This is a genomic window from Variovorax sp. E3 (assembly GCF_016082275.1).
Lineage (GTDB): Bacteria > Pseudomonadota > Gammaproteobacteria > Burkholderiales > Burkholderiaceae_C > Variovorax.
In genome coordinates, this window is sequence record NZ_MOWM01000014.1 from 1 (window position 1) to 56,538 (window position 56,538).

Annotated in this window: 47 protein-coding genes, 1 tRNA gene and 8 pseudogenes (1 of these 56 only partly in view); 20 read left to right on the forward strand and 36 right to left on the reverse strand. The window is 65.4% G+C overall.

Translation table 11 applies throughout. From position 1 onward, the window contains the following. From BMG07_RS07720 to aceE, 4 genes and pseudogenes are all read right to left on the reverse strand, one after another. The coding region (locus tag BMG07_RS07720) for a biotin/lipoyl-containing protein (RefSeq protein WP_307866898.1) at positions 1-180 on the reverse strand (180 nt) is incomplete at its 3' end. Beyond that, entirely contained in the window at positions 177-770 is a 594-nt protein-coding gene (locus tag BMG07_RS07725) for an MFS transporter (RefSeq protein WP_198084056.1), read from the reverse strand. The genes BMG07_RS07725 and BMG07_RS07720, both read right to left, overlap by 4 nt. Continuing rightward, positions 767-2,431, reverse strand: coding sequence for a dihydrolipoyllysine-residue acetyltransferase (gene aceF, locus BMG07_RS07730; RefSeq protein WP_198084057.1), 1,665 nt, complete (start codon positions 2,429-2,431; stop codon positions 767-769). The genes BMG07_RS07725 and aceF overlap by 4 nt, the downstream gene beginning before the upstream one ends. A gap of 49 nt (positions 2,432-2,480) precedes the next feature. Further along, positions 2,481-5,194: pseudogene (gene aceE, locus BMG07_RS07735) on the reverse strand (pyruvate dehydrogenase (acetyl-transferring), homodimeric type). A 220-nt stretch (positions 5,195-5,414) separates the two neighbouring features. On the opposite strand from aceE, the pseudogene BMG07_RS07740 reads away from it, so the two are divergent. From BMG07_RS07740 to BMG07_RS07760, 5 genes and pseudogenes are all read left to right on the forward strand, one after another. Then, positions 5,415-7,952: pseudogene (locus BMG07_RS07740) on the forward strand (PAS domain S-box protein). Beyond that, the gene (locus BMG07_RS07745; RefSeq protein WP_012747279.1) at positions 7,949-8,581 is read left to right on the forward strand and encodes a response regulator transcription factor; all 633 of its coding nucleotides are present in this window, start codon (positions 7,949-7,951) and stop codon (positions 8,579-8,581) included. Before BMG07_RS07740 ends, BMG07_RS07745 begins: the two are co-directional and overlap by 4 nt. 76 nt (positions 8,582-8,657) lie before the next feature. After that, positions 8,658-9,509 carry a bifunctional methylenetetrahydrofolate dehydrogenase/methenyltetrahydrofolate cyclohydrolase FolD gene (gene folD / locus BMG07_RS07750; RefSeq protein ID WP_198084058.1) on the forward strand — a complete coding sequence of 284 codons (852 nt, stop codon included), beginning with the start codon at positions 8,658-8,660 and terminating at the stop codon, positions 9,507-9,509. A 5-nt stretch (positions 9,510-9,514) separates the two neighbouring features. Next, positions 9,515-11,583: pseudogene (locus tag BMG07_RS07755) on the forward strand (M3 family metallopeptidase). Positions 11,584-11,613: 30 nt separating this feature from the next. Beyond that, entirely contained in the window at positions 11,614-12,258 is a 645-nt protein-coding gene (locus BMG07_RS07760) for a glutaredoxin domain-containing protein (protein ID WP_198084059.1), read from the forward strand. Between the two features lie 6 nt (positions 12,259-12,264). Here the strand turns inward: BMG07_RS07760 and rpiA are convergent, their stop codons facing one another. Next, complete coding sequence (gene rpiA, locus BMG07_RS07765; protein ID WP_198084060.1) at positions 12,265-12,966, reverse strand: ribose-5-phosphate isomerase RpiA; 702 nt, start codon at positions 12,964-12,966, stop codon at positions 12,265-12,267. 40 nt (positions 12,967-13,006) lie between these two features. On the opposite strand from rpiA, the gene BMG07_RS07770 reads away from it, so the two are divergent. Beyond that, positions 13,007-14,086, forward strand: a complete 1,080-nt coding sequence (locus tag BMG07_RS07770) for a quinone-dependent dihydroorotate dehydrogenase (RefSeq protein WP_198084061.1) — start codon at positions 13,007-13,009, stop codon at positions 14,084-14,086. Positions 14,087-14,104: 18 nt separating this feature from the next. On the opposite strand, the gene BMG07_RS07775 is transcribed toward BMG07_RS07770, so the two are convergent. The 14 genes and pseudogenes from BMG07_RS07775 to uvrB form a co-directional block, all read right to left on the reverse strand. Beyond that, positions 14,105-14,830, reverse strand: a complete 726-nt coding sequence (locus BMG07_RS07775; protein WP_198084062.1) for a phage holin family protein — start codon at positions 14,828-14,830, stop codon at positions 14,105-14,107. 51 nt (positions 14,831-14,881) lie between these two features. Beyond that, positions 14,882-15,178: a DUF883 family protein gene (locus BMG07_RS07780; protein ID WP_081268986.1), complete on the reverse strand. Its 297-nt coding sequence runs from the start codon at positions 15,176-15,178 to the stop codon at positions 14,882-14,884. Between the two features lie 155 nt (positions 15,179-15,333). Next, the gene (locus BMG07_RS07785) at positions 15,334-16,443 is read right to left on the reverse strand and encodes an NAD(P)/FAD-dependent oxidoreductase (protein ID WP_198084063.1); all 1,110 of its coding nucleotides are present in this window, start codon (positions 16,441-16,443) and stop codon (positions 15,334-15,336) included. 32 nt (positions 16,444-16,475) lie between these two features. After that, a complete protein-coding gene (locus tag BMG07_RS07790) occupies positions 16,476-16,607 on the reverse strand; it encodes a stereocilin (protein ID WP_198084064.1) in 132 nt (43 codons plus the stop codon). A 174-nt stretch (positions 16,608-16,781) separates the two neighbouring features. After that, positions 16,782-16,856, reverse strand: a tRNA-Val gene (locus BMG07_RS07795). 60 nt (positions 16,857-16,916) lie between these two features. Further along, a complete protein-coding gene (dnaQ, locus tag BMG07_RS07800; protein ID WP_198084065.1) occupies positions 16,917-17,639 on the reverse strand; it encodes a DNA polymerase III subunit epsilon in 723 nt (240 codons plus the stop codon). Further along, entirely contained in the window at positions 17,639-17,977 is a 339-nt protein-coding gene (fdx, locus tag BMG07_RS07805; protein WP_198084066.1) for an ISC system 2Fe-2S type ferredoxin, read from the reverse strand. The genes dnaQ and fdx overlap by 1 nt, the downstream gene beginning before the upstream one ends. A 9-nt stretch (positions 17,978-17,986) precedes the next feature. Then, positions 17,987-19,852 (reverse strand): Fe-S protein assembly chaperone HscA, encoded by a 1,866-nt coding sequence (hscA, locus tag BMG07_RS07810; RefSeq protein ID WP_198084067.1) that lies wholly within the window; start codon positions 19,850-19,852, stop codon positions 17,987-17,989. A gap of 4 nt (positions 19,853-19,856) precedes the next feature. Continuing rightward, positions 19,857-20,374 (reverse strand): annotated as a pseudogene (hscB, locus tag BMG07_RS07815) (Fe-S protein assembly co-chaperone HscB). Between the two features lie 63 nt (positions 20,375-20,437). After that, a complete protein-coding gene (gene iscA, locus BMG07_RS07820) occupies positions 20,438-20,761 on the reverse strand; it encodes an iron-sulfur cluster assembly protein IscA (protein WP_012747263.1) in 324 nt (107 codons plus the stop codon). Between the two features lies 1 nt (position 20,762). Further along, entirely contained in the window at positions 20,763-21,176 is a 414-nt protein-coding gene (gene iscU / locus BMG07_RS07825; protein ID WP_198084068.1) for a Fe-S cluster assembly scaffold IscU, read from the reverse strand. A gap of 50 nt (positions 21,177-21,226) precedes the next feature. Continuing rightward, entirely contained in the window at positions 21,227-22,447 is a 1,221-nt protein-coding gene (locus BMG07_RS07830) for an IscS subfamily cysteine desulfurase (protein WP_198084069.1), read from the reverse strand. An 86-nt stretch (positions 22,448-22,533) separates the two neighbouring features. Next, positions 22,534-23,070, reverse strand: a complete 537-nt coding sequence (iscR, locus tag BMG07_RS07835; RefSeq protein ID WP_093237517.1) for a Fe-S cluster assembly transcriptional regulator IscR — start codon at positions 23,068-23,070, stop codon at positions 22,534-22,536. Between the two features lie 244 nt (positions 23,071-23,314). After that, complete coding sequence (gene uvrB / locus BMG07_RS07840; protein ID WP_269758756.1) at positions 23,315-25,432, reverse strand: excinuclease ABC subunit UvrB; 2,118 nt, start codon at positions 25,430-25,432, stop codon at positions 23,315-23,317. Positions 25,433-25,537: 105 nt separating this feature from the next. Between uvrB and BMG07_RS07845 the strand changes: the two are divergent. The 4 genes and pseudogenes from BMG07_RS07845 to BMG07_RS07860 all read left to right on the forward strand — a co-directional run bounded on the left by BMG07_RS07845 (position 25,538) and on the right by BMG07_RS07860 (position 29,616). Further along, positions 25,538-26,733 (forward strand): annotated as a pseudogene (locus BMG07_RS07845) (amino acid aminotransferase). A gap of 158 nt (positions 26,734-26,891) precedes the next feature. Continuing rightward, a complete protein-coding gene (locus BMG07_RS07850; RefSeq protein ID WP_198084070.1) occupies positions 26,892-28,331 on the forward strand; it encodes a polyhydroxyalkanoate depolymerase in 1,440 nt (479 codons plus the stop codon). Positions 28,332-28,348: 17 nt separating this feature from the next. Further along, positions 28,349-28,981: an RnfABCDGE type electron transport complex subunit B gene (locus BMG07_RS07855; RefSeq protein WP_198084071.1), complete on the forward strand. Its 633-nt coding sequence runs from the start codon at positions 28,349-28,351 to the stop codon at positions 28,979-28,981. Further along, a complete protein-coding gene (locus BMG07_RS07860) occupies positions 28,978-29,616 on the forward strand; it encodes a LysE family translocator (RefSeq protein WP_198084072.1) in 639 nt (212 codons plus the stop codon). The genes BMG07_RS07855 and BMG07_RS07860 overlap by 4 nt, the downstream gene beginning before the upstream one ends. Here BMG07_RS07860 and BMG07_RS07865 read toward each other — a convergent pair. After that, positions 29,582-30,511 carry an EamA family transporter gene (locus BMG07_RS07865; RefSeq protein WP_198084073.1) on the reverse strand — a complete coding sequence of 310 codons (930 nt, stop codon included), beginning with the start codon at positions 30,509-30,511 and terminating at the stop codon, positions 29,582-29,584. The genes BMG07_RS07860 and BMG07_RS07865 overlap by 35 nt on opposite strands. A 116-nt stretch (positions 30,512-30,627) precedes the next feature. On the opposite strand from BMG07_RS07865, the gene BMG07_RS07870 reads away from it, so the two are divergent. Then, positions 30,628-31,125: an Lrp/AsnC family transcriptional regulator gene (locus BMG07_RS07870; protein ID WP_198084074.1), complete on the forward strand. Its 498-nt coding sequence runs from the start codon at positions 30,628-30,630 to the stop codon at positions 31,123-31,125. Here the strand turns inward: BMG07_RS07870 and BMG07_RS07875 are convergent. The 8 genes and pseudogenes from BMG07_RS07875 to scpA all read right to left on the reverse strand — a co-directional run bounded on the left by BMG07_RS07875 (position 31,115) and on the right by scpA (position 40,618). After that, positions 31,115-31,597: a VOC family protein gene (locus tag BMG07_RS07875; protein WP_198084075.1), complete on the reverse strand. Its 483-nt coding sequence runs from the start codon at positions 31,595-31,597 to the stop codon at positions 31,115-31,117. The genes BMG07_RS07870 and BMG07_RS07875 overlap by 11 nt on opposite strands. After that, on the reverse strand, positions 31,594-32,628 hold the full coding sequence (bioB, locus tag BMG07_RS07880) for a biotin synthase BioB (RefSeq protein WP_198084076.1): 1,035 nt from the start codon (positions 32,626-32,628) through the stop codon (positions 31,594-31,596). The genes BMG07_RS07875 and bioB overlap by 4 nt, the downstream gene beginning before the upstream one ends. Beyond that, positions 32,628-34,676 (reverse strand): acetyl-CoA carboxylase biotin carboxylase subunit, encoded by a 2,049-nt coding sequence (accC, locus tag BMG07_RS07885; protein WP_198084077.1) that lies wholly within the window; start codon positions 34,674-34,676, stop codon positions 32,628-32,630. Before accC ends, bioB begins: the two co-directional genes overlap by 1 nt. Positions 34,677-35,035: 359 nt before the next feature. Continuing rightward, positions 35,036-35,293: a hypothetical protein gene (locus BMG07_RS07890; protein WP_198084078.1), complete on the reverse strand. Its 258-nt coding sequence runs from the start codon at positions 35,291-35,293 to the stop codon at positions 35,036-35,038. A 38-nt stretch (positions 35,294-35,331) separates the two neighbouring features. Beyond that, positions 35,332-36,875: pseudogene (locus tag BMG07_RS07895) on the reverse strand (acyl-CoA carboxylase subunit beta). 49 nt (positions 36,876-36,924) lie between these two features. Next, positions 36,925-37,977 carry a methylmalonyl Co-A mutase-associated GTPase MeaB gene (gene meaB, locus BMG07_RS07900; protein WP_307866899.1) on the reverse strand — a complete coding sequence of 351 codons (1,053 nt, stop codon included), beginning with the start codon at positions 37,975-37,977 and terminating at the stop codon, positions 36,925-36,927. Continuing rightward, the gene (locus BMG07_RS07905; protein WP_198084079.1) at positions 37,971-38,441 is read right to left on the reverse strand and encodes a GNAT family N-acetyltransferase; all 471 of its coding nucleotides are present in this window, start codon (positions 38,439-38,441) and stop codon (positions 37,971-37,973) included. Before BMG07_RS07905 ends, meaB begins: the two co-directional genes overlap by 7 nt. A 14-nt stretch (positions 38,442-38,455) precedes the next feature. Next, a complete protein-coding gene (gene scpA / locus BMG07_RS07910; protein ID WP_198084080.1) occupies positions 38,456-40,618 on the reverse strand; it encodes a methylmalonyl-CoA mutase in 2,163 nt (720 codons plus the stop codon). A gap of 129 nt (positions 40,619-40,747) precedes the next feature. On the opposite strand from scpA, the gene BMG07_RS07915 reads away from it, so the two are divergent. Continuing rightward, positions 40,748-41,389, forward strand: a complete 642-nt coding sequence (locus BMG07_RS07915) for a GntR family transcriptional regulator (protein WP_198084081.1) — start codon at positions 40,748-40,750, stop codon at positions 41,387-41,389. Between the two features lie 34 nt (positions 41,390-41,423). Here the strand turns inward: BMG07_RS07915 and BMG07_RS07920 are convergent, their stop codons facing one another. Continuing rightward, on the reverse strand, positions 41,424-42,209 hold the full coding sequence (locus tag BMG07_RS07920; protein ID WP_198084082.1) for an IclR family transcriptional regulator: 786 nt from the start codon (positions 42,207-42,209) through the stop codon (positions 41,424-41,426). A gap of 157 nt (positions 42,210-42,366) precedes the next feature. Beyond that, positions 42,367-43,368, reverse strand: coding sequence for a tRNA dihydrouridine(20/20a) synthase DusA (gene dusA, locus BMG07_RS07925; RefSeq protein WP_198084083.1), 1,002 nt, complete (start codon positions 43,366-43,368; stop codon positions 42,367-42,369). A 93-nt stretch (positions 43,369-43,461) separates the two neighbouring features. Between dusA and BMG07_RS07930 the strand changes: the two genes are divergently transcribed. From BMG07_RS07930 to BMG07_RS07940, 3 genes are all read left to right on the forward strand, one after another. Further along, entirely contained in the window at positions 43,462-44,679 is a 1,218-nt protein-coding gene (locus tag BMG07_RS07930) for a site-specific integrase (protein ID WP_198084084.1), read from the forward strand. A 71-nt stretch (positions 44,680-44,750) separates the two neighbouring features. Continuing rightward, on the forward strand, positions 44,751-45,104 hold the full coding sequence (locus tag BMG07_RS07935; protein ID WP_198084085.1) for a hypothetical protein: 354 nt from the start codon (positions 44,751-44,753) through the stop codon (positions 45,102-45,104). Between the two features lie 10 nt (positions 45,105-45,114). Further along, on the forward strand, positions 45,115-46,068 hold the full coding sequence (locus BMG07_RS07940) for an AraC family transcriptional regulator (protein WP_198084086.1): 954 nt from the start codon (positions 45,115-45,117) through the stop codon (positions 46,066-46,068). 642 nt (positions 46,069-46,710) lie between these two features. On the opposite strand, the gene BMG07_RS07945 is transcribed toward BMG07_RS07940, so the two are convergent. Then, positions 46,711-47,112, reverse strand: coding sequence for a hypothetical protein (locus BMG07_RS07945; RefSeq protein WP_198084087.1), 402 nt, complete (start codon positions 47,110-47,112; stop codon positions 46,711-46,713). Between the two features lie 104 nt (positions 47,113-47,216). Here BMG07_RS07945 and BMG07_RS07950 point away from each other — a divergent pair, with 104 nt between their 5' ends. From BMG07_RS07950 to BMG07_RS07970, 5 genes and pseudogenes are all read left to right on the forward strand, one after another. Next, positions 47,217-47,858: an IS3 family transposase gene (locus BMG07_RS07950; protein ID WP_269758757.1), complete on the forward strand. Its 642-nt coding sequence runs from the start codon at positions 47,217-47,219 to the stop codon at positions 47,856-47,858. 119 nt (positions 47,859-47,977) lie between these two features. Next, positions 47,978-48,412 (forward strand): annotated as a pseudogene (locus tag BMG07_RS07955) (IS21 family transposase); the annotation flags it as partial. 229 nt (positions 48,413-48,641) lie between these two features. Continuing rightward, on the forward strand, positions 48,642-49,664 hold the full coding sequence (locus tag BMG07_RS07960; RefSeq protein WP_198084089.1) for a nitronate monooxygenase family protein: 1,023 nt from the start codon (positions 48,642-48,644) through the stop codon (positions 49,662-49,664). A gap of 10 nt (positions 49,665-49,674) precedes the next feature. Then, complete coding sequence (locus tag BMG07_RS07965; RefSeq protein WP_198084090.1) at positions 49,675-50,871, forward strand: acyl-CoA dehydrogenase family protein; 1,197 nt, start codon at positions 49,675-49,677, stop codon at positions 50,869-50,871. Positions 50,872-50,873: 2 nt separating this feature from the next. Continuing rightward, on the forward strand, positions 50,874-51,992 hold the full coding sequence (locus BMG07_RS07970) for an acyl-CoA dehydrogenase family protein (protein WP_198084091.1): 1,119 nt from the start codon (positions 50,874-50,876) through the stop codon (positions 51,990-51,992). An 82-nt stretch (positions 51,993-52,074) separates the two neighbouring features. On the opposite strand, the pseudogene BMG07_RS07975 reads toward BMG07_RS07970, so the two are convergent. The 5 genes and pseudogenes from BMG07_RS07975 to BMG07_RS07995 all read right to left on the reverse strand — a co-directional run. After that, positions 52,075-53,051: pseudogene (locus BMG07_RS07975) on the reverse strand (tripartite tricarboxylate transporter substrate binding protein). Between the two features lie 75 nt (positions 53,052-53,126). Continuing rightward, positions 53,127-53,885, reverse strand: coding sequence for an enoyl-CoA hydratase (locus BMG07_RS07980; RefSeq protein WP_198084092.1), 759 nt, complete (start codon positions 53,883-53,885; stop codon positions 53,127-53,129). Beyond that, positions 53,885-54,613, reverse strand: a complete 729-nt coding sequence (locus BMG07_RS07985; RefSeq protein ID WP_198084093.1) for an SDR family oxidoreductase — start codon at positions 54,611-54,613, stop codon at positions 53,885-53,887. The genes BMG07_RS07980 and BMG07_RS07985 overlap by 1 nt, the downstream gene beginning before the upstream one ends. Positions 54,614-54,691: 78 nt before the next feature. Continuing rightward, on the reverse strand, positions 54,692-55,909 hold the full coding sequence (locus BMG07_RS07990; protein WP_198084094.1) for an ABC transporter substrate-binding protein: 1,218 nt from the start codon (positions 55,907-55,909) through the stop codon (positions 54,692-54,694). A 103-nt stretch (positions 55,910-56,012) separates the two neighbouring features. Continuing rightward, positions 56,013-56,538: the 3' portion of a branched-chain amino acid ABC transporter permease gene (locus tag BMG07_RS07995; protein ID WP_198084095.1), read on the reverse strand. It continues 404 nt past the right edge of the window; only the last 526 of its 930 coding nucleotides appear in the window; the start codon falls outside the window, past its right edge; the stop codon is at positions 56,013-56,015.

Below are 56,538 nucleotides of genomic sequence, written 5' to 3' on the forward strand. Positions count from 1 at the left end.
GGCCAGCGCCTTCACCACGCCGGCGGCGGACGACGGGATTTCCATCGAGGCCTTGTCCGACTCGACCGTGATCAGCGACTGCTCGGCCTTGACCGTGTCTCCGACATTGACCAGCACCTCGATCACCGCGACTTCGTCGAAGTCGCCGATGTCGGGCACCTTGATTTGTTGTTCGCTCATTTGGACACTTTCAGTTTGAGTGTGAGAACGTCGACCGGTGGGGCCGAATTGCGATCGAATTCGCAGGCGGCGGCAATGCCAGCCTCCGCCACGTCGCGCGAACTGCGCGACTTGATGTCATAGGCCGCGTGCATGGCGCCGAGCGCAAAGCTGCGTCCCGAGCCGATGGCCCAGAACTGCTTGAACTCGAACACCTCGCGGTAGCTGTAGATGCCGTAGATGCCGCTCGGGTTGGCCATCAGCATCGTGAACTGGCTCGACTCGTAGGGCTCGTGCTCGTCTTCCTTGGTCTGCATGAAGAACGAGTCCTTCAGCACCGGATGCAGCATCGTGAAGGTGCGGAAGATCTCGTGCTTGCTGCCGAACAGCAGTTTCTCGCGCTCCTGCGCGGCCAGCGCGTGCTGCAGCACCAGGAAGTGCGCGGCGGCGCCGGCCATGGCGAACAGGCTGGTGCCCGCCGCGTCCTCGACGGTGAAGATCTTCTGGTTGGCTTCGGCGCGGTGCGAAAGCCGCGTGTCGCCGAAGGTCACCAGAGAATCGGCTGCCATCGTGACCTGGCCACCCTTGCGGACGGCCACTACGGTGGTCATAGCAGGATGCGACGATAGTCCGCGAGCACTTGTCCCAGGTAGGCGTTGAAACGCGCAGCCAGGGCGCCGTCGATCACGCGGTGGTCGTAGGACAGCGACATCGGCAGCGTCAGGCGCGGCACGAATTGCTTGCCGTCCCACACCGGCTTCATCTGGCCCTTGGAGAGGCCGAGGATGGCCACTTCAGGGGCGTTGATGATGGGCGTGAAGTGCGTGCCGCCGATGCCGCCGAGCGAGCTGATCGAGAAGCAGCCGCCCTGCATGTCGGCCGAGCCGAGCTTGCCGTCGCGCGCCTTCTTGGCGAGTTCGCCCATCTCGGTGCTGATCTGCAGGATGCCCTTCTTGTCGGCATCCTTCAGCACCGGCACCACGAGGCCGTTGGGCGTGTCCGCCGCGAAGCCGATGTTGTAGTACTGCTTGTAGACGAGCTGGTCGCCGTCCAGGCTGGTGTTGAACTCGGGGAATTTCTTCAGCGCCGAAACCACCGCCTTGATGACGAAGGCCAGCATCGTGACCTTCACGCCCGACTTCTCGTTCTCTTTGTTGGTGGAGACGCGGAAGGCTTCGAGCTCGGTGATGTCGGCTTCGTCGTTGTTGGTGACGTGCGGAATCATCACCCAGTTGCGGTGCAGGTTCGCGCCGCTGAGCTTCTTGATGCGCGACAGGTCCTTGCGCTCGACCGTGCCGAACTTCGTGAAGTCGACCTTGGGCCACGGAATGAGGCCCAGCGCCGCGCCGTCGCCGCCACCGGCCGGCGCCTTGGCCGCCGCGGCCTTGGTGCTGAGCTGGCCGCTCATTACGGCCTTGGTGAAGCTCTGGACGTCGTCCTGCGTGATGCGGCCCTTGGGGCCGGAACCCTTGACCTCTTCGAGCGGCACGCCGAGTTCGCGGGCGAACTTGCGCACCGACGGCGAGGCGTGCGGCAGCTTGCCGCTGGGGCTCGTGGTCGGGTCGTGCGGGGCGGCAGCTGCAACTGCGGGTGCCGGCGAAGCGGCGGCCGGCGCCGGGGCGCTGGCGGTTGCAACGGCCGGCGCGGCAGCGGCGGCTTGTGCGGCGGGCGCAGGGGCTGCGGCGCTCACGGTGCCTTCGAGCACCGCGATCAGGTCGCCGATGTTGACCGTGTCGCCGACCTTGACCTTCAGCTCCTTCAGCACGCCGGCGGCGGACGACGGGATTTCCATCGAGGCCTTGTCCGACTCCACCGTGATGAGCGACTGCTCGGCCTTGACCGTGTCGCCGACCTTCACGAGCAGTTCGATGACCGCGACGTCCTTGAAGTCGCCGATGTCGGGCACCTTGACCTCGACCGGGCCCGATGCCGCGGGGGCGGCGACAGGCGCCGGCGCGGCAACCGCCGCGGGCGCTGGCGCGGCTGCGGCAGGCGCGGCGGCGGGCGCCGGAGCCGGTGCGGCGGTACCCGCCTCCTCGGCCTCGAGCACGAGCACCACCGAGCCCTCTTTCACCTTGCCGCCGATCTCGACCTTGATTTCCTTGACCACACCGGCTGTCGACGACGGAATTTCCATCGACGCCTTGTCCGATTCCACCGTGATGAGCGACTGCTCGGCCTTGACCGTGTCGCCCACCTTCACAAGCACCTCGATCACCGCGACTTCATCGAAATCGCCGATGTCCGGCACCTTTACTTCCACTGCTGCCATATCGTTGTCTCCCGCCGTAAGGCGCCGTTCATTCGTTGGTTGTTGATGTTCAAGCGTAGAGCGGGTTGACCTTGTCGACATTGATGCCGTACTTCTTGATCGCTTCCACCACCTTGGCCACCGGCACGGTGCCATCTTCGCTCAGCGCCTTGAGCGCGGCCACGACGATGTAGTGACGGTTGATTTCGAAGTGCTCGCGCAGCTTGTTGCGGAAGTCGCTGCGACCGAAACCGTCGGTGCCCAGCACCTTGTAGGTGCGGCCCTTCGGGATGAAGGGGCGGATCTGCTCGGCATACGCCTTCATGTAGTCGGTCGATGCCACCACCGGGCCGGTCGTGGGCGCCAGCTGCTCGGCCACGAAGGGCACGCGCGGCGTCTGGTCGGGGTGCAGCAGGTTCCAGCGGTCGGCGTCCTGGCCGTCGCGCGTCAGTTCGTTGAAGCTCGGGCAGCTCCACACGGAAGCCGACACGCCCCAGTCCTTTTCGAGCAGCTCTTGCGCGGCAAAGCTCTCGCGCAGGATGGTGCCGCTGCCCAGCAGTTGCACCGTGGGTGCCTTGGCCTTGAGCGCGGGGCCCTGCTTCGACAGGTACATGCCCTTGATGATCTGCTCTTCGGTGCCGGGCTGCAGGCCGGGCATCGCGTAGTTTTCGTTCAGCAGCGTCAGGTAGTAGTAGACGTTGTCCTGCTTCTCGACCATGCGCTTGAGGCCGTGGTGCAGGATGACGCCGACTTCATGCGCGAAGGTCGGGTCGTAGCTCACGCAGTTCGGGATGGTGTTGGCCAGGATGTGGCTGTGACCGTCTTCGTGCTGCAGGCCTTCGCCGTTCAGCGTGGTGCGCCCCGAGGTGCCGCCCAGCAGGAAGCCGCGCGCCTGCATGTCACCGGCCGCCCAGGCCAGGTCGCCGATGCGCTGGAAGCCGAACATCGAGTAGTACACGTAGAACGGCACCATGATGCGGTTGTTGGTGGAGTACGACGTGGCCGCCGCGATCCAGCTCGACATGCCGCCGGCCTCGTTGATGCCTTCCTGCAGGATCTGGCCGGCCTTGTCTTCCTTGTAATACATGACCTGGTCCTTGTCGACCGGGGTGTACTGCTGACCGTGCGGGTTGTAGATGCCGATCTGGCGGAACAGGCCTTCCATGCCGAAGGTGCGGGCTTCGTCCACCAGGATGGGCACCACGCGCGGGCCCAGCGCCTTGTCGCGCAGCAGCTGCGTCAGGAAGCGCACATAGGCTTGCGTGGTCGAGATCTCACGGCCTTCGGCCGTGGGCTCCATCACCGACTTGAAGGTGTCGAGCGAGGGCACCGTGAAGCTCTCGTCCGCCTTGGTGCGGCGATGCGGCAAGTAACCGCCCAGGGCCTTGCGGCGCTCGTGCAGGTACTTCATTTCAGGCGTGTCGTCGGCCGGCTTGTAGAACGGCAGTTCGGCGATCTTGCTGTCGGGAATCGGGATGTTGAAGCGGTCGCGGAAGACCATGATGTCCTCGTCGCTGAGCTTCTTGGTCTGGTGCACGTTGTTCTTGCCCTCGCCGATCTTGCCCATGCCGAAGCCCTTGACGGTCTTCACGAGCAGCACCGTGGGCTGGTTCTTATGCTCTTGCGCGGCGTGGAAGGCGGCGTACACCTTCTGAGAGTCGTGGCCGCCGCGCTGCAGGCTCCAGACTTCGTCGTCGCTCATGTGCTCGACCATCTTCAGCGTGCGCGGATCGCGGCCGAAGAAGTTCTTGCGAACGTAGGCGCCGTCGTTGGCCTTGAAGGCCTGGTAGTCGCCGTCGTTGCACTCCATCATGATCTTGCGCAGCGCGCCGTCATGGTCCTTCTCGAGCAGGGCGTCCCAGCCCTTGCCCCAGATCAGCTTGACGACGTTCCAGCCCGCGCCGCGGAACTCGCCTTCGAGCTCCTGGATGATCTTGCCGTTGCCGCGCACCGGGCCGTCCAGGCGCTGCAGGTTGCAGTTGATGACGAAGACGAGGTTGTCCAGGTTCTCGCGCGCGGCCAGGCCGATGGCGCCGAGCGATTCGACTTCGTCCATTTCACCGTCGCCGCAGAACACCCAGACCTTGCGGTTCTCGGTGTTGGCGATGCCGCGTGCGTGCAGGTACTTGAGGAAGCGCGCCTGGTAGATCGCCATGAGCGGGCCCAGGCCCATCGACACGGTGGGGAACTGCCAGAACTCGGGCATCAGCTTCGGGTGCGGGTAGCTCGACAGGCCCTTGCCGTCGACTTCCTGGCGGAAGTTCAGCAGTTGCTCTTCGGAGAGGCGGCCTCGAGGTAGGCGCGGGCGTAGATGCCGGGCGACACGTGGCCCTGGATGTACAGCAGGTCGCCGCCATGGGTTTCGCTCTCGGCGCGCCAGAAGTGGTTGAAGCCGGCGCCGAACATGCTGGCCAGCGAGGCGAAGGAGCCGATGTGGCCGCCCAGGTCGCCGCCTTCGGCCGGATGGTGGCGGTTGGCCTTGACCACCATGGCCATGGCGTTCCAGCGCATGTAGGCGCGCAGGCGCTGTTCGATCTCGAGGTTGCCGGGGCTGCGGGCTTCCTGCGAGGGTTCGATGGTGTTGACATAGCCCGTATTGGCCGAGAACGGCATGTCGACCGTGTTCTGGCGGGCATGCTCGAGCAGCTGCTCGAGGAGGAAGTGGGCCCGTTCAGGCCCCTCGCTCTGGATGACGGAAGACAGTGCGTCCATCCATTCACGGGTCTCCTGGGCGTCCGCGTCATTCGCGGCCGAGCCGAACAGGTTCTCGGGATTTGCCGACATGCTTGTCTCTCCTTTAGGGGCTGTGGCTGTAATTTAGTGCGCTATGCGATCACCGCGCGGGAGTTTCGCATAGAAATTCCTCCATTTCAAATGGCGCGTATAGATTTCTTAATGTGACATTCTAAAAATGCAACGGTGGTCTGGAAACGCAACCGCGAGCGGATCAGTGTCACCCCTGCTTTGCGGCCTCTTCCCGGGAGCCATCACCTAAACTCGGACCATGCCTTTTTCCTCCCCGTTGGCGGTTGCCCGCAGTGCCGTGAACGCCTCGCCCCTGTCCTGGTGGCGCAGGTGGTGGCGCAAGCAGACGCCGGTGCTGCAGGACGCGGTCGCGATGCTCGCGCCCATGGCGGCCGTGTTGCTCTTTCTTGCGGCCATCGTGTCGGCCTCTGGTATTTGCGCACCGAGGAAGTCGAGCGCGAGCAGGAGTCGGTGCGCCGCGACGTGGAGTACGCCCAGCAGCGCATGCGCTTGCGCCTGCTCGAGCGGCAGGAGCAGCTGATGCGCATTGCGCGCGACGCCTCCAACCGCGAGATCGACCCGATCGAGTTCACCAGCCGCGCCGAGTCGCTGGTGAGCCAGTTCCCCGAGCTGCAGACCATCACCTGGATCGACGACCGCCGCCGCTTCAAGGCCGCTACGCCGCGCCCAGCGTGCACCCCGCGCAGCAGCACCTGATCGGCGACGTGCTGCGCCCCGGCGACATCGAGAGCAACTACGCGCTGGCGCGCGAGTTGCGCCAGCCCGTGTATTCGCAACCCGTGGCCGGCGGCGACCCGCCCGCCATGCTGCAGCTGCACATTCCCCTGTTCGACCAGGGCCTGTTCGCGGGCGTGGTGCTGGGCGAGTTCTCGGTCGACGGCCTGCTGCGCTACGGCATGCCCTCCGAGGTGCAGGCGCGCTACGCGGTGTCGCTGCTCGACGCCAAGGGCCACGTGATCGCCGGCAACACCGCCAACCTGAAGGACAGCGGCACCCGCCTGCTGCCCTGGTCGGAGCGCACCAACGAATATGAAGTGCCGGTGTCGCCGGTCGGCAATGCACTGGTGCTGCGGGCACAGGCCTACCGCACCTCGCAGGGCGTGGTGGGCAACGGCCTGTTCTGGCTGGTGTGCGCGCTCAGCGTGCTCACCAGCTGGATGCTGATCGGCACCTGGCGCCACACGCGCCGACGACTGCAGGCACAGCAGCGGCTGGTGGCCGAAACCAACTTCCGCCGCGCCATGGAAAACTCCATGCTGACCGGCATGCGCGTGCTCGACCTGCAGGGCCGCATCACCTATGTGAACGCCGCGTTCTGCGCCATGACGGGCTGGAGCGAGGAAGAGCTGGTCGGCCAGTCGCCGCCCTTCCCCTACTGGCTCGAGTCCGACCGCGAGGTGATGAACGAGCGGCTCGAGGAAGAGCTGCACGGCCGCGCCCTGCCCGGCGGCTTCCAGGTGCGCGTGAAGCGCAAGAACGGCAGCGTGTTCACGCCCGCCTCTACGTGTCGCCGCTGATCGACGCGCGCGGCCACCAGACCGGCTGGATGACGTCGATGACCGACATCACCGAGCCCACCCGCATCCGCGAGCAGCTGTCGGCCTCGTACGAGCGCTTCACCACCGTGCTGGAGGCGCTCGACGCTGCCGTGTCGGTGGCGCCCATCGGCTCCGAGGAGCTGCTGTTCGCCAACAAGCTGTACCGCCTCTGGTTCGGCTCCGACACCGTGGGCCACCTCGGCATGGTCGCGCAGGCCGGCGTGCCGGCCTCGAACGCGCACGACGAAGGCCTGGACGACGTCGACCCCTACGCGGGCCTGCCCATCGACACACTCACCGCAGCCCAGACCGCGAACAACGAAATCTTCGTGCCGCACCTGGGCAAGTGGCTCGAAGTACGCTCGCGCTACCTGACCTGGGTCGACGGGCGCCTGGCGCAACTGGTGATTGCCACCGACATCACGCCGCGCCGCGACGCCGAGGAGCAAGCCGCGGCGCAGGCCGACAAGGCGCAGTCGGCCAGCCGCCTCATCACCATGGGCGAAATGGCCTCGAGCGTGGCGCACGAGCTCAACCAGCCGCTCACGGCCATCACCAACTACTGCAACGGGATGATGTCGCGCATCAAGGGCCAGACGATCGACACCGAGGCCCTGCTGGCCGCGCTGGAGAAAACGTCGAAGCAGGCCCAGCGCGCGGGCCAGATCATCCAGCGCATCCGCTCCTTCGTGAAACGCAGCGAGCCCAACCGCACCCCGGCCGACGTGGCCACCATGGTGAGCGAGGCGGTCGAGCTGGCCGGCATCGAGCTGCGCCGGCGCAACGTGCGCCTGAACCACTACGTGGCCGCGCGGCTGCCGGTGGTGCGCGTCGACCCGATCCTGATCGAGCAGGTGATGGTCAACCTGTTGAAGAACGCGGCCGAATCCATCGACATCGCCGACCGCCCGCTGGCGCGCCGCAGCGTCGAACTGCGGGTATTGCCCAAGGTCATCGAAGGGCATAACGCCATCGAATTCTCGGTGCAGGACACGGGCAAGGGCCTGGCCCCGGAAGTGATGGACCGGCTCTACGAGGCGTTCTTCTCGACCAAGCCCGAAGGCATGGGCATCGGGCTGAATTTGTGCCGCACCATCGTCGAGTCGCATCGCGGCCGGATGCAGGCGGAGAACATCTACAATGGTCCGGATGTGATCGGATGCCGTTTTTCCTTCTGGATTCCGGTGTTGGACGCTATCAGTTCCGTAGCTAGCGACGAGGCAAAGGTACCTGCATGAGTTTGATTCCGAAGAAGGGCACGGTCTACGTCGTCGACGATGACGAAGCCGTACGCGATTCGCTGCAATGGCTGCTCGAGGGCAAGGACTACAGAGTCCGCTGCTTCGATTCCGCCGAATCCTTTCTCTCCCGATACGACCCGCGCGAAGTCGCCTGTTTGATCGTCGACATCCGCATGGCCGGCATGACCGGCCTCGAACTGCAGGATCGGCTGATCGAAAGGCGCTCCCCGCTGCCGATCGTGGTCATCACCGGGCACGGCGACGTGCCGATGGCGGTCGACTCCATGAAAAAGGGCGCAATGGATTTCATCCAGAAACCCTTCAACGACGAAGAGCTCGTCACGCTGGTCGAGCGCATGCTCGAACACGCGCGCGGCGCCTTCACGCAGCACCAGCAATCGGCCAGCCGCGACGCGCTGCTGTCCAAGCTCACGGGCCGCGAAGCCCAGGTGCTCGAGCGCATCGTCGCCGGCCGCCTGAACAAGCAGATCGCCGACGACCTCGGCATCAGCATCAAGACGGTCGAGGCGCACCGCGCCAACATCATGGAAAAGCTCAACGCCAACACCGTGGCCGATCTGCTGAAGATCGCGCTCGGACAGGCGGCCCCCGCGGCCAAGGCCTAGAAGCTATCCCCCCGATAGCGATGCATGTCCCCCACGCCTGCGCAAGCGGGCGTTTTTACTTGGAAAATCGAAACCGATGACCGCCCAACTGATCGACGGCAACGCCCTCGCCAAAACCATTCGCGCCGAAGTTGCCGGCCGTACCGCCGCACTCAAGGCCCGTGGCGTGAACCCGGCCCTTTCCATCATCCTCGTGGGCGAAGATCCAGCCAGCCAGGTCTATACCAAGCACAAGGTCAACGACAGCGCCCAGACCGGGCTGGCGGCCACGCTCGAAACGTACCCCGCCGACATGAGCGAGTCCGACCTGCTGGCCCGCATCCGCACGCTCAACGACGACCCGCTGGTGCACGGCATCCTGGTCCAGTTGCCGCTGCCCAAGCACATGGACAGCCAGAAGGTCATCGAGACCATCTCGCCCGCCAAGGACGTCGACGGCTTCCACGTGGCCAGCGCCGGCGCACTCATGACTGGCGCCCCCGGCTTCTGGCCCTGCACGCCGCACGGCTGCATGAAGATGCTCGAATCGATCGGCTACGACCTGCGCGGCAAGCACGCCGTGGTCATCGGCCGCAGCAACATCGTCGGCAAGCCGATGGCCATGATGCTGCTGGCCAAGAGCGCCACCGTGACCATCTGCCACAGCGCCACGCAAGACCTGGGCGCCATCACGCGCCGGGCCGACGTGATCGTCGCGGCCGTGGGCAAGCGCAACCTCGTGACGGCCGACATGGTGAAGCCGGGCGCGGTGGTCATCGACGTGGGCATGAACCGCAAGGAAGACGGCAAGCTGGCCGGCGACGTCGACTTCGACGGCGTGAAGGAAGTGGCCAGCTGGATCACGCCCGTGCCGGGCGGCGTCGGCCCCATGACGCGCGCCATGCTGCTCGCCAACACCCTTGAAGCCGCCGAACGCGCCGCCAAGTAACTTTCATGGCCATGACGAACAACCCCCTCCTCGACTTCACCGATCTCCCGCTGTTCGACCGCATCAAGCCGGAGCACGTCTCGCCCGCGGTGGACGCGCTGCTCGCCGATGCCGAGACCGCGCTGAAGACCGTGACGGCGCCCGAGTTCCCCGCCGACTGGAACGCGATCTCGAAGGTGCTCGACGTGGCCTCCGAACGCTTCAGCCGCGCCTGGGGCGCCGTCGGCCACCTGAACGCCGTGGCCGACACGCCCGAGCTGCGCGCCGCCTACAACGAGGCCATGCCGCGCGTCACCGCATTCTGGACCAGCCTGGCTCCGATGAACGCCTCTACGCCAAGTACAAGGCCATCGACGTCGCCACGCTCAACGCCGAGCAGCGCCAGGCGCACCGCAATGCCGTGCGCAACTTCGTGCTGGGCGGCGCCGAGCTGCAGGGCGACGCCAAGAAGCGCTTCGCCGACATCCAGGAACGCCAGGCCGAGCTGAGCCAGAAGTTCAGCGAGAACGCCCTGGACGCCACCGACGCCTTCGCCTACTACGCCGCCTTCGGCGAGCTTGAGGGCGTGCCCGAAGACGTGGTGAGTGCCGCGCGCGCCGCCGCCGAAGCCGACGGCAAGGAAGGCTACAAGCTCACGCTCAAGATGCCGTGCTACCTGCCGGTGATGCAGTTCGCCAAGAGCAGCGCGCTGCGCGAAAAGCTCTACCGCGCCTACGTCACGCGCGCCAGCGAGTTCGGCGATGCCGCCTTCGACAACACCGCGCTGATCACCGAGATCCTCGCGTTGCGGGAGGAAGAAGCGAAGCTGCTGGGCTACAAGAATTTCGGCGAGCTGTCGGTGGTGCCGAAGATGGCCGAATCGCCCGAGCAGGTCGTCAAGTTCCTGCGCGACCTGGCCACCAAGGCCAAGCCCTACGGCGAGCGCGACCTGGCCGACCTGCGCGTGTTCGCGTCGGAGCAACTCAGCATCACCGACCCGCAGCCCTGGGACTGGAGCTACATCGGCGAGAAGCTCAAGGAAGCGCGCTACGCCTTCAGCGAGCAGGAGGTGAAGCAGTATTTCCCCGCGCCGAAGGTCATGGCCGGGCTGTTCAAGATCGTCGAGACGCTGTTCGAAGTGTCGATCCGCCGCGACTCGGCGCCCACGTGGCATCCGAGCGTCGAGTTCTATCGCATCGAGCGCCAAACCCCTGAGGGCGTCCAGAAGGTCGGCCAGTTCTACCTCGACCCCTCCGCCCGCGCCGCCAAGCGCGGCGGTGCCTGGATGGACGACGTGCGCGCCCGCTGGCTGCGCCCCGACAACGGCGTGCTGCAGACGCCGGTGGCGCAACTGGTGTGCAACTTCGCGAGCGGTGTCGACGGCAAGCCCCCGCTGCTCACGCACGACGACGTGACCACCCTCTTCCACGAGTTCGGCCACGGCCTGCACCACATGCTCACGCAGGTGAACGAGCGCGACGTCTCGGGCATCAGCGGCGTCGAGTGGGACGCGGTCGAGCTGCCGAGCCAGTTCATGGAAAACTTCTGCTGGGAGTGGGACGTGCTCAGCCACATGACGGCGCATGTCGACACCGGCGAGCCGCTGCCGCGCGCGCTGTTCGACAAGATGACCGCCGCCAAGAACTTCCAGAGCGGCCTGCAGACGCTGCGCCAGATCGAGTTCTCGCTGTTCGACATGCTGCTGCACACCGAATACCACGCCGCCACCGCCCAACCCGGCGACGTGATGGCGCTGCTGGGCAAGGTACGCGCCGAGGTGGCGGTGATGCCCTCGCCGCCGTTCAGCCGCACGCCGAATACTTTCAGCCACATTTTCTCGGGCGGCTACGCGGCCGGCTACTACAGCTACAAGTGGGCCGAGGTGCTGAGCGCCGACGCCTACGCGGCCTTCGAGGAAACCGTGGGCGCCGACGGCGAGCCGAACATCGAGACCGGCCGCAAGTACCGCCAGGCCATTCTCGAGGCCGGTGGCAGCCGCAGCGCGATGGATTCGTTCAAGGCCTTCCGCGGCCGCGAGCCCCAGCTTGATGCGCTGCTGCGACATCAGGGCATGGCCGAGGCCCAGCCCGCTTGATGCGGCGCTGAAGCTTGCGATACTCGGGCGATGCATCCGACCTCTTACAAATTCTCACTGCATCGCCTGATCGGCCTGGCCCTCGTGCTGGCCGCCGCGGGTGCCACGGCACAGACCGTCTACCGCCAGGTGGACAAGAACGGCAAGGTCACCTTCTCCGACCGCGCGCCGAGCGCCGATGCCGGCGCGGCCTCGGGGCCGCAGGGCGGCATCACCACGCCGGCCAACGCCGGCCTGCCCTACGAGCTGCGGCAAGTGGCGCAGCGCTACCCGGTCACGCTGTACGGCGGCGACGAGTGCGCGCCCTGCGGCGCGGCCCGCACGCTGCTCACCACGCGCGGCATTCCGTTCGAAGAGCGCACGGTCAAGACCAATGAAGAACTCGAGGCGCTGCAGCGCCTGAGCGGGCAAAGCTCGCTGCCGCTGCTGACCATCGGGTCGCAGCAGCTCAAGGGCTTCTCGGACGTCGAATGGTCTCAGTACCTCGACGCTGCCGGCTACCCCAAGAGCAACAGCCTGCCCGCCGGCTACCGCAACGGGCTGTCGCGTCCGCTGGTCGCACAGCAGGCGGCGCCCGCTCCCCGCGCCTCGACGGCGCCGGCGGCACAACCCGCGCCGCCGCCCGCCGCATCGAGCGATCCGGGGCCGGGCAACCCGGCCGGCATCAAGTTCTGACCTGAGTCAGGCGAACGTCATCGTCTTCACGCCGGTCGCGGTGCCCAGCAGGCACACATTGGCCTTCTGGTGCGCGAAGACGCCGACCGTCACCACACCCGGCCACTGGCTCACTTCGGACTCGAAGGCCAGCGGCTCGCCGATGCGCAGGCCGGTCACATCGACGATGTGCTGGCCGTTGTCGGTCACCAGCGGCAGGCCGTCCTTCTCACGCACCTGGGCAATGCCGCCCATGGCCGCGAACTGACGCATCACGCGGCGCGCGGCCATCGGAATCACTTCCACTGGCAGCGGGAACGCGCCCAGCGTTTGCACCAGCTTGGATTCGTCGGCGATGCAGATGAACTGGCGCGACTGCGCCGCGACGATTTTTTCGCGCGTGAGCGCCGCGCCGCCGCCCTTCACCATGAAGCCACGGTGGTCGATTTCGTCGGCCCCGTCGATGTAGACGGCCAGCTCTTCCACCTCGTTGCTGTCGAACACCGGAATGCCCAGCGCCCGCAGGCGCTCGGTCGAGGCCACCGAGCTGGAGACCGCGCCCTTGATCTGGTCCTTGATGGTGGCCAACGCGTCGATGAACTTGTTCACCGTCGAGCCGGTGCCGACGCCGACGATCTCGCCCTTGACCACGTAGGCCAGCGCGGCAAGGCCGACCTGGGCCTTGAGTTCGTCCTGAGAAAGAAGGGTTGGGGAGGCGGGTGCGGTCATCGCGGAGAATCCTTGGCTCATTGAAGTCGAGAATTATCCGATGCCCCTGCTGATGCCCTCTTCGCTCTACGGCCTGGCCCGCCCTTTCCTGTTCGGGTTCGACCCCGAGCACGCCCACGAACTGACCCTCGACGGACTCGCGCGCACCCAGAACACGCCCCTGGCCTGCGCCTATTCGTCTCCGCGCGTCAGTGACCCGGTCCAGCTCGCGGGGCTGACTTTTCCCAACCGCGTGGGCCTGGCGGCCGGGCTCGACAAGAACGCCCGCTGCATCGACGCCTTCGCGGCCATGGGCTTCGGTTTCGTCGAGGTCGGCACGGTCACGCCCAAGGGCCAGCCGGGCAATCCCAAGCCGCGCATGTTCCGCCTGCCGCAGCGCGACGCGCTGATCAACCGGCTGGGTTTCAACAACGAAGGGCTCGATGCCTTCCTGGCGAACGTGCAGAAGGCGCGTTTTCGCAAGGCCGGCGGCTCTGCCGGCTCGCCGATGCTGCTGGGCCTGAACATCGGCAAGAACGCCGCCACGCCGATCGAGCGCGCGGTGGACGACTACCTGGCCTGCCTCGACGGCGTGTACCCGCATGCCGACTACGTGACGATCAACATCTCGAGCCCGAACACAGCCAACCTGCGCTCGCTGCAGAGCGACGAGGCGCTCGACGCCCTGCTCGGCGCGGTGGCCGAACGCCGCGAAGCGCTGGCCACGCGCCACGCCAAGCGCGCGCCACTGTTCGTGAAGATCGCACCCGACCTCGACGAAGCCCAGGTCGCGGTCATTGCCGCCACGCTGAAGCGCCACGGCATGGACGGCGTGATCGCCACCAACACCACGCTCTCGCGCGAGGCCGTGAAGGGCCTGCCGCATGCGGAAGAAGCCGGCGGACTGTCAGGTGCGCCGGTGCGCGAAGCCAGCAACCGCGTGATCGCACAGCTGCGCGCGGCGCTCGGCACGGGCTTTCCGATCATCGGGGTAGGCGGCATTTTGAGCGGGGCCGACGCCAAGGCCAAGATCGCCGCGGGGGCGGACGTGGTGCAGGTCTACACCGGCCTGATCTACCGCGGCCCCGCGCTGGTCCGCGAAGCCGCCCAGGCGCTGCTGCGCGATCGCAGCAAGGCCTGAGGCTTCTTCAGTCTTTTTTCAGCGCATGCGCCAGAGGATGGGCGCAATGAACGCCGCCCAGCGCAGCAGGCGCTTGGGCCGGATCACCACCACGGCGGCCGCGGCGACGACGCCCGTGGCCACGGGGTGCGCCCGTGCAATGCGCAGCGCGGCGGCTGCCGCCGACTCGTTGGGCGGCGGTGCCTGTTCGCCGCCCTCTTGCGCATCGTGCGCGAATTGCGGCTCGCCACCGCCTTGCAGGGTCGCAATGCGCTGGCGCTGACGCTCCATGCGCGCCAGCAGCTCTTCGCGCGTGGCCGGCCTCGGGGGACGCGGTTCGTCTTCGTGCTGGTCCGGGTCCTTGCCAAGGCCGAAACGGTCCTGGACCCAGGCCCAGTCGCGTTCGAACTCATGGCGGGTCGGCACGAAGCTGTTGGACGCATTGCGCAGGTTCTGCAGCAGGCCGATGGCCGCCACCACCCACAGCACGATCCACACGCCCGCCACCGACCAGGCGGCCGTGATGCGGTACGGCGTGTCCCAGAAATGAACCACCACCGCCACGGACACCAGGGCCACCGTGACCGTGGTCAGCCCCAGCACCGCCAGCCCGAAGACGAGCATCAGCTTGAGGCGCTGCTTCTCGTCCTCCCAGGCCATGCGCAGCAATTGCACCCGGTCCTCGGCCGCCAAGGCGCCTTCGGCGGCGGCGATGCGCAGCCGGCGGACACGGGCGTCCAGCCCGAACAGGGACAGCAGCCTCATGGGCTACCCCCGGTCATGCCCGGGTGAACGATGCTGCGATAGGTATGCAGGTCAGCGGCGGCCAAGCAGCAGGCCCACCAGCACGCCGACGGCCAGTGCGGCACCGGCGATCTGCCATGGTTCGTCGTGCGCGTAGGCGTTGGCGGAGGTGGCTGCCTCGCGCGCCTTCTTGGCGGCGAGCTTGCTCTTTTCGGATGCGAGCTCGCGTGCGATGGCGAGCTTGGTGTCGATGCGCTGGCGCAGCGCCTTGATGTGGGGAACCGAATCCAGGTCCTTGCTGGCCAGCACGCCGCGCACGTCGCTCGCGATGTCTTCGGCTGCTGCTTCAAGATTTTGGGATGCACTCATTGGAATCTTTCCTCCGTGATGACACCGGCACCGCGCCGGCGGCTTCACGCCAGCAAATGGCGTACTGTCATGTTACAGGCTCAAAAGACCCTCATGCGCGACAGATGTGCAGACTTGTGCGCGATCGGGCCTCGAGATACTTCATGCGGCGCCGCTCAGCCTTCCGCGTCCGCCAGCAGGCGGGCGACGTGGCGGCCGATGGCCAGGCTGCTCGTGAGCCCGGGTGACTCGATGCCGAACAGATTGACCAGGCCCGCCACGCCATGCGAGGCAGGCCCGTCGATCATGAAGTCGGCCGCCGGTTCGCCGGGGCCGGAAATCTTGGGCCGCAGGCCCGCATAGCCCGGAATCAGCGCGCCGTCGGGCAGCGCGGGCCAGTACTTGCGAACCTCGGCATAGAAGCCGTCGCCGCGCGCGGGGTCCACCACCAGGTCATCGGCCGACGAGACCCATTGCACGTCGGGCCCGAACTTGGCTTGCCCGCCGAGGTCGATCGTCAGGTGCACGCCCAAGCCGCCCGGCTCGGGGACCGGATAGATGAGGCGGCCGAACGGCGCGCGGCCCGACAGGGTGAAGTAATTGCCCTTGGCGAAGTATTCGCGCGGCACCGCCGAAGGCGGCAGCCCCTCGAAGCGGCGTGCCAATGCCGGGGCGCCGAGCCCTGCCGCATTCACCACGCTGCGGCAGCGCAAGGCCGTGCCGTCTTCCGCGATCAGCACGATGCCATCGGGCCCGCACTCGGCGCGCGTGACGGGCGATTTCAACGCCAGCATGCCGCCAGCATTCTCCAGATCGCCCAGCAAGCTCAGCATCAATGCGTGGCTGTCGACGATGCCCGTGCTCGGCGAATGCAGCGCCGCCACGCAATGCAACTGCGGCTCCATCTCGAGGGCTTGCCGTTCGCTGATCAGCGCCAGGTCGTCGACGCCATTGGCGGCCGCCTTCGCGCGAATGGCATCGAGTTGCCCCGCCTGCTCGGGCGATGTCGCCACGATGAGCTTGCCGCAGCGCCGATGCGGCACGCCGCGCTCCTGCGCGTAGTCGTACAGCATCTGCTTGCCCTCGACGCACAGCCGCGCCTTGAGCGAACCCTGCGGGTAGTAGATGCCCGCATGAATGACCTCGCTGTTGCGCGAACTCGTTCCGGTGCCGATGGCACCTTCGGATTCGAGCACCAGCACCTCCCGGCCCGCGAGCGCCAACGCGCGCGCAACAGCCAGGCCCACCACTCCACCGCCGATGACGGCGCAATCAATTTCGTCCATCGTGCGAGCTTAGCAAGGCTCGCACGCCGCGCTCAGCCAATGCTCGGTGGCGGCTCGGGATCTGTGGGCTCGTCGGGCGGCGTGCTCGGGCCTTCGTCTGGCTCCACGGGCAGGTTCGGCTGGTTCGGCGTGATGGGGGTCGGAAGATCGGGGTGCGTGGCCATGGTCTTGCTCCTTTCCTCCCGGTTCTAGGCTGGCCCCAAGGAAAGTGCGACAGCTCCAGGCTGCACTTGCCGTCGGTGCGAACCGACAGTTCGCTCGACCAGGCTGCCGGCGCCATGCACGAAGAAAACGCGCAAGAAAAAAGCGACCTGGAAATCCAGGTCGCTTTTTGATGTTGGTGGGCGGTGGAGGTTTCGAACCTCCGACCCCAGCAGTGTGAATGCTGTGCTCTACCCCTGAGCTAACCGCCCGAAGCGCTGCGTTTTACTGCGTTGCTTTGAATTACGAATCGCGTTCAGCGAAGCCTCAGATTATGCCACAGCTTTTTCATCGTTTTGACGAAACAGTGTGCGACCACCACTAGATTTATCAAGTTGAGCCAACACGCCCTCGTGCGCGGCCAGTTCCTGGTCGGCCGCGAGGATCACCGGCAGCTCGAACTGGCTCAGGTCGACGGTCACCACGGTGGTGCCCTGCGCCGGCTCGTTCGATGCCACGTCGATCAGCAGCGCGTCCTGTCCGCGCGTGAGGTTGATGTAGACGTCGGCCAGCAACTGGGCGTCGAGCTTGGCGCCGTGGAAGGTGCGGTTCGAACGGTCGACACCGAAGCGGTCGCACAGCGCGTCGAGCGAGTTGCGCTTGCCCGGGTACACCTGCTTGGCCATCGCCAGCGTGTCGGTCACCTCGCTCACGAAGGTGCGCAGCGGCGGCAGGCCGGCGCGCTCGAACTCCTTGTTGAGGAAGCCGACGTCGAAGGCCGCGTTGTGAATGATCAGCTCGGCATCGCGCAGGTACTCGATGATGTCATTGCCCAGCGTGGCGAACTTCGGCTTGTCGCGCAGGAAGTCGGTCGTCAGCCCGTGCACCTTGAGCGCGTCTTCATGGCTCTCGCGCTCAGGGTTGAAATAGATGTGCAGGTCGTTGCCGGTGAGCTTGCGGTTGAACAGCTCCACGCAGCCCAGCTCGATGACACGGTCGCCGTTCTCGGCGGACAGCCCGGTGGTTTCGGTATCGAGAACGATCTGGCGACTCATCAGTGGTTTTCCTTGGCGTGGTTGATCGAGTACTTGGGAATCTCGATGGTCACATTTTCCTGCGCCAGGATCGATTGGCAACTCAGGCGCGATTGCGGCTCCAGGCCCCAGGCGCGGTCGAGCAAATCTTCTTCGCCCTCTTCCGCCTCGTTGAGCGAGTTGAAGCCCTCGCGCACGATGACGTGGCAGGTGGTGCAGGCGCAGCTCATCTCGCAGGCGTGCTCGAGGTTGATGTGGTTGTCGAGCAGTGCCTCGCAAATCGAGGTGCCGGCGGGCGCGGTGATTTCGGCGCCTTGCGGGCAGTACTCGGGGTGCGGGTAGATCTTGATCGTGGGCATGTCGTTGTTCTAGAGAGATTCGACCTTGCGGCCGGCAAGTGCGCGCGCAATGCCCGCGTTCATGCGCTGGGCGGCAAAGGCCTCGGTGTCGTCGGCCAGCTTCTTGGTGGCGGCCTCGATGACGGCGGCGTCGTTGCTGTCCTTGGCGGCTTCGCGCAGTTGCGCCATCGATGCGTCGATGACGGCGCGTTCTTCGTCGCTCAGCAGGTCGCCGTCGGCGTCGAGCGCGCTTTGCGTGGCGAGCAGCATGCGGTCGGCATCGACGCGCGACTCGACCAGCGCACGGGCCTGCATGTCCTGCTGCGCGGTGGAGAAGCTGTCCTGCAGCATCGTGGCGATCTGGTCGTCCGACAGGCCATACGACGGCTTCACGGCCACGCTCGCCTCAACGCCGCTGCCCTGCTCCTTGGCGCTCACGCTCAGCAGGCCGTCGGCATCGACGGTGAAGGTCACGCGGATGCGCGCGGCACCGGCCGCCATCGGTGGAATGCCGCGCAGCGTGAAGCGCGCGAGGCTGCGGCAGTCGGACACCAGGTCGCGCTCGCCTTGCACCACGTGCAGCGCCAACGCGGTCTGGCCGTCCTTGTAGGTCGTGAAGTCCTGCGCCATCGCCGTGGGAATGGTCTGGTTGCGCGGCACGATGCGCTCGACCAGGCCGCCCATGGTTTCGATGCCGAGCGACAGCGGAATCACGTCGAGCAGCAGTAGCTCGCCCGCGCCGTTGTTGCCGGCCAGCTGGTTGGCCTGGATGGCGGCGCCGAGGGCCACGACTTCGTCGGGGTTCAGGTTGACCAGCGGTTCGCGGCCGAAGAAATCGGCCACGGCGCGGCGGACCTGCGGCATGCGCGTGGAACCGCCGACGAGCACGATGCCTTGCAGCGCTTCGGGCTTGAGCTTCGCGTCGCGCAGCGCCTTGCGCACGGCGGTGATGGTGCGGTCGGTCAGCGGTTGCGTGGCCGCATAGAACTGCTCGCGGCTCAGGTCGAACGAGACGACCTTGCCCGCGACATCGGCCTTGAACGTCGTCGAGGCTGCATCGGTCAGCGCTTCTTTCGCAGCGCGCGCGGCCACGAGCAGCGCGGCCTTGTCGGCGTCGCTGCCGGCTTGCAGGCCAGTCTGCGCGAGCACGAAGTCGGCCAGCGCGTGGTCGTAGTCGTCACCGCCGAGGGCCGAGTCGCCGCCGGTGGCAATCACCTCGAACACGCCCTGCGTGAGCCGCAGGATCGAGATGTCGAAGGTGCCGCCGCCCAGGTCGTAGACCGCGTAGACGCCTTCGCTCGCGTTGTCCAGGCCGTAGGCGATGGCCGCGGCCGTGGGTTCGCTGATCAGGCGCAGCACGTTGAGGCCGGCGAGTTGCGCCGCGTCCTTGGTGGCCTGGCGCTGGCCCTCGTCGAAGTAGGCGGGCACGGTGATGACGGCACCGTAGAGCTCGTCGTCGTCGAAGGTGTCCTGGGCGCGGTAGCGCAGCGTGGCCAAAATCTCGGCGCTGATCTCGACCGGCGACTTGTCGCCCGCCAGGGTGCGGATCGCCACCATGCCGCCGTCGCTGCCCCCGATGCGGTACGACATCGCCTCACGGTTGGCGATGTCGGCCAGGCCGCGGCCCATGAGCCGCTTCACCGAGGTGATGGTGTTGGCCGGGTCCTGCGCGCGCGCGGCGAGCGCGTCGAAGCCGATCTGGCGGCGGTCGCCCGCGAGGTAGCGCACGGCCGAAGGCAGCAGCACGCGGCCCTGTTCGTCGGGCAGGCATTCGGCCACGCCGTTGCGCACCGAGGCCACCAGCGAATGCGTGGTGCCCAGGTCGATGCCCACGGCAATGCGGCGCTGGTGCGGATCGGGCGCCTGGCCGGGTTCGGAAATCTGAAGAAGAGCCATGCCTCTATTGTCCCAACTGATCGAATTTGGCTTCGACGTCCTGTCCGAAGCGCTCAATGAACATGAGGGCTCTCACCTGCTGCGCGGCGGCGGGGTAGTCGCCCTTTTCGTCGATCAGCCAGTCGAGCGACGACAGTGCGCGCGCGCGGCCGCTTCGACCTCGGCTTGCAGCTTCTCGAGCGAAGCCATGTCCTCGACATCGTCGAGCGCCTCGCGCCACTCCATCTGCTGCATCAGGAACTCGGGCGGCATCGCCGTGTTGTTCTCGGCGTTCAGCGGCGCGTCGTGCAGCTCGCAGATGTAGCTGGCCCGGCGGATCGGGTCTTTCAGCCGCTGGTAGGCCTCGTTGATGCGCACCGACCACTGCATGGCCACGCGCTGCGCCGCGGCGCCCTGCGCGGCAAAGCGGTCGGGGTGGGCTTCACGCTGCAGCTCTTTCCAGCGCGCGTCGAGCGCGGCGCGGTCCTGCGCGAAAGTCGCGGGGACGGCGAACAGTTGAAAGTCGGTGTCGTTCAGGTTCATGGCAATAAAAAACCGCCAGCACATGACATGGTGGCGGCTGTGGTCGCGGTTAGCGACGGCGCATCAGATGCGAAAGCTCTCGCCGCAACCGCAACGGTCGCGCTCGTTCGGGTTGATGAACTTGAAGCCTTCGTTCAGGCCTTCGCGCACGAAGTCGAGCTGCGTGCCGTCGATGTAGGCCAGGCTCTTCGGGTCGACCAGCACCTTCACGCCGTGGTCTTCGAACACCACGTCTTCAGGGGCGAACTCGTCCACGTACTCGAGCTTGTAGGCCAGGCCCGAGCAGCCGGTGGTCTTCACGCCCAGCCGCACGCCCACGCCCTTGCCTCGCTTGCCGAGGTAGCGGGTGACGTGTCGCGCAGCGGCTTCGGTCAGCGTGACGGCCATGTCAGTGGACGGCTTCCGCTTCGGCGGTCTTCACGCCGTGCTTGGCCTTGTAGTCGCTCACGGCGGCCTTGATGGCGTCTTCGGCCAGGATGGAGCAGTGGATCTTGACCGGCGGCAGCGCCAGTTCTTCGGCGATTTGCGCATTCTTCAGCGCAGCTGCTTCGTCCAGCGTCTTTCCCTTGACCCATTCGGTCACGAGCGACGACGAGGCGATGGCCGAGCCGCAGCCGTAGGTCTTGAAGCGTGCGTCTTCGATCACGCCGGTTTCCGGGTTGACCTTGATCTGCAGCTTCATCACGTCGCCGCAAGCCGGGGCGCCGACCATGCCGGTGCCAACGGAGTCGTCGCCCTTTTCGAAGGAGCCGACGTTGCGGGGGTTTTCGTAGTGGTCGATGACCTTGGAAGAATATGCCATGGTGTACCTCTCAAACTTTGTTCAATCGTGGAGCCGGGTGCGGTCGGGCGTCAGTGGGCCGACCACTGGATCGTGCTGATGTCGACGCCGTCCTGGAACATCTCCCACAGGGGGCTCAGCTCGCGCAGCTTGGCAACGTTGTGCTTGATGGTCGAAATGGCGTAGTCGATTTCTTCTTCGGTCGTGAAACGGCCGATGGTCATGCGAAGGCTGCTGTGGGCCAGCTCGTCGCTGCGGCCCAGGGCGCGCAGCACATAGCTGGGCTCCAGGCTGGCAGAGGTGCAGGCCGAACCCGACGACACCGCCAGGCCCTTGATGCCCATGATCAGCGACTCGCCCTCGACGTAGTTGAAGCTCATGTTCAGGTTGTGCGGCACGCGGTGCTCGAGGTCGCCGTTGATGAAGACCTGTTCGACGTCCTTCAGGCCGTCGAGCAGGCGCTTCTGCAGGCGGCGCGCATGGGCGATGTCGTCCTTCATTTCGAGCTTGGCGATGCGGTAGGCCTCGCCCATGCCGACGATCTGGTGCGTGGGCAGCGTGCCCGAACGCATGCCGCGCTCGTGGCCACCGCCGTGCATTTGCGCCTCGAGCCGCACGCGCGGCTTGCGGCGCACGTACAGCGCGCCGATGCCCTTGGGGCCGTAGGTCTTGTGCGAGGCCAGGCTCATCAGGTCGATGGGCAGCTGGGTGATGTCGATGTCGACCTTGCCGGTGGCCTGGGCCGAGTCGACGTGGAAGATCACGCCCTTTTCGCGGCACACGTTGCCGAGCGCGACCACGTCCTGGATCACGCCGATTTCGTTGTTCACGAACAGCACGCTGGCCAGGATGGTGTCGGGGCGGATGGCGGCCTTGAACTTCTCGAGGTCGACCAGACCGTTTTCCTCGACGTCGAGGTAGGTCACTTCGAAGCCCTGGCGCTCCAGCTCGCGCATGGTGTCGAGCACGGCCTTGTGCTCGGTCTTCAGCGTGATCAGGTGCTTGCCCTTGCCCTTGTAGAACTGGGCCGCGCCCTTGAGCGCGAGATTGATCGACTCGGTGGCGCCCGACGTCCAGACGATTTCGCGCGGATCGGCGTTGATCAGCTCGGCCACCTGGCCGCGCGCTTTCTCGACCGCCTCTTCAGCCTCCCAGCCCCAGGCGTGGCTGCGCGACGCCGGGTTGCCGAAGTGTTCGCGCAACCAGGGAATCATGGCGTCGACCACACGCGGGTCGACCGGCGTGGTCGCGCCGTAGTCGAGATAGATCGGGAAATGAGGAGTTACGTCCATGGCTGGCTCGTGCTGGCGTGGGGGTTGTTTTTTGATCTGGGCTGCTGCTCGTGCCGGCGCCCGAAGCGCGCCGGGAATCAGGGGACTCAGGACTTTGCGAAGACGTTGCCGAGGGCGAACACCGAATTCGGCGCGTTCACGCGAATCGGCTTGACCACCGGCTGGGCCGAAATGGCGCGCTTGACGACCGGCTTGTTCTCGATCTGCACGCCCTTGGCGATCTGGTCGTCGACCAGCTTCTGCAGCGTGACGGAATCGAGGAACTCGACCATGCGCTGGTTCAGCGAGGCCCACAGTTCGTGCGTCATGCAACGGCCGGCTTCGCCCAGGCAGTTTTCCTTGCCGCCGCATTGCGTGGCGTCGATGGGCTCATCGACGGAAACAATGATGTCGGCCACGGTGATGTCCGCCGCCTTGCGACCGAGGCTGTAGCCGCCGCCGGGGCCACGGGTCGACTCGACCAGTTCATGGCGACGCAGCTTGCCGAACAGCTGTTCGAGGTAGGACAGCGAAATCTGCTGCCGCTGGCTGATCGCGGCCAGCGTGACCGGACCGGTGTTCTGACGCAACGCCAGATCGATCATTGCCGTGACCGCAAAACGGCCTTTGGTAGTGAGACGCATCGCAAGCTCCTTCAAGTGCTTACCGTTGAAATGACACCGTGGTCTTGGACCGCGGTGACTTCGTCTCCGCCCTGCCCGACCCCTGACGCTGGTGAACCAGCCGGTAGGAGTCGGTCCTTCATCGCGAAGTTCTTTTTTTGTTGTTGAGTATTTCGCTCAAGTATAACAGAAGGCCCCGAACTCTGCTGGGGTAAACCCCAGCGCGGCTCGCTTGAAGAATATGAACCTTTGACCTAGCACCGGACTACTGCGGCAAAACCGCGATGTTGTCGCCGCCGGCGGCCCCGAAAGCCTGCTCCCGCAGCAGCGCCAACTGGTCGCGCACCCGGGCCGCCTTCTCGAATTCGAGGTTCCGGGCGTGCTCCAGCATCTGCTTTTCGAGCCGCTTGATTTCCCGGGCGATGTCTTTTTCGCTCATGTCCTCGACCTTGGCGCGTTCCAGGTCGAGCTTGGCCATTTCCTTGCCCGTCTTCTCGCTGTAGACGCCGTCGATCAGGTCGCGCACCTGCTTGACGATGCTGCGCGGCGTGATGCCGTTGGCCTCGTTGTGGGCGATCTGCCGGGCACGGCGACGCTCGGTCTCGTCGATGGCCTTTCTCATCGAGTCGGTCATGCGGTCGGCGTACAGGATGGCCTTGCCGCCCAGGTTCCGCGCCGCCCGGCCGATGGTCTGGATCAGCGAGCGCTCGGCGCGCAGGAAGCCTTCCTTGTCGGCGTCCAGGATCGCCACCAGCGACACCTCGGGAATGTCCAGCCCCTCGCGCAGCAGGTTGATGCCCACCAGCACGTCGAAAGTGCCCAGCCGCAGGTCGCGCAGGATCTCGACCCGCTCGACCGTGTCGACGTCGCTGTGCAGGTAGCGCACCTTCACGCCGTTGTCGCCCAGGTAGTCGGTCAGTTGCTCGGCCATGCGCTTGGTCAGCGTGGTGATGAGCACGCGCTCGTTCTTTTCCACGCGGATGCGGATCTCGCCCAGCACGTCGTCCACCTGGTGGGTGGCGGGGCGCACCTCGACCTCGGGGTCGATCAGGCCGGTGGGCCGCACCAGCTGCTCGACCACGTTGCCGGCATGGTCCTTCTCGTACTGCGCCGGCGTGGCCGACACGAAGATGCACTGGCGCACGCGCGCCTCGAACTCCTCGAGCTTGAGCGGCCGGTTGTCCAGCGCGCTCGGCAGGCGAAAGCCGTATTCGACCAGCGTGGTCTTGCGCGCCCGGTCGCCGTTGTACATGGCGCTGAGCTGGCCGACCATCTGGTGGCTCTCGTCCAGGAACATCAGCGAATCCTTGGGCATGTAGTCGGTCAGCGTGGCCGGCGGGTCGCCGGGGGCCGCGCCCGACAGGTGGCGCGTGTAGTTCTCGATGCCCTTGCAGTGGCCGATTTCGGCGAGCATTTCCAGGTCGAAACGGGTGCGCTGCTCCAGCCGCTGCGCCTCGACCAGCTTGCCCGCGCCCACCAGCTCCTTGAGCCGTTCGGCCAGCTCGATCTTGATGGTCTCGACCGCCGCCATGACCTTGTCGCGCGGCGTCACGTAGTGGCTCGACGGGTACACCGTGAAGCGCGGCACCTTCTGGCGGATGCGCCCGGTGAGCGGGTCGAACAGCTGCAAAGACTCGATCTCGTCATCGAACAGCTCGAAGCGGATCGCCAACTCGCTGTGCTCCGCCGGGAACACGTCGATGGTGTCGCCGCGCACGCGAAAGGTGCCGCGCGCAAAGTCCTGCTCGTTGCGCAGGTACTGCATGCGGATCAGCCGCGAGATCAGGTCGCGCTGGCCGACCTTGTCGCCGACGCGGGCAATCAGCCGCATCTCCATGTAGTCCTCGGGCGTGCCGATGCCGTAGATGGCGCTCACTGTGGCCACGATGACCGTGTCGCGGCGCTCCAGCACGCTCTTGGTGGCCGACAGCCGCATCTGCTCGATGTGCTCGTTGATCGAGGAGTCTTTCTCGATGAACAGGTCGCGCTGCGGCACGTAGGCCTCGGGCTGGTAGTAGTCGTAATAGCTGACGAAGTACTCGACCGCGTTCTTCGGAAAGAACTCGCGGAACTCGCTGTACAGCTGCGCGGCCAGCGTCTTGTTGGGCGCGAACACGATGGCCGGTCGGCCCAGCCGGGCGATCACGTTGGCCATGGTGAAAGTCTTGCCCGAACCGGTCACGCCCAGCAGGGTCTGGTACACCTCGCCGTCGAGCACGCCCTCGACCAGGCCGTCGATGGCCTTGGGCTGGTCGCCGGCCGGCGGATAGGGCTGGAACAGCTCGAAAGGCGAGCCGGGATATTTGATGAATTCGCCCTGTTTCCCCGGCCCGATCGGGTCCAGTTTCTTCAGGTCTGCTATGGCTTCGTTGTTCTCTGGCATGGCTGTTCCCGACAGGTGGCGCTCGCGCCGGTAAAATTCAAGGCAACCGGAAAGCATAAAGCCTCCTCCGGTTGCAGCGAAGCTTTCATCCCAAAGGACCTTTCCATGTCTATGTTCACCGCGGTCGAAATGGCACCGCGCGACCCGATCCTCGGCCTCAACGAGCAATTTGCAGCCGACACCAACCCCAACAAGGTCAACCTCGGCGTCGGCGTCTATTACGACGACAACGGCAAGCTGCCCCTGCTCGAATGCGTGCAGGCCGCGGAACAGAACATGATGAAAGCGCCCACGGCGCGCGGTTATCTGCCCATCGACGGCATCGTGGCGTACGACAACGCCGTCAAGGCACTGGTCTTCGGCGCCGACAGCGAACCCGTCACCTCCGGCCGCGTGGCCACCATCCAGGCCATCGGCGGCACGGGCGGCCTGAAGGTCGGCGCGACTTCCTGAAGAAGCTCAGCCCCTCCGCCAAGGTGCTGATCAGCGACCCGAGCTGGGAAAACCACCGCGCGCTGTTCACCAACGCCGGCTTCGAAGTCGAAAGCTACCCCTACTACGACGCGGCCACGCGCGGCGTCAACTTCGACGGCATGCTGGCCGCCCTGAACGCGGCACCGGCCGGCACCATCGTCGTGCTGCACGCCTGCTGCCACAACCCGACCGGCTACGACATCACCGCGGCCCAGTGGGACCAGGTGGTTGCCGCCGTCAAGGCCAAGGGCCTGGTGCCCTTCCTGGACATGGCCTACCAGGGCTTCGGCTACGGCCTGAAGGAAGACGGCGCCGCCGTCGCCAAGTTCGTCGACGCGGGCCTGACCTTCTTCGTCTCGACCTCGTTCTCCAAGAGCTTCAGCCTGTACGGCGAGCGCGTCGGCGCCCTGTCGGTGCTGTGCGAGAACAAGGAAGAAGCCGGCCGCGTGCTGTCGCAACTCAAGATCGCCATTCGCACCAACTACAGCAACCCGCCCACGCACGGCGGCGCCGTGGTGGCCGCGGTGCTCAACAACCCCGAGCTGCGCGCCCTGTGGGAAAAAGAGCTGGGCGAGATGCGCGTGCGCATCAAGGCCATGCGCCAGAAGCTGGTCGACGGCCTGAAGGCCGCCGGCGTGAAGGAAGACATGAGCTTCATCACCACCCAGATCGGCATGTTCAGCTACTCGGGCCTGACCAAGGACCAGATGGTGCGCCTGCGCAACGAGTTCGGCGTGTACGGCACCGACACCGGCCGCATGTGCGTGGCCGCGCTCAACAGCAAGAACATCGACCACGTCTGCGCGTCGATTGCCAAAGTCATCTAAGTGACAGCAAAGTGTGAGGGAATCCGTCCCAGCGACGATTCCTTCACGCTCTTGCGCGGAAGCACCCTCGCGGCGGGGTCGGTGTAGGGGTTAGGCCCCCTGCAACGCAGCGAATGCGCTGATATATTGCACCGCAACATTCAACTCCAAGACCAGCGATGCTCTATCAACTCTACGAAGCCCAGCGTTCCTTGATGGAGCCGTTCTCGGACTTCGCCCAGGCGGCATCCAAGCTCTACGGCCAGGGCGCCGTGTGGGGCCAGTTGCCCATGGCCCAGCGCATGGCCGCGGGCTACGACCTGCTCTATCGCCTCGGCAAGGACTACGAGAAGCCCGAGTTCAACATCAAGTCGGTGAAGGTCGACGGCGAAGAAGTCGTCATCCAGGAAGCCATCGAGCTCGACAAGCCCTTCTGCGAGCTGCGCCGCTTCAAGCGCTTCACCGACGAGCCGCACATCCTCAAGACGCTCAAGAGCCAGCCCGTGGTGCTGATCGTGGCGCCCCTGTCGGGCCACTACGCCACGCTGCTGCGCGACACCGTGCGCACCATGCTGCAGGACCACAAGGTCTACATCACCGACTGGAAGAACGCGCGTCTCGTGCCGCTGTCCGAAGGCGAATTCCACCTGGACGACTACATCAACTACGTGCAGGAGTTCATTCGCCTGCTGCAGTCCGAATACGGCAATTGCCACGTGGTGAGCGTGTGCCAGCCGACCGTGCCCGTGCTCGCGGCCGTGTCGCTCATGGCCAGCCGCGGCGAGCCGCTGCCGCTGACCATGACCATGATGGGCGGCCCCATCGACGCGCGCAAGTCGCCCACGGCGGTCAACAACCTCGCGATGAACAAGAGCTTCGAGTGGTTCGAGAACAATGTGATCTACCGCGTGCCGCAAGGCTTCCCCGGTGAAGGCCGCCGCGTGTACCCGGGCTTCCTGCAGCACACCGGCTTCGTGGCCATGAACCCCGACCGCCACGCCACCAGCCACTACGACTACTTCAAGGACCTCATCAAGGGCGACGACGCCAGCGCCGAGGCCCACCGCAAGTTCTACGACGAGTACAACGCCGTGCTCGACATGGACGCCGACTACTACCTGGAGACCATCCGCACCGTGTTCCAGGAGTTCGACCTGGTCAACGGCACCTGGGACGTCAAGAACCCCGACGGCCAGGTGGAGCGCGTGCGCCCGCAAGACATTCACTCGACCGCCCTGCTCACCGTCGAAGGCGAACTCGACGACATCTCGGGCTCGGGCCAGACCGAAGCCGCGCACAGCCTGTGCACCGGCATCGACGATTCGCAGCGCGAGCACTACGAAGTCAAGGGCGCGGGCCACTACGGCATCTTCAGCGGCCGCCGCTGGCGCGAGCTGGTCTACCCGAAGGTCGTGAAGTTCATCGCCGCCAACGACCAGCCGCAGCGCCGTGCCAGCGCCCGCGATGCGCTGGCCGCCGAAGACACCGTGAAGCCGGGCCGCAAGGCTGCGGCCGCCCCGGCCGTCGCCGCCAAGAAGGTCCCCGCCCGCAAGGCGGCAACCGTCGCCGTGAAAAAGCCCGTGGCCCGCAAGAAGCTCGGCGCCGCCGCCGCGCGCTGAAGCGCGCCTTTCCTGAAGTGAACGGGCTCGCCGCGCGCATCAACGACGCACTGCCGCAAACGCAGTGCACACGGTGCGGCTACCCCGATTGCGCGAGCTACGCGCAGGCCGTGGCCGACGACGAGGCCGGCATCAACCAGTGCCCGCCGGGCGGTGCCGAAGGCATCACACGGCTTGCGCAGCTCACAGGCCGCGCCCCGCTGCCCCTCGACCCCGAATGCGGCACCGAAGGCCCGCGCGCCATGGCCGTGATCGACGAGGCCTGGTGCATCGGCTGCACGCTGTGCCTGGATGCCTGCCCGACCGACGCCATCGTCGGCATCAACAAGCGCATGCACACCGTGATCGAAGCCCATTGCACGGGCTGCGAGCTGTGCATTCCGGTCTGTCCCGTCGACTGCATCTCGCTCGAGGTCGAGACGCCCGGACGCACCGGCTGGCAAGCCTGGTCGCCCGAGCAGGCCGCGAGCGCGCGACGCCGCTACGACCTGCACGGCAAGCACCGCAACACCGATGCGCGCCTTGCGGAAAAAGCCCCGGAGGCACAAGCCCCGCAAGACGCCAGCGCCCGCAAGCGCTCCATCGTCGAAGCCGCGCTGGCCCGTGCCCGCGCCGCCTCGCAACAACGCGCACAGGCCACCAAACCATGACGCTCGACACCCTGCTCATCTACGCCGTCGCTTCGCTCGCGCTGGCGCTGATTCCGGGGCCGACGATGCTGCTGGCGCTGTCCAACGGCATCGAAGGCGGCATGCGCCGCGCGAGCTGGGGCATCGCGGGTGCCTCGCTCGGCAGCGTCACGCTGATCGCGGTCGTCGCGCTCGGGCTGGGGTCGCTGCTGGCGGCTTCCGAGTGGCTCTTCAACGCGATCCGCGTCGCGGGCGTGGCTTATCTCGTATGGCTGGGCATCAAGCTCTGGCGCAGCGAGACGACCGACCTGCGCACCGCGCTGGCCAAGTCGCCGGTGGCACTGCGTCCACACGGCCGCACCGCGCTACTGCGCAGCCTGGCCGTGGCGCTGTCGAACCCCAAGACCGTGCTATTCTTCGCGGCCTTCCTGCCGCAGTTCGTCGACATCGCGAAGCCGCAGGGCCCGCAGTACCTGGTGTTGGGCGCCGTGTTCGTCGTGCTCGATACTTGCGTGATGTTGGCCTACGCGGGTGCCGGCACGCAGGCCGTGCGCTTTCTGTCGCAGCGCGGCCTCAAGGCCATGAACCGCGGCTGCGCGGCCGGCATGTGGCTGCTGGCCGCTACGCTTGCGGTGTGGCGCCGCCCCGGCGCTTGAACAGCAACAGCAGCACCCCCGCCAGCACCACGCCCACGGCGTACCACTCGAAGCGCGTGACGGCCTCGCCGGCGATCCACACGCCCAGCAGCATCGCGATCACCGGGTTCACGAAGGTGTAGCTCGACGCCAGCGCCGCCGGCGCCCTGGCCAGCAGCACCATGTACGCGTTGAAGGCAATCAGCGAGCCGAACACCACGAGGTAGATCCACGCGGCCACCGCCTCGGCCTGCAGCGGCCAACTCATCGTTTCGCCGGAGATGGCGGCCAGCACCATCAGCACCACGCCGCCGCACAGCATCTCGCTCGCGAACCCCATCGCACCGGGCGCCAGCGGCAGGCTGCGCTGGCTCAACACGCTGCCCAGCGACCAGCAGACACAGGCGACGCACAGGGCCACCAGCCCCTCGGGCGACGACTTGAAGCCGCTGCCCTGCGTCAGCATCAACACGCCGACGAGGCCGACCGCAATGCCCGCGGCCTCCAGCCGCGACGGCTTCACGCCCCAGATCAGGTTGAGCAACGCGATCAGCAGCGGAATCACCGCGATGAACGCAACCACCAGCCCCGAACCGATCGACACCTCGGCATGCGCCGTGCCGCCCATGCCTCCGCCGAGCATCAGCGCGCCCACGACGAAGGCATTGCGCCACTGCACTGGCGATGGCCACGGCGCGCCGCGCCAGCGCATCCACACCGCGAGCAGCAGGCCCGCGAACAGGAAGCGCGAGCCCATCTGCAGGAACGGCGGAAAACTCACCAGCGCATATTTGATGGCCAGGTAGGTCGAGCCCCAGACCACCCAGGTGGCGGCAAGGCACAGCCACAACAGCGGCGGCAGTCCGGGGCGGCCCGCCGTTGGCGCGGCATGGGCGGGAGAAGCGAGGGTGGGCATGTCGAGGGGTTCTGATGTTGGGATTTCTTTGCGGCCATGGTATGAAAGCCATCTACCGGAAGCCATGCAAATCTCATGCTTCTGCCCGCCCCTCACCGTCGATTTAAAGGAGTTGCATGGACTTTTCCTTGAACCCCTCATTGGATGCGCACGACACCCGCATCCTGGCCGAACTGCAGGACGATGCGCGCCTGACCATGGCCGAACTGGGCCGCCGCGTGCACCTGAGCCAGCCGGCGGTGACCGAGCGCGTGAAGAAGCTGGAAGCCGCGGGCGTCATCAGCGGCTACCGCGCCACCGTCAACCTTGGCAAGCTGGGCTACGGCATCCGCGCCATCATCCGCGTGGGCCGCGCCGACTACGCGCGCGTCGTCGAGCTGGTGCAGCAGACGCCCGAATGCGTCAATGCCTACAACGTGACCGGCGAGGACAGCTGGATCCTCGAAATCGCGGTGATCGACGTGAGCCACCTCGACGCGGTGGTCACCAAGTTCTGCATCCTCACCGAGACGGCGACCTCGATCATCCTGAACCCGGCGCGCGAGCACCTGCCGATGCTGCCGCCTCAGCGTTCCGACGTGAAGCCGCCGATCAAGAAGGTGCTCAACGCGTAGCCGCGAGCGCAGTGAAAGCCGCCACCACTTCCGCCGGCGCCTGCACCATCTCGATCAGCACGCCCTCGCCCGCGATCGGAAACTCGTCGTTCGCCTTCGGGTGCAGGAAGCAGATGTCGAAGCCGGCCGCGCCCTTGCGGATGCCGCCCGGCGCAAAGCGCACGCCCTGCGCGGTCAGCCATTCGACGGCCTTGGGCAGGTCGTCGATCCACAGGCCCACGTGGTTCAGCGGCGTGGTGTGCACGGCCGGCTTCTTCTCGGGGTCCAGCGGCTGCATCAGGTCGACCTCGACCTTGAACGGGCCCACGCCCATCGCGCAGATGTCTTCGTCGACGTTCTCGCGCTCGCTCTTGAACGTGCCCGTGACCTCGAGCCCCAGCATGTCGACCCACAGCTTCTGCAGCCGCAGCTTGTCGGGGCCGCCGATGGCGATCTGCTGGATGCCCAGCACCTTGAACGGACGCGTGGTCATGCAGCGCAACCTTCTTCCTGCGCCGCGACCTGGCGGGCGTTGAGGCCGAGCTTGCGCAGCAGCACCGTGTCGGCCTCGACGTCGGGGTTGCCCGTCACGAGCAGCTTGTCGCCGTAGAAGATCGAATTCGCGCCCGCCATGAAGCACAGCGCCTGCACGGCGTCGCCCATCTGCTGGCGACCGGCCGACAGCCGCACGCGCGCGGTCGGCATGGTGATGCGCGCGACCGCGATCATGCGCACGAAGTCGAAGGGGTCGACCGGCTCCGAGTCGGCCAGCGGCGTGCCGGGCACGCGCACCAGGCTGTTGATGGGCACCGACTCCGGGTACGGGTTCAGGTTGGCCAACTGCGCGATCAGCCCCGCGCGGTGCACCGGTGCCTCGCCCATGCCGACGATGCCGCCGCAGCACACGCTGATGCCGGCGCTGCGCACGTGGGCCAGCGTGTTCAGCCGGTCTTGGTAGGTGCGCGTGTCGACCACGTCTGTGTAGTACTCGGGCGCCGTGTCCAGGTTGTGGTTGTAGTAGTCCAAGCCCGCGGCCTTGAGCTGCTGCGCATGGTGCGGCTCCAGCATGCCGAGCGTGGCGCAGGTCTGCATGCCCAGCCCCTTCACGGCCTCGACCAGCACGGCCACCTTCTCGACGTCGCGGTCCTTCGGCGCGCGCCATGCGGCGCCCATGCAGAAGCGCGTGGCGCCGGCGTCCTTGGCGGCCTGCGCGGCGCGCACCACCTCGTCGACCTCCATGAGCTTCTGCGCCTTCACGCCGGTATCGAACTCGGCCGACTGCGGGCAGTAGCCGCAGTTCTCGGGGCAGCCGCCGGTCTTGACCGACAGCAGCGTGGCCAGCTCGATGTCGCCGGCGGGGAAATGTTCGCGGTGCACGGTCTGCGCCTCGAACAGCAGTTCCATGAACGGCTTGTCGAGCAGCGCCTGGATGGCCTCGACCGACCAGCGGTCCGTGGCCTTGGGAGCGACCGGCGCTGCCGGTCGGTGCAGCGTGATCGCTTGTTGCAGGTCGTTGGCACCCATCAGTTGAACTCCATGATGATCTGGTCCACCGCGAGGGACTCGCCCTTGTTCGCGGAAATCTTGCCCACCACGCCGTCCTGCGTGGCGAACAGCACGTTCTCCATCTTCATCGCCTCGATCACGGCGAGCTTCTCACCGGCCTGCACCTGCTGCCCCGGCTGCACCGACACCTCGACCAGGAGGCCCGGCATCGGCGACATCAGGAACTTGCTCAGGTCGGGCGGCGCCTTGTAGGGCATCAGCTCCAGCAGGCGCGCACCCAGCGGCGACAGCACCATCGTCTCGATCTGCGTGCCGTCGTGCGACACGCGCAGCGCCAGCGGGTTCTTGCCCGCGCCGCGCTCCACCTGCGCCGTGAAGGGCTTGTCGTTGACGATGCCCTGCACGCGGATCGCGCCCAGTGCGAAGCTGCTGTCGATCTTGTAGTTCTTGCCGCCCACGGCCACCGCGCTCGCGCCGGTCTTGCCCTGGAAGTCGGACACCGACACCGGGTGGTGCACGTGCTTGCCTTCCGGCCCCATCTCCACCACCACGAACTGCTCGCCCACCTTCACGCCGTGGCCTTCGAGCTGCCCGCTGATGCCCGACGCGCGCGCACGGTAGCGGCGATGCACATAGGCCGCGAGCGCCACCAGGAACGACGGGTCGGTGTGCGGCACGTCTTCGGCATGGAAGCCCTTGCCGTAGTGCTCGGCGATGAAGCCGGTGTTGAAATCACCCGCCACGAACTTCGGATGCGCCAGCAGCGCCGCCTGGAACGGAATGTTGCTGCTGATGCCGCGGATCACGAAGCCGTTGAGCGCCTCGCGCATGCGGGCAATCGCATGCTGGCGGTCCTTGCCGTGCACGATGAGCTTGGCGATCATCGAGTCGTAGTACATCGGGATCTCGCCGCCGTCGTACACGCCCGTGTCCACGCGCACGCCGTTCAGGTGCCCGGTGTCGCTCGCGAACATGGTCTCGGCCGGCGGCTGGAACTTCACCAGGCGCCCGGTCGACGGCAGGAAGTTGCGGAACGGGTCTTCGGCGTTGATGCGGCACTCGATGGCCCAGCCTTCGCGCTTCACCTCGGCCTGCGTCAGCGGCAGCTTCTCGCCGGCCGCCACGCGGATCATCAGCTCGACCAGGTCGAGGCCGGTGATGCACTCCGTCACCGGATGCTCCACCTGCAGGCGCGTGTTCATCTCGAGGAAGTAGAAGCTCTGGTCCTTGCCGACCACGAACTCCACCGTGCCCGCGCTCTGGTACTTCACGGCCTTGGCCAACTGCACCGCCTGCTCGCCCATCGCCTTGCGCGTGGCGTCGCTGATGAAGGGCGAAGGCGCCTCCTCGATCACCTTCTGGTGGCGCCGCTGAATGGAGCATTCGCGCTCGTTCAGGTAGATGACGTTGCCGTGCGAGTCGCCCAGCACCTGGATCTCGATGTGGCGCGGCTCCTCGACGAACTTCTCGATGAACACGCGGTCGTCGCCGAAGCTGTTGCGCGCCTCGTTACGGCACGAGGTGAAGCCCTCGAAGGCTTCCTTGTCGTTGAAGGCCACGCGCAGGCCCTTGCCGCCGCCGCCGGCCGAGGCCTTGATCATCACCGGGTAGCCGATTTCCTTCGCAATCTCCACGGCGCGCTCGGCCGTCTCGATGGCGTCGTTCCAGCCCGGAATGGTGTTGACCTTGGCTTCGTTCGCGAGCTTCTTCGAGGCGATCTTGTCGCCCATCGCCGCGATCGAATAGTGCTTCGGCCCGATGAAGGCAATGCCCTCTTCCTCGACCTTGCGCGCGAAGGCTTCGTTCTCCGACAGGAAGCCGTAGCCCGGGTGCACGGCCTGCGCGCCGGTCTGCTTGCAGGCCGCGATGATGCGGTCGGCCTGCAGGTAGCTCTCGCGGCTGGGCGCGGCGCCGATGTGCACGGCCTCGTCGGCCAGCTCGACGTGCCGGGCTTCCTTGTCGGCGTCGGAATAAACCGCCACCGTGAGGATGCCCATCTTCTTTGCGGTCTGGATGACGCGGCAGGCGATTTCACCGCGGTTGGCGATCAGTATTTTCTTGAACATTTGCCTTACTCATTTCTCATCAAGATGATGTTTCGCACTTGTCAGACTTGCCGGCCAGACGGCCTATGTCTCTGTCAAACATTTTTCAAGCCACGCACCCGTCGTTCGCGTGATTGCCATCGGTTCACGGTATGAGTCCATGGGATAGGCGTAGAAGAACTCGAGCAGCCTTGCATCGCTCGCATCGGAAGCCCCTGTGCCCATGGACTTCAGCACGAACTGAGCTTCGGACAATGGGCGCCCTTTGAATCGCATGACCGCAGGGATGAAAGAGGTTTGCCACGTTTCACCGCATCGTCTGACCGTAGCCTCGGATGCCTGCGGGAACAAGCGTGCCGCGCAGGCGGACGCAACGACTTTCAACTCATCGCCGCGCCCGACGCAGGCACCGACTTTTCCCGGCCAGCAAGCAGTCGCTCGTACTCGCTCTTGAGTGGAGCCATCAGTTGCGCAAGCGCCTCTGCACGCGCCGTATCGGACGAGTCCGACGAGCGACTCGCCTCTGCTTTTGCGGGGACATGCAGCGCCTTGAGAAGCAGTCCGCATTGAACGCCGCGCGCGTCGAATGCCGGCAACTTCAAATTGGCGGCACTGCATCCCCATGCGGTGACCAGCATGGCCAGCCCGGGAACCAGAAGCCGGACAGAGCGTTGAATCACAGCGGAATATTCCCGTGCTTGCGCCACGGGTTCTCGAGCTTTTTCTCGCGCAGCATCACCAGCGAGCGGCAGATGCGCTTGCGCGTTTCGTGCGGCAGGATCACGTCGTCGATGTAGCCGCGTGCGCTGGCCACATACGGGTTGGCGAAGCGCGCCTTGTATTCGGCCTCGCGGGCGGCCAGCTTCTCGGGGTCGTTCTTGTCTTCGCGGAAGATGATTTCCACCGCGCCCTTCGCGCCCATCACCGCGATCTCGGCGCGCGGCCAGGCCAGGTTGACGTCGCCGCGCAAATGCTTGGACGCCATCACGTCATACGCACCGCCATAGGCCTTGCGCGTGATGACGGTGATCTTCGGCACCGTGCACTCGGCGTAGGCATAGAGCAGCTTGGCGCCGTGCTTGATGATGCCGCCGTACTCCTGCCCCGTCCCGGGCATGAAGCCGGGCACGTCGACGAAGGTGACGACCGGAATGTTGAACGCATCGCAGAAGCGCACGAAGCGCGCGGCCTTGATGCTGCTCTTGATGTCCAGGCAACCCGCCAGCACCAGCGGCTGGTTGGCCACGATGCCGATGGTCTGGCCTTCCATACGCGCGAAACCGATCACGATGTTCTTCGCGTAGTCGGGCTGCAGCTCGAAGAAGTCGCCGTCGTCCACCACCTTCAGGATCAGTTCCTTGATGTCGTAGGGCTTGTTCGGGTTGTCGGGTACCAGCGTGTCGAGCGAATAGTCGGGCCGGTCGGCCGGATCGCCCTGACCGTTGTTGCCCAGGCGCACCGGCGGCTTCTCGCGGTTGTTCAGCGGCAGGTAGTTGTACAGCCGGCGCAGCATCATGAGCGCCTCGACGTCGTTCTCGAACGCCATGTCGGCCACGCCGCTGCGCGTGGTGTGGGTGACGGCGCCGCCCAGTTCCTCGGCCGTGACGCTTTCGTGCGTCACGGTCTTCACCACGTCGGGGCCGGTGACGAACATGTAGCTGCTGTCCTTCACCATGAAGATGAAGTCGGTCATGGCCGGCGAGTACACCGCGCCGCCCGCGCACGGGCCCATCACCATGCTGATCTGCGGCACCACGCCCGAGGCCATGACGTTGCGCTGGAACACGTCGCATAGCCGCCGAGCGAGGCCACGCCTTCCTGGATGCGCGCGCCGCCCGAATCGTTCAGGCCGATGACCGGTGCGCCGACCTTCATGGCCTGGTCCATCACCTTGCAGATTTTTTCGGCATGCGCTTCGCTGAGCGCACCGCCGAACACGGTGAAGTCCTGGCTGAACACGAACACCAGGCGCCCGTTGATCATGCCGTAGCCCGTGACCACGCCGTCGCCGGGGATCTTCTGCTCGGCCATGCCGAAGTCCACCGAGCGGTGCTCGACGAACATGTCCCACTCTTCAAACGTGTTGTCGTCGAGCAGCAGCTCGATGCGCTCTCGCGCCGTGAGCTTGCCCTTGGCATGTTGCGCGTCGATGCGCTTCTGCCCGCCGCCGAGACGCGCCTGGGCGCGGCGCTTTTCGAGTTGTTCGATCAGTTCTTGCATGGTGTGCTTCCGAAGCTGTGGTCCTGAATGTCGTGTGGTGCCGGCCGTGTCATGGCCGGGCGGTGATGGCCGCCGCCGCGAGCAGGCTGCGCGCCGCCGTGGAGGCCGGCAGCGTGCCCTGCGCCACTTGCTGCGTGAGTTGCGGCAGGAGCTCGCGCACCTGCGGGTGATGCCTGAAGGCCTGCTTGAGCCCGGCGTCGATGCGGTCCCACATCCACGCGGTGGCCTGTTTCTCGCGGCGCTTGCCGAGCTTGCCGTTGGCGGTCTGCAGTTGCCTGAATTGGGTGACGGCGTCCCAGAATGCGTCGACGCCCGTGCCCGCGAGCGCGCTCAGCTGCAGCACCTTGGGCAGCCAGAAGCGCACCTCGGCGCCGCTGTGCGCGTCATGCACCGCGTGCGCATGGTCAGGGTTGCCCTGGTGGCCGAACAGGCGCAGCGCCGATGTGATCTGCGCCTGCGCGCGCGTGGCGGCCGCGCTGTCGAGGTCGGCCTTGTTGATGACCACGAGGTCGGCGATTTCCATCACGCCCTTCTTGATCGCCTGCAGGTCGTCGCCGGCGTTGGGCAGCTGCATCAGCACGAACATGTCGGTCATGCCGGCCACCGCCGTTTCGCTCTGGCCCACGCCCACGGTCTCGACGATCACGACGTCGTAGCCGGCGGCCTCGCACACCAGCATGGCCTCGCGCGTCTTCTCGGCCACGCCGCCCAGCGTGCCGCTCGACGGGCTGGGCCGGATGTAGGCGCGCTCGTGCACCGACAGCCGCTCCATGCGCGTCTTGTCGCCGAGGATGGAGCCGCCCGACACGGTGGACGACGGGTCGATGGTCAGCACCGCCACGCGATGGCCCTTGCCGATCAGCAGCAGGCCCAGCGTTTCGATGAAGGTCGACTTGCCCACGCCGGGCACGCCCGAGATGCCGAGGCGAAACGAGTTGCCCGTGCGCGGCAGCAGCGCCGTGAGCAGTTCGTCGGCCTGCGTGCGATGGTCGGTGCGCGTCGATTCGAGCAGCGTGATGGCCTTGGCGATCGCGCGGCGCTGTGGCATGCCGGACGAATCGACGACGGCGCTTTCGAGCGCGCGCAGCGAATCGCTCAGCACACGGCCTCCCGAACCCGCCAGCGGTAATGCAGGTCGACGCCCTCCTCGCCTTCGAGCACGAAGCCGTGCCGCAGGTAGAAGCGGTTGGCGTCGCTTTGCACGAGCGCGGTGAGCTTGATGTCGAGCTGCCGTTCGCGCGCCTGCGCCTTGGCCCACTGCATCACCCACTCGCCGATGCCCCGGTCCTGGAACCCCGTGCGCAGATAGAGATGGTCCAGGCGCAGCGCGTCCGTGCCTTCGGGCTTGAGCGTGACGAAGCCGACACGCTGGTCGCCGTCGAGCACGATGTGGTGCATGTAAGGTACGACGAAGCCCGCGCTCAGGCGCTCGCGCGAACGCGCGGCGTCGAAGCGCCCGACACGCTCCAGGCTCGGGCGCATCGCGTCGATGCGCAGGGCCAGCATGTCCTCGAAGTCGCCGGAATCGACCGGCTGCAGCGACAGCCGCGACAAGAGATCGCTCACGTCGATGCTTTTCTTCAGGCCGCGACGGCCGCGCGGATCTGCTCCAGCACGTCCTTGGCGCTGGCCGGAATGGGCGTGCCCGGTCCGTAGATGCCCTTGACGCCGGCCTCGTAGAGAAAGTCGTAGTCCTGGCGCGGAATCACGCCGCCGACGAACACGATGATGTCGTCCGCGCCCTGCTTCTTCAGTTCGTTGATGATGGCCGGCACGAGCGTCTTGTGGCCGGCCGCGAGCGTGCTCACGCCGACGGCATGCACGTCGTTTTCAATCGCTTGCCGCGCGCATTCTTCAGGCGTCTGGAACAGCGGCCCCATGTCCACGTCGAAGCCCAGGTCGGCGAACGCCGTGGCCACCACCTTCGCGCCGCGGTCGTGCCCGTCCTGCCCGAGCTTGGAAATCATCACGCGCGGACGGCGGCCTTGCGCCTCGGCGAAGGCGTTGATCTCGGTCTTCAGCGCTTCCCAGCCTTCCGCCGAGTCGTACGCGGCGGCGTACACGCCCGTCACCTTCTGCGTGTCGGCGCGATGGCGGCCGAAGGACTTTTCGAGCGCGTCGGAAATCTCGCCCACCGTGGCGCGCAGGCGCACAGCGTCGATGCTCAGCGCCAGCAGGTTGCCCGTGCCGTTCTCGGCGGCTTCGGTCAGTGCGTCGAGCGCGGCCTGCACCTTGCCGGCGTCGCGCGAGGCGCGAATGCCCTGCAGCCGCGCCACCTGCTGGTCGCGCACCTTCACGTTGTCGATCGACAGGCTGTCGATCGCGTCTTCGTTCTTCAGCTTGTACTTGTTGACGCCGACGATCACGTCCTTGCCCGAGTCGATGCGCGCCTGCTTCTCGGCGGCGGCCGCCTCGATCTTGAGCTTGGCCCAGCCGCTGTCGACGGCCTTGGTCATGCCGCCCATGGCCTCGACCTCTTCGATGATGGTCCAGGCGGCATCGGCCATGTCCTGCGTGAGCTTTTCCATCATGTAGCTGCCGGCCCAGGGATCGATCACGTTGGTGATGTGCGTCTCTTCCTGGATGATGAGCTGCGTGTTGCGCGCGATGCGCGAGCTGAACTCGGTGGGCAGCGCAATGGCTTCGTCGAGCGCGTTGGTGTGCAGGCTTTGCGTGCCGCCGAACACCGCGGCCATCGCCTCGATGGTGGTGCGCACCACGTTGTTGTACGGGTCCTGTTCGGTGAGCGACCAGCCCGAGGTCTGGCAGTGCGTGCGCAGCATCAGGCTCTTGGGGTTCTTGGGCTCGAACTCCTTCATGATGCGGCACCACAGGAGGCGCGCCGCACGCATCTTGGCCACTTCGAGATAGAAGTTCATGCCGATCGCCCAGAAGAAGCTCAGGCGCCCGGCAAAGCCGTCGACGTCCAGGCCCTTGGCCAGCGCGGTCTTCACGTACTCCTTGCCGTCGGCCAGCGTGAACGCGAGCTCCAGCGCCTGGTTGGCGCCGGCCTCTTGCATGTGATAGCCGCTGATCGAGATCGAGTTGAACTTGGGCATCTTCTGCGCCGTGTACTCGATGATGTCGCCGATGATCCGCATGCTCGGCGCGGGCGGAAAGATGTACGTGTTGCGGACCATGAACTCCTTGAGGATGTCGTTCTGGATGGTTCCGCTCAACTGGTCCTGCGCCACGCCCTGCTCTTCGGCCGCGACCACGTAGCCCGCCAGCACCGGCAGCACGGCGCCGTTCATGGTCATCGACACGCTCACCTTGTCGAGCGGGATCTGGTCGAACAGGATCTTCATGTCCTCGACCGAGTCGATGGCCACGCCGGCCTTGCCGACGTCGCCGGTCACGCGCGGGTGGTCGCTGTCGTAGCCGCGGTGGGTGGCCAGGTCGAAGGCCACGCTCACGCCCTGCCCGCCGGCGGCCAGCGCCTTGCGGTAGAACGCGTTCGATTCCTCGGCGGTCGAGAAGCCCGCGTACTGGCGGATGGTCCAGGGGCGCACCGCGTACATGGTGGCCTGCGGGCCGCGCAGGTAGGGCTCGAAGCCGGGCAGCGTGTTGGTGTACTTCAGCCCCTGCAGGTCGGCCGCCGTGTACAGCGGCTTCACGCTGATGCCGTCGGGTGTGATCCAGTTCAGCGCGTTCACGTCGCCGCCGGGGGCCGACTTGGCGGCGGCCTTGGCCCAGGCGTCGAGGTCGGCGGGCTTGAAAGAGGGTTCGGGTGTGCTGCTCATGGGGGCCGCTTCGCAGTGTCTTGCAGAGGGTGTTCGCAAATTCGCTTGCACGGATTTGCAAGCCGTCCGCGAGTCTACCCCCTCCATAATTATTAATTCAAACCCCATTTTTGAAGTACAGTCCGGCCCATGTCCGCCGTCACCCTCACCCCCCGCGCCCTTTACGAAGAAGTGGCCGAACTGCTGCGCCAGCGGATCTTCCGCCGCGAGCTGGAGCCCGGCAGCTGGATCGACGAGCTGAAGCTGGCGGAGGAATACGGCATCAGCCGCACCCCTCTGCGCGAAGCCCTGAAGGTGCTGGCCGCCGAAGGCCTGGTGACGATGAAGGTGCGCCGCGGCGCCTACGTGACCGAGGTGTCCGAGCAGGACCTGGCCGACGTGTACCACCTGCTCTCGCTGCTGGAGAGCGACGCCGCCGGCGTGGTGGCCGAGCGCGCCACCGACGCGCAGCGCGCCGAACTCAAGGCGCTGCACGACGAGCTCGAAGCCGCCGCGACGCCCGAGGACCGCGAGCATTTCTTCGCCGTGAACGAGCGCTTCCACATGCGGCTGCTGGCCATTGCCGACAACAAGTGGCGCGACCAGATGGTGGCCGACCTGCGCAAGGTGATGAAGCTCAACCGCCGCAACTCGCTGCTCAAGACCGGGCGCATTGCCGAGTCGCTGGCGGAGCACCGCGCGGTGATGGCCGCCATCGAAACGCGGGACGCCGAAGCGGCGATGGCCCGCATGCGCGAGCACTTCAGGAACGGCCTGGAAGCCGCGACCTGAACGCCGGGCTCGGCGCCCGGCGCCCGCTCTTCTTTCAGTCGAACTTCAGGGAGCCGGCCTCTTCGGCAATGCGCCGCGCCGTCTCCAGCAGCAGCGGCGCGATGCGCGCCACCATCGCGTCTTTGGGCATCAGGTACGCCGGCCCGCCGCAGCTGACCGCATAGCGCTCGCCGCGCGGCCCCTGCAGCGCGAAGCCCAGCGCGTGGATGTGCGGATTCCAGTCGCCGAAGGAGCCGCAGTAGCCCAGGCGCGTGTACTCGTCCATGCCGGCCATCAGGCGCGGCTCGATGGACACCCAGCTCTCGCCGCTTTCGAGCCGGATCTGCTCCAGCAACTCGGCCTGCTCGGTGGCGGGCAGCGCCGCGAGGTAGGCGCGGCCGGCGGCCGAGGTGGCGATGGTCATGCGCGTGCCGACCTCGATGCGCGAACTGATGACCGCGGAGCGCGGCCGCAGCGAATCGATGACGAGCATGTCGAGTTCGTCGCGCACCCCGATGTGCACGCTGACGCTCGCGGCCTCCGCCAGTTCCGCCAGGTGCGGACGCGCGACCGTGCGCAGGTCGAAATGCCGCAGGTAGCGGCTGCTCATGTCCAGCAGCGCCGGGCCCAGGCTGAAACGCTCGCTGTCCTGCGACTGTCGCAAATACCCCGCACCCACCAGCGTGGCGGTGAGTCGGGACACCGTGGCCTTGGGGATGCCCGTCGTGTCTGCCAGTTCGCGATTGCCTATGGGTGCCGCCGCCATGCCGATGACCTTGAGGAGGGTCAAACCTCGAGCGAGCGCGCTCACTTCCTCTTTGCCGCCAATCGCGTCATTCATGAATCGAAACCTTTTTATTTCCCTGATGCTCCTCATTTTTCAGCAAAAAACGGTTGACGCGCTACTTATCATGCAGTAGCGAATTGGAATAACGTTTCATTATTTGGCAATAGGGCTGTGAAAGCCCCTGCCGATCGCCGAAGAAGGCGTGCCGGGATCAGGCGGCCTGGGCTGCGGGCTCGTGTGCGATCGCCATCACTTCATGCGGCGGCAGCGTCTTGAGCCGGTGGTCGCTCCAGACCTGGCGCCAGCGGCGCGCGCCCGGCAAACCGTTGCGCAAACCCAGCATGTGGCGCGCGATCGACCACCAATGCGTGCCATGCCCGGCGGCCTCGCGAACCATGTAGTCGCACATCAGCGACTCGACTTCCTCGCGCGTCAGCGACCGCGGCGCGGCGCCATAGAACTCGGCATCCCATTCGGCGAGCCACCAGGGGTTGTGGTACGCCTCGCGCCCGACCATCACGCCGTCGAGCAGGCGCAGTTGCTCGTGCACCTGTGCGTTGACCGAGATGCCGCCGTTGATCGAGAAGCGCAGCGCGGGAAACTCGTGCTTCAGGCGGTGCACCAGCTCGTAGCGCAGCGGCGGGATCTCGCGGTTCTGCTTCGGGCTCAGGCCCTGCAGCCAGGCATTGCGCGCATGCACGATGAAGGTGTGGCAGCCGGCCTCGCTGACCTGGCCCACGAAGTCGCGCACGAACTCGTAGCTCTCGATCTTGTCGATGCCGATGCGGTGCTTGACCGTGACAGGCACGCTCACCACGTCGACCATCGCCTTCACGCAGTCGGCCACCAGTTGTGGCTCGTTCATGAGGCAGGCGCCGAACGCGCCGCGCTGCACGCGCTCGCTGGGGCAGCCGCAGTTGAGGTTGATCTCGTCGTAGCCCCACTCCTGGCCGAGCTTCGCGCAATGCGCCAGGTCGGCCGGCTCGCTGCCGCCGAGCTGCAGCGCCAGCGGATGCTCCTCGGCATTGAAGCGAAGGTGGCGGGGCACGTCGCCATGCACCAGCGCGCCGGTCGTCACCATCTCGGTATAGAGCAAGGCGTGGCGCGACAGCAGGCGATGCAGGTAGCGGCAATGGCGGTCCGTCCAGTCCATCATCGGAGCGACGGAGATAATTTTCTCTTTTAAATTCAACAACTTAGCGTTATCATTCATACACTTAGAACCCCCGTGTGCACGCTCGTGTGCACTCCAAACGCCCGAATACGCCCCATTTCGCCCTGTCAGTGCACACATAGCGCACACGAAATGCCCACCTTCAAGCAGCTTCCGTCCGGCAACTGGCGCGCGCAAGTCCGACGCAAGGGTGTCTACGCGAGCGAAACCTTTCGACGACACAAGGACGCCCAAGAGTGGGCTCTCGCGACCGAGCGCCGCATCGATCTGGGCGAACCCGCCAGCCGTTCAAAGATCAAGGACCCGACCACACTGGGCGACCTGATCGATCTGCACGTCACTGACATGAAGGAAGTGCTGCGAGCGCCTCGGCGCTCCAAGGCCTTCACCCTCGATGCGCTCAAGACGAAGCTGGGCAAGCTGAAGCTGAAGGACCTCACGCGCGAGCGGCTCATCCAGTTCGGCAAGGACCGCGCCAAAGAAGGCGCCGGTCCCGTCACCATCAGCATGGACATCGGCTACATCAAGCTGGTAGTTTCTCACGCCGCAGCCGTTCACGGGGTTCGCGTTCCGGTAGAGCCCATCGATCTGGCTCGCATCGCGCTCAAGCGCCTGGGCCTGGTCGGCAAGGGGCGGGAGCGGGACCGCCGCCCTACCCTCGACGAACTGCAGGCGCTTGCCGACTACTTCGCCAACAATTCACGGCAGATCATTCCGCTGGGACGAATCATGCGGTTTGCGGTCGCCACCGCGATGCGCCAGGACGAGATCTGCCGCATCCGATGGGAGGACATCGATGCCAAGGCTCGTACTGTGATCGTGCGTGACCGAAAAGATCCGCGGGACAAGAATGGCAATGACCAGAAGGTGCCGCTGCTCGATGCCACGGGATTCGATGCCTGGACCATTCTTGAGGAACAGAAGCCGTTCTCCGGGACCAGCAGCCTGATCTTTCCGTATAACGGCCGCTCTGTGGGGACCGCTTTCCGTCGAGCCTGCAAGGAACTGAGCATCAAGGATCTCAAGTTCCATGATCTTCGGCACGAAGCAGCCAGTCGTCTCTTCGAGGCGGGGTTCACCATCGAACAGGCTGCGCTTGTGACCGGGCACAAGGACTGGAAAATGCTCAAGCGATACACCCATCTGAGGCCAGAACACCTGCGCGACGTCAGGCCAAAGCACATTCCGCCCTCGCTCGATTTGCCCGCTGGTCCTACGCCTGCAGACATCGCTTTGGGTGCGTGGACCAACCCGGAACGCCGTGCCCCACAAGCCCACTCAGCCCACGCCTCGCAAGTTGCAAAGCCACATCATGAACATGAAGCCCTCAGCCTGAGCGCTTCAATCTAGTTTGACTTCGGATCGTGCCACTTCAACAGACGCCCTTCTGTCAATCACATCTGGCTGACCTGCACCGAGTCTTGCTCGCCCATGAAATCACACGGACCTACCTGGCCGGCACGCGCGTCAGGTTTGATGGCTTTGAATTGGGCCCAACCAACAGTTTTGACTTCGCTTTCGGCACGTTGTCGACCCTGGAGTTCGTCCACCTGTTCTCCGTTTTCGACGGCAGCCGCGTGCACGGGCAGGCCGAGAGACGGCCGGGGCGCGGCGATGCGCCGCCAGGCATGTACTTCACGGTGATCAACGCCAAGGTCATTCAGGCAGGCGAGCCCCGGGTGTCCTCTGATTGCGTGGCGTGCGGCCGGCAGACGGTCCGTGTAGAAAATGAGCCCTTGCTGCACAATGTGCGGAGTTGCCGAACAGTACGCTAAAGAGGCGAACATGCACTATCAAACGAGAGATCTCGACGAGGCGATTGATGCGGTCGGTGCTGTGTACTGTCCGCATGAGCTGCATCTTGACCGTGGGGCCAGGATGCTAAATACCCGGCTGAGTGCTACCGAAGCAGGGCCTCTTCCGATCGTTCGACTCGCTTACGGAGCTCGCGTGGAGGTCGACGCCGGCGAGTTCCCCAAGCTATTTCTCTTCATGCGGTGCACAGCGGGTGAAGCTGCGGTATTCCAGGGCGACCGCACGTCAGCCTGGCATGAAGGGGCGACGGTCCCGGTATCGGCTGGGCGTCCGACGCGTTTCGACTTTGGCCCTACCTTCGAGCAGATCACTTTGAGGCCCGACGCGACCGCGCTTGAAGCCTGTTGCTCCAATCTTGTTGGCCGACCGCTCGATGATGGGCTGAAGTTCGACCTAGTACCATTTTCTCCAGCGCTCGAGCGCATATGGACCGGTGTCCTGGATCTAGTCAAAACACTGCCGGGTTCGCTGCCGGCACCGGCGTATCAATCACTGGAGCTGTTCGTGCTGACATCCTTGCTCCATGGCCATCCACACAACTACTCGGGATGGATGCGAGGAGAGAAGCCGGTTTCGCGTCCCGCCCGCTTGGCCAGCCGCGCCGAGGCGCTGATCCACGACCACGTCAGTGATCTGTCTTTGACTGTTTTTGATATTGCCTCTTCGCTCGGGGTCAGCGTGCGTGCGTTGCAATGCGCATTTCAGCAGCACCGTGCGACTACGCCAACGGCTTATCTACGGAAGATTCGTCTTGGCCAGGTTCATGAGCAGCTTTTGAATGTCGCAGATGAGCAGACGGTTACCGACATTGCGTTTGAGCACGGCTTCTTTCACTTGGGACGCTTTGCGCAGGAATACAAAAAACAGTTCGGTGAGGCTCCGTCCGATACATTGCGCGTACACCGTCGACGAACGTCAAGATAATTCTTCAAAATCTGTCGACGCCGCTGAATCCGGACCGAATGTGCCGCGTTTCGCGGTCCGCTTAATGGCTGGGTCGCATCAGCGTCGCGGACCTTCGCAACGATGTCCACGGGGCCGGGCATTCGCGGCAGCGGAAGCATTGCTGCGAACTGCTGCCATTCGAATTCCCGGCGGGTCCGATCTGGGCCTCTTGCCGCGTTGCCGCACCATCGGTGCCGAGAGTCACACACCGATGCCGTGGTTGCTCCAGGCCAGCCTTTGCCTTCCACCTCCGCTGTGGACAAGGTATCGCCAGGTGCGGGATGGGGTGATCAGCGAATGGGGTTCGACGGCCCACACCGGCTCTCGAACGACTTCGCCTCCGTGTTTCCGCTCAGGAACCACTTCAATGCCGAATACCGTTCGCCTGATGCTGCCTCAGAAAACCTCTACACGTCAAAACAGAGCTACGGCCGCCTCCCACACCGGTGATCCTTCGCATTTAGCTCAAGTTGCCTCGGTCTCGCCCAAATACTCACCGGCGCAGCGGAGGCTGGCCATCGAGCATTACCTCGCGCATGGGCGCTGCCTTGCGGCAACCACCAAGACGCTCGCCTATCCGTCGCGCGACTCTCTGGGTACCTGGATTCAGGCGGCGCATCCTCAGTTGTGCTCGCCACGCGTGGCCCGACCTGGCACGTCACCACGCCCGCCCGAGCTGAAGCAGGCTGCAGTCATTGCCCTGTGCACCCCACAAGAAAGCGCACAAGTGGTCGTGCAAAGACTGGGCGTTTGCAGGCCGACGCTGTACAACTGGAAGAACCAGCTACTCCGCGCCGAGACACCCGCATCATGACAAGCAAGCTCGAACCGCCTCAGCCAGATGGGCGTGAAGAACTGCAGCGACAGATCGACGTACTCCGACGCGACTTGCACCGCCTGCAGCTGGAGAACGACCTCCTGAACAAGGCGAATGAACTCATAGGAAAAGACGGAGGCATCAACCTGCAAAGCCTGAGCAATCGGGAAAAGACAGAGCTGGTTGATGCCCTGAAACAGACCCACCTGGTGCTCGAGCTCCTTGAAACGCTGGGCTTGGCAAGAAGCTCGTACTTCTATCGTCGCGCCCAAGCGCAAGTCGCAGGCAGTACGCCCAAGTGCACGGCGCCATGGCGGACATCTTCGAGCGCAATCACCGGTGCTATGGCTATCGCCGCATGCGGGCGTCACTGAGCAGCCAGTGCGTGCACATTTGTGAGAAGGTGGTGCTGCGCTTGATGAAGCATGAGCGCCTGGTCGCTGCGACGCCCAAGCGGCGCCGGTATGGTTCCTATCTGGGCGAGATCAGTCCAGCGCCAGAGAACCTCTTCAACCGCGACTTCACCGCTGGTGCTCCCACGAGAAATGGCTCACCGATGTCTCGGAGTTCCACATTCCGGCAGGCAAGGTGTCTATCGCCTTTGATCGACTGCTTCGATGGCAAGGTGGTCGGTTGGACGATCGGCATGCGCCCGAACGCGCAGCTCGTGAACACAATGCTGGATGCCGCGATCGAGACGATCGACATCAGCAGCAACCGGCCTGTTGTGCATTCGGATCGCGGTGGCCACTATCGATGGCCGGGATGGCTGGCACGTATCACGGATGCCGAGCTGACGCGTTCGATGTCCTGCCAAGGACTTTCGCCCGACAATGCGGCCTGCCAGGGCTTCTTCGGTCGATTGAAGACCAAATGTTTTTATCCTGGCAACTGGCAATCAACGACCGTTGAGCAGTTCACCCAAGCCTGGGACTCGGCAGCGCGGCCGTGAATTCGATCATGATCAAGGGATTCGAAGATCGCGGTGCGGAAGTCTTGCAAGTCTGGGGCATGAGTATTTCAAAGGCGAAGGCCCCCTGGACGGCGACTGGTTTCGGACCGGCGACGTAGCAAACTCCTCCACCCCCGCCACCGGCGGTTCCGACCGCCCACGCCGGCACGGTGTCCGCGTGCGAACTGCAGCGGGCCTTCATTGAGGCGCAGTTGCGTCTGCGGCGAAACGCCACGGCCATCTACCAGGATCTGGCTTTGTCGGGGCCTACGGCTCGGTCAAGCGCTTCGTGGTCCAGCTGCGCCAGCGCCAGCCCGAGCAGTTCGACCGCGTGGAATTCCTGCCCGGCGAGGAGATGCAGGCCGACTACGGCGAAGGGGCGTTCACGTGCGTGTCCCGGCAGCGACCGGTATCACAAGCCGCGGCTCTCCCGAGCGACACTGCACTACTCGCGGCGCAGCTTCCGGTGCGCCGTGTGGAAGTCAAGCCAGGAAATCTGGGCCCGCCTGCACGAGCATGCCTGGCGCTACTTTGGCGGCAGATGCCTCTATGTCCAGGGCCTCCACCGCTTCGACTTGGCCAGAGTCCTCGCCGATGGGCATGTTCGCTCTGCGTGGAGTGTGGTTCCTGCCTACTCTTAGTAAGTTCCAAATACAAATGTACTCGCTATTTTCTTTCACGTGAGATGACCAATTAGTTGGTTCATATACTAGGGGAATCGAGTGTGAAACTTTTGTGCAATGGGTGCTAAAACAGCACCTACATTTCCAAATGGAGCATTGAATGAGCATCTTCCTCAAAACCAGAATCACCGAGCTGCTTGGCATCGAGCGTCCTATCGTCCAGGGCGGCATGCACTGCGTGGGGCAGGCCCCGCTGGCAGCGGCGGTCTCCAACGCCGGCGGCCTGGGCCTCATCACGGCACTGACCATGGGCACCCCAGAGAAGCTGGCCGCCGAGATCCGCCGGTGTCGCGAGCTGACCGACAAGCCCTTCGGCGTCAACGTCACCTTTCTGCCGGCGGTGGTGCCGCCCAACTACCCCGGCCTGATCAAGGCCATCGTCGACGGTGGCGTGCGCATCGTCGAGACGGCCGGCAACAACCCGGCCAAGTGGATGCCCATGTTCAAAGAGGCGGGCATCAAGGTGATTCATAAATGCACCTCGGTGCGTCACGCACTGAAGGCCGAGTCGATCGGTGTCGATGCACTCAGCATCGACGGCTTCGAGTGCGGCGGGCACCCCGGCGAAGACGACGTGCCCAACATGATCCTGTTGCCGCTGGCGGCCGATGCGCTCAAGGTGCCTTTCATCGCGTCTGGCGGCATGGCTGATGGCCGCTCGCTGGTGGCGGCCCTGTCCATGGGAGCCGAGGGCATCAACATGGGCACGCGCTTTGTGGCCACCGTGGAAGCTCCGGTGCACGACAACGTGAAGCAGGCCATCGTGGCCGCGAGCGAGCTCGACACGCGGCTCGTGATGCGGCCACTGCGCAACACCGAGCGCGTGCTCAACAACGCCGGCGTGGAGCGCATCCTCGCCAAGGAGCGTGAGCTCGGCGCCACCATCCGCTTCGAGGATGTGCTGGACGAGGTGGCGGGCGTCTATCCGCGCGTCATGTACAAGGGCGAGATGGACGCCGGGGCATGGAGCTGTGGCATGGTCGCCGGGCTCATCCATGACGTGCCGACGGTCGCCGCGCTGATGGACCGCATCATGGCGGAAGCTGGCGAGATCATCCATGCGCGCCTGTCGTCGATGCTGGGCGCCGCTTCGCCTCGCGTGGCCGCTCGCGCCGTCGCCTGAAAGGTCCCCCATGGAACTCGCATTCACGGCGGAAGAAGAAGCCTTCCGCGCCGAAGTCCGCCGCTTTCTCGCCGACGAACTGCCGCGCGACATTGCCGACAAGACCCGCTCCGGCCGCCGCTTGGGCAAGGCAGACATCGAGCGCTGGCAGGCCATCCTGAGCAGGCGCGGCTGGCTGGCGCCGCACTGGCCCGTGGCCCACGGCGGCGCCGGCTGGTCGGCGGCGCAGCGCTTCATCTTCGAGGTGGAGATGGCGATGGCCAATGCGCCTGCGCCCATCCCCTTCGGGCTGAACATGCTGGCACCGGTGTTGATTAAGTACGGCAACGAACAACAAAAGACGCACTGGCTCGGCCGCATGCTGCGCGGCGAAGACTGGTGGTGCCAGGGCTATTCCGAGCCGGGCGCGGGCTCCGACCTGGCGAATATCCGGACCACCGCTGTGCGCGACGGTGACCACTACGTCATCAACGGCCAGAAGACCTGGACCACACTGGGCCAGCACGCGAACATGATGTTCTGCCTGGTGCGCACGGAGAAATCCGCAAAGCGCCAGCAGGGCATTTCCTTCCTGCTGGTCGACCTCAGGTCTCCCGGCGTGGAAGTCCGTCCCATCATCACGCTCGACGGCGACCACGAGGTGAACGAAATCTTTTTCACCGACGTGCGCGCGCCCGTCAGCAATCTCGTGGGCGAAGAGAACCAGGGCTGGACCTACGCCAAGTACTTGCTGACCTACGAGCGCACCTCGATGGCCGCCATCGGCTCCTCGTCGGCCGCGATGGCGTCCCTGAAGGCGCTCGCCCGCCGCGAGACAAAGAAGGGAAAGCCCCTCGCCGACGACCCGCTCTTCGCGGCACGCATCGCGCGTATCGAAATAGAACTGTCAAACCTCCGCATGACTGCGATGCGGGTAGTGGCAGCGGCCACCCGGGGCGAAGTGCCGGGACCGGAGAGCTCGATGCTGAAGATTCGCGGCACCGAGGTGCGACAGCAGATCAGCGCGATGGCGAGGCGCGCAATCGGCCCCTATGCGCGCCCCGACCTATCGGAGCTGCTGGAAGACGATCCGCGTCAGTCGCCGATCGACGACCCGCTGGTACCTGCGGTCACCCCGACCTACCTGAACCTGCGCAAACTGACGATCTTCGGCGGGTCCAACGAGATCCAGCGCAACATCATTTCCAAGACCATCTTGCGGCTCTGACCATGAACTTTCAACACACCGAAACGCGCCAGATGCTGGGCGACGCGCTGAATCGCTACCTGTCAGAGCGTTATGACAGCGAAATCCGCCGCCGCAGCAGCGTGGCACCGGGCCACGACCGCGACACCTGGGCCCAGATGGTCGAGCTCGGCGCTCTCGGCGCGCTGTTCGATAGCGAAGACGGCGGCTACGGCGGCTCGGGCTTCGACATCATGGTGGTATTCGAGGCCCTGGGCGGCAGGCTCGTCGTCGAACCCCTGCTCGGCAGCCTTATGTGCGGCCGCGCGCTCGCGCTGGCCGGCCACGAGGCCCGGCACCGCGTGGTGGCAGGCGACATGCTCATCGCCTTCGCGCACCAAGAGGCGGCGGCGCGGCACGAGCTGTCGCACGTGGAGACCCGGGCGCTTGCGTCTCCAGAGGGCTGGTCGGTGAGCGGCAGCAAGTCGGTGGTGCTGGACGCTGAAGCCTGTACCCATGCCCTCGTCAGCGCGCGCGTGAGCGGCGAGGCCACTGCGCCGGCCGGCATTGCGCTCTTCATAGTGGCGCTCGATGCGCCCGGCGTCACGGTCCGTTCCTACCCGCTGATAGACGGCGGCCGCGCGGCCGAGCTCGATCTGCGCGACGTCAAGCTCGGCGCCGACGCGCTGGTGGCCGGCCCCGACCGAGGCTTCGACATAGTCGAACAGGTCGCCGGTCTGGGCATTCTTGCGCTGTGCGCCGAGGGGCTGGGGCTGATGGAATCGCTCAAGACCGCGACGGTCGAGTACCTCGGCACGCGGGTGCAGTTCGGCACCCCGATCGGCTCCAACCAGGCGCTGCAGCACCGCATGGTCGACCTGCTGATTGACATCGAGCAGGCGCGCTCGGCGGTGATCCAGGCTGCAGCCGCGCTCGAACAGGCGCGCCTGCCGCGCGAGCAGGCCTTGTCAGCCGCGAAGTACACCCTCGGCACGAGCGGCATCCGGGTGGCCGAAGAGGCCATCCAGATGCACGGCGGGATCGGCATGACGCAAGAGTTGCCGGCCGCCCAGGCCGCCAAGCGGCTGATCATGATCGATCACCAGTTGGGCGATGCCGATCATCACCTGGAGCGCTACATCGCGCTGGGCCGCGGGTTCTGAATCGTTGTGAGCGCCGCCTGGGGTTGAATCAGGCACGGGTATTCCTCGTCAATGTGATTTACTGTCCGAAATGCTCGTTCTTTCACTTGTCGCGCACGAAACCGATCTGCTCCAGCAACTGCTTTTCCCGCTGGACAGACGCGCTTGCAAACTGCCGGTACTGCGCCGAGCTCATGTACGACGGCTCCATGTAGTGCTGCGCCAACGCGCTGCGAAAACCCGGCCTCTCCATCGCCTCCTTGAAGGAATCGTGCAGCTTCTGCACAGCCGCTGCCGGTGTGTTCTTTGGCACGGCCAGCCCCCAGGCGGCAGACGGCGGCGGAAAATCGATACCCACATCCTTCAACGTCGGTACGTCCGGAAACTTCGCCATACGTTTTTCATTGAAGGTCACCAACAGGCGCAGGCGTCCGGCTTCGACCGACTGCCCCCAGCTGAGGTGTCGGCGGCGGCCATTACATGTTCGCCCATTACCGCATTCAATGCCTCGGCTGTGCCCTTGTAGGGCACGTGGTTGAACTTCACGCCCTTGATGCGGGCGATCTGCTCCATCGTGATGTGCTGCGACAGATAGGAGCCGGCCGTCGCATAGGTGAGCTGTCCCGGGTTGGCCTTGGCATAGGCGATCAAATCGTCCATGCTCTTCAGTGGCGAACTCGGTGGCACCACGATGCCGTAGACGAACTGCGTGAGGCCGATCACATACGTCAGGTCTGTGGCCGGACTCCAGTTGATAGTGCCCGTATAGGGCAGCCGAAAGAGATTCCCCGGGATCACACCCACGGTGTAGCCGTCGGCCGGTGCGCTCTGGAGTAGTTGCGCCGGCATCAAGCCAGCCGCGCCGGGCTTGTTCTCTATGATCACCGGCTGCTTGAGGATCCGGGCCGCATCCTCCGCCAGGATACGCATCGGTGTATCGGTCGAGCCGCCAGGCGGGAACCCCAGCATGATGCGGATCGGCCGCGAAGGAAATACGTCCTGGGCGAATGCCATCGAGGGGACTTCGAGCAAGGCAATGAGCGCGAGCGGCACGCCGGCGAGGATTTGTCTCTTCTTCATGGTCTTGTCTCCTTACTTGGATGAACGCGTGCGGCGGAGGAGACCGAGATCCCGGCACCGCGGCCTCGCGAGGGCTCAGCTCTTTCCCCGTTGCTGGAACGCGGCAAAGGCGCTCTTGGCCTCCGGCGAGACGAGCAAGCGCGAGAACTGCGCGTTCTCCTTCTCCATGCGCTCTTCATATCGATCGAGCTCGTCGCCGCGCATCAGCGATTTCGCGGCATGCAAGGAGGCGACAGACATTGCCGCCAGCCGTGCCGCGACGTCCGATGCATGCGGCAGCACGTCGGCCGGCGGCATCACGGCGTTGACCAAGCCCAGGGTGTGCGCCTCCTGAGCGCTGCAGGGGTCGCCGAGCATCAGCAACTCGGCTGCTCGCTGGTGGCCCAGCTTGGCCGGCAGCAGCAATGTCGACGCAAACTCGGGACAGAGGCCGAGCCGGGCAAAGGGAAATACCAGCTTCGCACCGGTGCCTGCATAGACCAGGTCGCAATGCAGGAGCATCGTTGCACCGATACCGACCGCAGGTCCGTTCACCGCCGCCACCACCGGCTTGCGCAGGCGCAGCAGGGCCTTCATAAAACGCGCGGATGGGCGTTCGCCTTGATCTGGCGCGTTGGACGCGAAGTCCCCGATGTCGTTGCCGGCACAAAATGCATCCTCGCTGCCGTGCAGGATCACGGCACGCACGGCCTCATCGCGATCAGCGTCGACGAGCGCCTCAGCCAGTGCTGCGTACATCGCGCCGGTCATGGCGTTCTTGCGCGCGGGCCGGTCAAAGCCCAGGCGAAGGACGCCGCCTTGCGCCACACGCACAATCCCGTTGCCGCCGTCCATCACCAGGCCTCCAGCCACGGACGCAGCTCTGTCTCGTGCGTCCACGCATTGCGTGGCTGCATGTGAATCTGCCAGTACGCGTCGGCGATCGCCTCGGGGCTGAGGATGCCACCCTGCTCCTTCAGCGCATAGCGTTCGGGGAAGCTGCTTCGGATGAACTCAGTGTCGATCGCGCCGTCGATCACCGGATGCGCGACGTGGATGCCTTTGGGCCAAAGTTCACGAGCCATGCTCTGGGCCAGCGCACGCAGCCCGTGCTTGGCGCCCGAAAACGCCGCATAGCCATCACGACCGCGCAGGCTGGCGGTGGCGCCCGTGAAGATGATGGTTCCCCGTCCGCGTGGCACCATGACCTTGGCGGCTTCCCGACCCATCAGAAAACCGCCGAAGCAGGCCATTTCCCAGACCTTGAAGTAGACACGCGCCGTAGTCTCCGTGATACCGAAACGGACGTTGGCACCGATGTTGAAGACCGCCACCTCGATCGGCGCGATGTCGCGCTCGATCTGCTCGACGAGCGCGACCATCTCTTCTTCCTTGCGTGCATCGCTGCCGAAGCCGTGAGCCTCGCCGCCGGCGGCCTTGATCTCGTCGACCAGCGGCACGAGCTTGTCGGCCTGGCGCCGCGTCATGCACGCGATGTAGCCTTCGCGTGCGAATCGCTTGGCGATGGCGCCGCCTGTTGCGTCCCCAGCACCGATCACGAGGATCGCCTTCTTCTGAGTCATTTGCAGTTCCTTGGTTATTTTTGAATCGATGACCAGTCACAAGCTCATGCAACCGGCCTGCGGCGGTCAGTGGCGAGGTCAGATGGCGACGGCCTTCCCGAATGGAATCCATGCGTTGCCGTCGAAGCGCTGGACCCACAGGTGGCTAAAGATTTCGTGGTCGTCCTTGCTGGTGGACAGCTCGATGCCGGGCATCAACAGCGGCGTCGTGAATTTGTCGAGGCTGTTGGCCTGCCTCATGATGTTCTCGCGCGTGAGGTCATCGCCGCAACTCCGCACGATGTGCGCGAGGACGTGTCCAGCCGTGTAGCCGGCGCCCACCAGCGCGTCCGTGGGGTTCGCATCGGGCAGCCACTTCGCGATGAACTCGCGCAGCTGCACCACGCCCGGATCCTTTTCGAACCGCGGGTCGGTCGTCGGCTTGTTGTAGATAGCACTGAGTGCGCCCCTGCCAGCCTCCGGGCCGGCAGGCCTCATGATGGCGGCCACCGACGCACTGCCGATGGGCAGGATGATCTGGGGTTTCCAGCCGATGTCGTGCGCCTTCTTCATGGACTGCACGGCGAACTTGCCATTGGCTACGGCAATGAAGACATCCGCATTGCTGGCTTTTAGGCTGACGATCTGCGAATCGACCGAAGCATCGGTGGCCTCGTAGGTGTTTTCGGCCACGATCATCGATTTAGCCTTGTCGCCCAGGCCGGCCTTGATGCCGGCCAAGTAGTCGCGGCCGAAGTCGTCGTTCTCCATCAGTACCGCAATCTTCGCGGACGGCATGTTCTCAAGGATCCAACGCGCGTAGAGGCGACCTTCGGCGAAGTAGCTCGGCATTCCGGGGATGGTCAGCGGTGCAGCGGCGGCGTCGGTCCATTTGTTCGAACCGCTCATGATCAGGAGGTGCGGGACCTTCTTGCCATTGAGATAGCGGTGGACAGCATTGCTGCTGGAGGCCCCCACTGTCTCGCAAACGAAACTGACCTCGTCCTGCTCGACAAGCCGGCGAGTGAATTCCAGCGCCTTGCCGGGGTTGAAGGCGTCGTCGTACTGGATCAGCTTGATCTGGCGGCCATTTATGCCACCTTCCGAGTTCAGCTTCTTGAAGTACGCCAGGGTGCTCTTGCCGATCGTGCCGAGGATCGAGACCGGTCCACTGAAGGGCATCGTCGAGCCGATCTTGATCTCGGTGTCGGAAACGCCAGGGCCGTATCGCTTCTGTGCAAAGACGGGAAACGGGGCGGCCAACGAGGCAATTGCGCCCAACAAGGTGGTCCTGCGGTTCAGATGGGTCAGTTTCATAGTGTCTCCTTTGACGTTGTCGAGAGGTAAAGCACACCTGCGGTGATGGGCAGGTGAACCGATGAACGGACAGCAGATCGCGGCTAGGAAGCGAGTCGTCGCTTCACCGGGGCATTCGATGGAAGAGTCCGGCGATTCCGCGTGGCTGTACAAAGACCACTATCAAGATCGCGGCGCCGAAGATGGCCCATGGCGCGGCCGTGGAGATGCGCTCGGCCAGCGGAGGTACGAATTGCACGAATGCCGCGCCGATCCACGGGCCGATCAAGCTGCCAGGCCCACCCACGACCAGCGCGACCAGCATGGTGAGCGACAGGAGCACGTTGAAGCTGTCCGGAGTGACCAGTTGTACATTGAGCGCGTAGAGTCCGCCACCGGCACACGCGCATGCAGCGCTCAACATGAATGCAATGGCTTTGCTGCCTGGCACGTCGATGCCACAACTTGATGCGGCCACCGCATGGTCCTTGAGAGCCCGCAACTCGAGACCCAGACGCGCGCGCGAAAGCCGCTGCACGCCCAACACCACCACAACCGCCAGCGCGAGTGCCACCCAATACATCCAGGTGTCCTGCCCGACCCAGGGCTCCAACCAGGCAGGCGGATGAGGCCGATCGAGTTGCAGACCC

Excerpts from the sequence above, each read along its gene's own strand:
- fdx (WP_198084066.1), bottom strand. The coding sequence starts at position 17,977 with ATGCCCACGATCAAGATCTACCCGCACCCCGAGTACTGCCCGCAAGGC.
- BMG07_RS07965 (WP_198084090.1), top strand. The coding sequence starts at position 49,675 with ATGGAACTCGCATTCACGGCGGAAGAAGAAGCCTTCCGCGCCGAAGTC.
- BMG07_RS07960 (WP_198084089.1), top strand. The coding sequence starts at position 48,642 with ATGAGCATCTTCCTCAAAACCAGAATCACCGAGCTGCTTGGCATCGAG.
- BMG07_RS07775 (WP_198084062.1), bottom strand. The coding sequence starts at position 14,830 with ATGAGGCTGCTGTCCCTGTTCGGGCTGGACGCCCGTGTCCGCCGGCTG.
- BMG07_RS07785 (WP_198084063.1), bottom strand. The coding sequence starts at position 16,443 with ATGGACGAAATTGATTGCGCCGTCATCGGCGGTGGAGTGGTGGGCCTG.
- BMG07_RS07875 (WP_198084075.1), bottom strand. The coding sequence starts at position 31,597 with ATGACCACGCGTCCGTTCAAGGTGCTGGGCATCCAGCAGATCGCCATC.
- iscA (WP_012747263.1), bottom strand. The coding sequence starts at position 20,761 with ATGGCCGTCACGCTGACCGAAGCCGCTGCGCGACACGTCACCCGCTAC.
- BMG07_RS07725 (WP_198084056.1), bottom strand. The coding sequence starts at position 770 with ATGACCACCGTAGTGGCCGTCCGCAAGGGTGGCCAGGTCACGATGGCA.
- dnaQ (WP_198084065.1), bottom strand. The coding sequence starts at position 17,639 with ATGAGTCGCCAGATCGTTCTCGATACCGAAACCACCGGGCTGTCCGCC.
- BMG07_RS07985 (WP_198084093.1), bottom strand. The coding sequence starts at position 54,613 with ATGACTCAGAAGAAGGCGATCCTCGTGATCGGTGCTGGGGACGCAACA.
- BMG07_RS07760 (WP_198084059.1), top strand. The coding sequence starts at position 11,614 with ATGCATCCGACCTCTTACAAATTCTCACTGCATCGCCTGATCGGCCTG.
- BMG07_RS07860 (WP_198084072.1), top strand. The coding sequence starts at position 28,978 with ATGACGCTCGACACCCTGCTCATCTACGCCGTCGCTTCGCTCGCGCTG.
- scpA (WP_198084080.1), bottom strand. The coding sequence starts at position 40,618 with ATGAGCAGCACACCCGAACCCTCTTTCAAGCCCGCCGACCTCGACGCC.
- BMG07_RS07990 (WP_198084094.1), bottom strand. The coding sequence starts at position 55,909 with ATGAAACTGACCCATCTGAACCGCAGGACCACCTTGTTGGGCGCAATT.
- BMG07_RS07770 (WP_198084061.1), top strand. The coding sequence starts at position 13,007 with ATGCCCCTGCTGATGCCCTCTTCGCTCTACGGCCTGGCCCGCCCTTTC.
- BMG07_RS07790 (WP_198084064.1), bottom strand. The coding sequence starts at position 16,607 with ATGGCCACGCACCCCGATCTTCCGACCCCCATCACGCCGAACCAGCCG.
- BMG07_RS07940 (WP_198084086.1), top strand. The coding sequence starts at position 45,115 with ATGCACTATCAAACGAGAGATCTCGACGAGGCGATTGATGCGGTCGGT.
- BMG07_RS07850 (WP_198084070.1), top strand. The coding sequence starts at position 26,892 with ATGCTCTATCAACTCTACGAAGCCCAGCGTTCCTTGATGGAGCCGTTC.
- BMG07_RS07920 (WP_198084082.1), bottom strand. The coding sequence starts at position 42,209 with ATGAATGACGCGATTGGCGGCAAAGAGGAAGTGAGCGCGCTCGCTCGA.
- aceF (WP_198084057.1), bottom strand. The coding sequence starts at position 2,431 with ATGGCAGCAGTGGAAGTAAAGGTGCCGGACATCGGCGATTTCGATGAA.
- BMG07_RS07930 (WP_198084084.1), top strand. The coding sequence starts at position 43,462 with ATGCCCACCTTCAAGCAGCTTCCGTCCGGCAACTGGCGCGCGCAAGTC.
- dusA (WP_198084083.1), bottom strand. The coding sequence starts at position 43,368 with ATGAATGATAACGCTAAGTTGTTGAATTTAAAAGAGAAAATTATCTCC.
- BMG07_RS07890 (WP_198084078.1), bottom strand. The coding sequence starts at position 35,293 with ATGCTGGTCACCGCATGGGGATGCAGTGCCGCCAATTTGAAGTTGCCG.
- iscU (WP_198084068.1), bottom strand. The coding sequence starts at position 21,176 with ATGGCATATTCTTCCAAGGTCATCGACCACTACGAAAACCCCCGCAAC.
- uvrB (WP_269758756.1), bottom strand. The coding sequence starts at position 25,432 with ATGCCAGAGAACAACGAAGCCATAGCAGACCTGAAGAAACTGGACCCG.
- BMG07_RS07915 (WP_198084081.1), top strand. The coding sequence starts at position 40,748 with ATGTCCGCCGTCACCCTCACCCCCCGCGCCCTTTACGAAGAAGTGGCC.
- accC (WP_198084077.1), bottom strand. The coding sequence starts at position 34,676 with ATGTTCAAGAAAATACTGATCGCCAACCGCGGTGAAATCGCCTGCCGC.
- hscA (WP_198084067.1), bottom strand. The coding sequence starts at position 19,852 with ATGGCTCTTCTTCAGATTTCCGAACCCGGCCAGGCGCCCGATCCGCAC.
- BMG07_RS07830 (WP_198084069.1), bottom strand. The coding sequence starts at position 22,447 with ATGGACGTAACTCCTCATTTCCCGATCTATCTCGACTACGGCGCGACC.
- BMG07_RS07980 (WP_198084092.1), bottom strand. The coding sequence starts at position 53,885 with ATGGACGGCGGCAACGGGATTGTGCGTGTGGCGCAAGGCGGCGTCCTT.
- BMG07_RS07745 (WP_012747279.1), top strand. The coding sequence starts at position 7,949 with ATGAGTTTGATTCCGAAGAAGGGCACGGTCTACGTCGTCGACGATGAC.
- BMG07_RS07865 (WP_198084073.1), bottom strand. The coding sequence starts at position 30,511 with ATGCCCACCCTCGCTTCTCCCGCCCATGCCGCGCCAACGGCGGGCCGC.
- BMG07_RS07950 (WP_269758757.1), top strand. The coding sequence starts at position 47,217 with ATGGCGGACATCTTCGAGCGCAATCACCGGTGCTATGGCTATCGCCGC.
- rpiA (WP_198084060.1), bottom strand. The coding sequence starts at position 12,966 with ATGACCGCACCCGCCTCCCCAACCCTTCTTTCTCAGGACGAACTCAAG.
- BMG07_RS07970 (WP_198084091.1), top strand. The coding sequence starts at position 50,874 with ATGAACTTTCAACACACCGAAACGCGCCAGATGCTGGGCGACGCGCTG.
- BMG07_RS07870 (WP_198084074.1), top strand. The coding sequence starts at position 30,628 with ATGGACTTTTCCTTGAACCCCTCATTGGATGCGCACGACACCCGCATC.
- BMG07_RS07780 (WP_081268986.1), bottom strand. The coding sequence starts at position 15,178 with ATGAGTGCATCCCAAAATCTTGAAGCAGCAGCCGAAGACATCGCGAGC.
- iscR (WP_093237517.1), bottom strand. The coding sequence starts at position 23,070 with ATGCGTCTCACTACCAAAGGCCGTTTTGCGGTCACGGCAATGATCGAT.
- folD (WP_198084058.1), top strand. The coding sequence starts at position 8,658 with ATGACCGCCCAACTGATCGACGGCAACGCCCTCGCCAAAACCATTCGC.
- bioB (WP_198084076.1), bottom strand. The coding sequence starts at position 32,628 with ATGGGTGCCAACGACCTGCAACAAGCGATCACGCTGCACCGACCGGCA.